General features: G+C 66.2%; 58 protein-coding genes (2 of these 58 cut by a window edge). 39 read left to right on the top strand and 19 right to left on the bottom strand.

Annotated features, from left to right (window positions below; genetic code table 11):
• Window positions 1-901: the 3' portion of an amidase gene (locus BMZ97_RS14370; protein ID WP_092170477.1), read on the top strand. The gene continues 344 nt to the left of window position 1, outside the view; only the last 901 of its 1,245 coding nucleotides appear in the window; the start codon falls outside the window, past its left edge; its stop codon occupies window positions 899-901.
• A 476-nt stretch (window positions 902-1,377) separates the two neighbouring features.
• Here BMZ97_RS14370 and BMZ97_RS14365 read toward each other — a convergent pair whose 3' ends face one another.
• A complete protein-coding gene (locus BMZ97_RS14365) occupies window positions 1,378-1,692 on the bottom strand; it encodes a hypothetical protein (protein ID WP_092170474.1) in 315 nt (104 codons plus the stop codon).
• Between the two features lie 194 nt (window positions 1,693-1,886).
• Between BMZ97_RS14365 and BMZ97_RS14360 the strand changes: the two genes are divergently transcribed.
• The 3 genes from BMZ97_RS14360 (at window position 1,887) to BMZ97_RS14350 (ending at window position 4,449) form a co-directional block, all read left to right on the top strand.
• Window positions 1,887-2,867, top strand: a complete 981-nt coding sequence (locus BMZ97_RS14360; protein ID WP_092170471.1) for a Tim44 domain-containing protein — start codon at window positions 1,887-1,889, stop codon at window positions 2,865-2,867.
• 144 nt (window positions 2,868-3,011) lie between these two features.
• Window positions 3,012-3,818 (top strand): 4-hydroxy-tetrahydrodipicolinate reductase, encoded by an 807-nt coding sequence (gene dapB, locus BMZ97_RS14355; RefSeq protein WP_092171446.1) that lies wholly within the window; start codon window positions 3,012-3,014, stop codon window positions 3,816-3,818.
• 10 nt (window positions 3,819-3,828) lie between these two features.
• Window positions 3,829-4,449 (top strand): alpha-ketoglutarate-dependent dioxygenase AlkB family protein, encoded by a 621-nt coding sequence (locus tag BMZ97_RS14350; RefSeq protein ID WP_092170468.1) that lies wholly within the window; start codon window positions 3,829-3,831, stop codon window positions 4,447-4,449.
• 98 nt (window positions 4,450-4,547) lie between these two features.
• On the opposite strand, the gene BMZ97_RS14345 is transcribed toward BMZ97_RS14350, so the two are convergent.
• The 3 genes from BMZ97_RS14345 to BMZ97_RS14335 form a co-directional block, all read right to left on the bottom strand.
• A complete protein-coding gene (locus BMZ97_RS14345) occupies window positions 4,548-5,168 on the bottom strand; it encodes a trimeric intracellular cation channel family protein (RefSeq protein WP_092170466.1) in 621 nt (206 codons plus the stop codon).
• 3 nt (window positions 5,169-5,171) lie between these two features.
• Window positions 5,172-5,786, bottom strand: a complete 615-nt coding sequence (grpE, locus tag BMZ97_RS14340; protein WP_092170463.1) for a nucleotide exchange factor GrpE — start codon at window positions 5,784-5,786, stop codon at window positions 5,172-5,174.
• A 108-nt stretch (window positions 5,787-5,894) separates the two neighbouring features.
• Entirely contained in the window at window positions 5,895-8,627 is a 2,733-nt protein-coding gene (locus BMZ97_RS14335; RefSeq protein WP_244546441.1) for a [protein-PII] uridylyltransferase, read from the bottom strand.
• 371 nt (window positions 8,628-8,998) lie between these two features.
• Here BMZ97_RS14335 and BMZ97_RS14330 point away from each other — a divergent pair, with 371 nt between their 5' ends.
• The 5 genes from BMZ97_RS14330 to BMZ97_RS14310 all read left to right on the top strand — a co-directional run bounded on the left by BMZ97_RS14330 (window position 8,999) and on the right by BMZ97_RS14310 (window position 13,522).
• The gene (locus tag BMZ97_RS14330) at window positions 8,999-9,970 is read left to right on the top strand and encodes an aliphatic sulfonate ABC transporter substrate-binding protein (protein WP_092170460.1); all 972 of its coding nucleotides are present in this window, start codon (window positions 8,999-9,001) and stop codon (window positions 9,968-9,970) included.
• Window positions 9,971-9,985: 15 nt separating this feature from the next.
• Window positions 9,986-10,828 (top strand): ABC transporter permease, encoded by an 843-nt coding sequence (locus BMZ97_RS14325; RefSeq protein WP_092170457.1) that lies wholly within the window; start codon window positions 9,986-9,988, stop codon window positions 10,826-10,828.
• A 12-nt stretch (window positions 10,829-10,840) separates the two neighbouring features.
• A complete protein-coding gene (locus tag BMZ97_RS14320) occupies window positions 10,841-11,623 on the top strand; it encodes an ABC transporter ATP-binding protein (protein WP_092170454.1) in 783 nt (260 codons plus the stop codon).
• A gap of 210 nt (window positions 11,624-11,833) precedes the next feature.
• Entirely contained in the window at window positions 11,834-12,343 is a 510-nt protein-coding gene (locus BMZ97_RS14315) for an OsmC family protein (RefSeq protein ID WP_092170452.1), read from the top strand.
• A 177-nt stretch (window positions 12,344-12,520) separates the two neighbouring features.
• A complete protein-coding gene (locus BMZ97_RS14310) occupies window positions 12,521-13,522 on the top strand; it encodes an alpha/beta fold hydrolase (RefSeq protein WP_092170449.1) in 1,002 nt (333 codons plus the stop codon).
• 42 nt (window positions 13,523-13,564) lie between these two features.
• Here BMZ97_RS14310 and rmuC read toward each other — a convergent pair whose 3' ends face one another.
• Complete coding sequence (rmuC, locus tag BMZ97_RS14305) at window positions 13,565-14,752, bottom strand: DNA recombination protein RmuC (RefSeq protein ID WP_092170446.1); 1,188 nt, start codon at window positions 14,750-14,752, stop codon at window positions 13,565-13,567.
• Window positions 14,753-14,866: 114 nt separating this feature from the next.
• On the opposite strand from rmuC, the gene BMZ97_RS14300 reads away from it, so the two are divergent.
• The 3 genes from BMZ97_RS14300 to truA all read left to right on the top strand — a co-directional run bounded on the left by BMZ97_RS14300 (window position 14,867) and on the right by truA (window position 17,225).
• Entirely contained in the window at window positions 14,867-15,388 is a 522-nt protein-coding gene (locus BMZ97_RS14300) for a peptide deformylase (protein ID WP_210188256.1), read from the top strand.
• Between the two features lie 34 nt (window positions 15,389-15,422).
• Window positions 15,423-16,352: a methionyl-tRNA formyltransferase gene (fmt, locus tag BMZ97_RS14295; protein WP_092170441.1), complete on the top strand. Its 930-nt coding sequence runs from the start codon at window positions 15,423-15,425 to the stop codon at window positions 16,350-16,352.
• A gap of 135 nt (window positions 16,353-16,487) precedes the next feature.
• A complete protein-coding gene (truA, locus tag BMZ97_RS14290) occupies window positions 16,488-17,225 on the top strand; it encodes a tRNA pseudouridine(38-40) synthase TruA (protein ID WP_092170439.1) in 738 nt (245 codons plus the stop codon).
• A gap of 42 nt (window positions 17,226-17,267) precedes the next feature.
• Here truA and BMZ97_RS14285 read toward each other — a convergent pair whose 3' ends face one another.
• The 3 genes from BMZ97_RS14285 to BMZ97_RS14275 all read right to left on the bottom strand — a co-directional run bounded on the left by BMZ97_RS14285 (window position 17,268) and on the right by BMZ97_RS14275 (window position 19,554).
• The gene (locus tag BMZ97_RS14285) at window positions 17,268-17,855 is read right to left on the bottom strand and encodes a hypothetical protein (protein ID WP_092170436.1); all 588 of its coding nucleotides are present in this window, start codon (window positions 17,853-17,855) and stop codon (window positions 17,268-17,270) included.
• 68 nt (window positions 17,856-17,923) lie between these two features.
• Complete coding sequence (gene dapE, locus BMZ97_RS14280) at window positions 17,924-19,129, bottom strand: succinyl-diaminopimelate desuccinylase (RefSeq protein ID WP_092170433.1); 1,206 nt, start codon at window positions 19,127-19,129, stop codon at window positions 17,924-17,926.
• A complete protein-coding gene (locus tag BMZ97_RS14275) occupies window positions 19,069-19,554 on the bottom strand; it encodes a DUF805 domain-containing protein (protein WP_092170431.1) in 486 nt (161 codons plus the stop codon). The genes dapE and BMZ97_RS14275 overlap by 61 nt, the downstream gene beginning before the upstream one ends.
• Window positions 19,555-19,866: 312 nt before the next feature.
• On the opposite strand from BMZ97_RS14275, the gene BMZ97_RS14270 reads away from it, so the two are divergent.
• From BMZ97_RS14270 to BMZ97_RS14230, 9 genes are all read left to right on the top strand, one after another.
• A complete protein-coding gene (locus tag BMZ97_RS14270; RefSeq protein WP_092170428.1) occupies window positions 19,867-20,481 on the top strand; it encodes a ribonuclease D in 615 nt (204 codons plus the stop codon).
• A gap of 124 nt (window positions 20,482-20,605) precedes the next feature.
• Window positions 20,606-21,388 (top strand): LPS export ABC transporter periplasmic protein LptC, encoded by a 783-nt coding sequence (lptC, locus tag BMZ97_RS14265; protein ID WP_175525560.1) that lies wholly within the window; start codon window positions 20,606-20,608, stop codon window positions 21,386-21,388.
• Window position 21,389: 1 nt separating this feature from the next.
• Entirely contained in the window at window positions 21,390-22,187 is a 798-nt protein-coding gene (locus BMZ97_RS14260; protein ID WP_175525559.1) for an LptA/OstA family protein, read from the top strand.
• Between the two features lie 116 nt (window positions 22,188-22,303).
• Entirely contained in the window at window positions 22,304-23,125 is an 822-nt protein-coding gene (lptB, locus tag BMZ97_RS14255) for an LPS export ABC transporter ATP-binding protein (RefSeq protein ID WP_092171441.1), read from the top strand.
• Between the two features lie 174 nt (window positions 23,126-23,299).
• A complete protein-coding gene (rpoN, locus tag BMZ97_RS14250) occupies window positions 23,300-24,829 on the top strand; it encodes an RNA polymerase factor sigma-54 (protein WP_092170420.1) in 1,530 nt (509 codons plus the stop codon).
• Between the two features lie 272 nt (window positions 24,830-25,101).
• Window positions 25,102-25,689, top strand: a complete 588-nt coding sequence (raiA, locus tag BMZ97_RS14245; protein ID WP_092170417.1) for a ribosome hibernation-promoting factor, HPF/YfiA family — start codon at window positions 25,102-25,104, stop codon at window positions 25,687-25,689.
• Between the two features lie 85 nt (window positions 25,690-25,774).
• Window positions 25,775-26,236, top strand: a complete 462-nt coding sequence (gene ptsN / locus BMZ97_RS14240; RefSeq protein ID WP_092171438.1) for a PTS IIA-like nitrogen regulatory protein PtsN — start codon at window positions 25,775-25,777, stop codon at window positions 26,234-26,236.
• A 141-nt stretch (window positions 26,237-26,377) separates the two neighbouring features.
• Entirely contained in the window at window positions 26,378-27,994 is a 1,617-nt protein-coding gene (locus BMZ97_RS14235) for a fumarate hydratase (protein ID WP_092170415.1), read from the top strand.
• Window positions 27,991-28,332, top strand: a complete 342-nt coding sequence (locus tag BMZ97_RS14230) for a hypothetical protein (protein ID WP_139221223.1) — start codon at window positions 27,991-27,993, stop codon at window positions 28,330-28,332. The genes BMZ97_RS14235 and BMZ97_RS14230 overlap by 4 nt, the downstream gene beginning before the upstream one ends.
• Before the next feature lie 123 nt (window positions 28,333-28,455).
• Here the strand turns inward: BMZ97_RS14230 and BMZ97_RS14225 are convergent, their stop codons facing one another.
• Window positions 28,456-29,412, bottom strand: a complete 957-nt coding sequence (locus tag BMZ97_RS14225; protein WP_092170410.1) for an alpha/beta hydrolase family protein — start codon at window positions 29,410-29,412, stop codon at window positions 28,456-28,458.
• Entirely contained in the window at window positions 29,409-30,197 is a 789-nt protein-coding gene (locus BMZ97_RS14220; protein ID WP_210188255.1) for an AraC family transcriptional regulator, read from the bottom strand. Before BMZ97_RS14220 ends, BMZ97_RS14225 begins: the two co-directional genes overlap by 4 nt.
• Window positions 30,198-30,510: 313 nt before the next feature.
• Here BMZ97_RS14220 and BMZ97_RS14215 point away from each other — a divergent pair, with 313 nt between their 5' ends.
• A complete protein-coding gene (locus BMZ97_RS14215) occupies window positions 30,511-31,167 on the top strand; it encodes an MBL fold metallo-hydrolase (RefSeq protein WP_092170405.1) in 657 nt (218 codons plus the stop codon).
• A gap of 196 nt (window positions 31,168-31,363) precedes the next feature.
• On the opposite strand, the gene BMZ97_RS14210 is transcribed toward BMZ97_RS14215, so the two are convergent.
• From BMZ97_RS14210 to efp, 3 genes are all read right to left on the bottom strand, one after another.
• On the bottom strand, window positions 31,364-31,831 hold the full coding sequence (locus BMZ97_RS14210; protein ID WP_092170402.1) for a GNAT family N-acetyltransferase: 468 nt from the start codon (window positions 31,829-31,831) through the stop codon (window positions 31,364-31,366).
• Window positions 31,832-31,850: 19 nt separating this feature from the next.
• Window positions 31,851-32,369, bottom strand: a complete 519-nt coding sequence (locus BMZ97_RS14205; RefSeq protein WP_092170400.1) for a DUF1993 domain-containing protein — start codon at window positions 32,367-32,369, stop codon at window positions 31,851-31,853.
• Window positions 32,370-32,478: 109 nt separating this feature from the next.
• The gene (gene efp, locus BMZ97_RS14200) at window positions 32,479-33,048 is read right to left on the bottom strand and encodes an elongation factor P (protein ID WP_092170397.1); all 570 of its coding nucleotides are present in this window, start codon (window positions 33,046-33,048) and stop codon (window positions 32,479-32,481) included.
• A gap of 116 nt (window positions 33,049-33,164) precedes the next feature.
• Here efp and epmA point away from each other — a divergent pair, with 116 nt between their 5' ends.
• The 9 genes from epmA to BMZ97_RS14155 are packed head-to-tail and all read left to right on the top strand — an operon-like array spanning window position 33,165 to window position 39,474.
• Window positions 33,165-34,229 (top strand): EF-P lysine aminoacylase EpmA, encoded by a 1,065-nt coding sequence (epmA, locus tag BMZ97_RS14195; protein ID WP_092170394.1) that lies wholly within the window; start codon window positions 33,165-33,167, stop codon window positions 34,227-34,229.
• A complete protein-coding gene (locus BMZ97_RS14190) occupies window positions 34,226-35,278 on the top strand; it encodes a lysine-2,3-aminomutase-like protein (protein ID WP_092170392.1) in 1,053 nt (350 codons plus the stop codon). Before epmA ends, BMZ97_RS14190 begins: the two co-directional genes overlap by 4 nt.
• Window positions 35,279-35,318: 40 nt before the next feature.
• A complete protein-coding gene (locus BMZ97_RS14185; RefSeq protein ID WP_175525558.1) occupies window positions 35,319-35,963 on the top strand; it encodes a DsbA family oxidoreductase in 645 nt (214 codons plus the stop codon).
• A gap of 8 nt (window positions 35,964-35,971) precedes the next feature.
• Window positions 35,972-36,556, top strand: coding sequence for a histidine phosphatase family protein (locus tag BMZ97_RS14180; protein WP_092170386.1), 585 nt, complete (start codon window positions 35,972-35,974; stop codon window positions 36,554-36,556).
• Complete coding sequence (gene pyrF / locus BMZ97_RS14175; protein WP_092170384.1) at window positions 36,553-37,260, top strand: orotidine-5'-phosphate decarboxylase; 708 nt, start codon at window positions 36,553-36,555, stop codon at window positions 37,258-37,260. The genes BMZ97_RS14180 and pyrF overlap by 4 nt, the downstream gene beginning before the upstream one ends.
• 42 nt (window positions 37,261-37,302) lie before the next feature.
• Window positions 37,303-37,590: a DUF1330 domain-containing protein gene (locus BMZ97_RS14170; protein ID WP_092170381.1), complete on the top strand. Its 288-nt coding sequence runs from the start codon at window positions 37,303-37,305 to the stop codon at window positions 37,588-37,590.
• Between the two features lie 3 nt (window positions 37,591-37,593).
• Entirely contained in the window at window positions 37,594-37,902 is a 309-nt protein-coding gene (locus BMZ97_RS14165) for a DUF1330 domain-containing protein (RefSeq protein WP_092170379.1), read from the top strand.
• 40 nt (window positions 37,903-37,942) lie between these two features.
• Entirely contained in the window at window positions 37,943-39,058 is a 1,116-nt protein-coding gene (locus BMZ97_RS14160; protein ID WP_092170376.1) for an anhydro-N-acetylmuramic acid kinase, read from the top strand.
• A 23-nt stretch (window positions 39,059-39,081) separates the two neighbouring features.
• Window positions 39,082-39,474 carry a VOC family protein gene (locus BMZ97_RS14155; protein WP_092170374.1) on the top strand — a complete coding sequence of 131 codons (393 nt, stop codon included), beginning with the start codon at window positions 39,082-39,084 and terminating at the stop codon, window positions 39,472-39,474.
• A 41-nt stretch (window positions 39,475-39,515) separates the two neighbouring features.
• Here the strand turns inward: BMZ97_RS14155 and BMZ97_RS14150 are convergent, their stop codons facing one another.
• Together BMZ97_RS14150 and BMZ97_RS14145 are read right to left on the bottom strand one after the other, a co-directional pair.
• Complete coding sequence (locus BMZ97_RS14150) at window positions 39,516-40,283, bottom strand: short-chain dehydrogenase/reductase (RefSeq protein WP_092170371.1); 768 nt, start codon at window positions 40,281-40,283, stop codon at window positions 39,516-39,518.
• Window positions 40,284-40,330: 47 nt separating this feature from the next.
• Window positions 40,331-41,125: an enoyl-CoA hydratase gene (locus BMZ97_RS14145; protein ID WP_210188254.1), complete on the bottom strand. Its 795-nt coding sequence runs from the start codon at window positions 41,123-41,125 to the stop codon at window positions 40,331-40,333.
• A 144-nt stretch (window positions 41,126-41,269) separates the two neighbouring features.
• Between BMZ97_RS14145 and BMZ97_RS14140 the strand changes: the two genes are divergently transcribed.
• Complete coding sequence (locus BMZ97_RS14140) at window positions 41,270-42,178, top strand: aldose 1-epimerase family protein (RefSeq protein ID WP_092170369.1); 909 nt, start codon at window positions 41,270-41,272, stop codon at window positions 42,176-42,178.
• 127 nt (window positions 42,179-42,305) lie between these two features.
• Here the strand turns inward: BMZ97_RS14140 and BMZ97_RS14135 are convergent, their stop codons facing one another.
• Together BMZ97_RS14135 and BMZ97_RS14130 are read right to left on the bottom strand one after the other, a co-directional pair.
• The gene (locus BMZ97_RS14135; RefSeq protein ID WP_092170366.1) at window positions 42,306-45,266 is read right to left on the bottom strand and encodes a caspase family protein; all 2,961 of its coding nucleotides are present in this window, start codon (window positions 45,264-45,266) and stop codon (window positions 42,306-42,308) included.
• 168 nt (window positions 45,267-45,434) lie between these two features.
• Window positions 45,435-46,766, bottom strand: a complete 1,332-nt coding sequence (locus BMZ97_RS14130; protein WP_092170363.1) for an MFS transporter — start codon at window positions 46,764-46,766, stop codon at window positions 45,435-45,437.
• A 183-nt stretch (window positions 46,767-46,949) separates the two neighbouring features.
• On the opposite strand from BMZ97_RS14130, the gene cyoA reads away from it, so the two are divergent.
• The 7 genes from cyoA to BMZ97_RS14095 all read left to right on the top strand — a co-directional run bounded on the left by cyoA (window position 46,950) and on the right by BMZ97_RS14095 (window position 53,863).
• Window positions 46,950-48,143 (top strand): ubiquinol oxidase subunit II, encoded by a 1,194-nt coding sequence (gene cyoA / locus BMZ97_RS14125; RefSeq protein ID WP_092170361.1) that lies wholly within the window; start codon window positions 46,950-46,952, stop codon window positions 48,141-48,143.
• A 14-nt stretch (window positions 48,144-48,157) separates the two neighbouring features.
• Window positions 48,158-50,164 carry a cytochrome o ubiquinol oxidase subunit I gene (gene cyoB, locus BMZ97_RS14120; RefSeq protein WP_092170358.1) on the top strand — a complete coding sequence of 669 codons (2,007 nt, stop codon included), beginning with the start codon at window positions 48,158-48,160 and terminating at the stop codon, window positions 50,162-50,164.
• Between the two features lie 3 nt (window positions 50,165-50,167).
• Window positions 50,168-50,815, top strand: coding sequence for a cytochrome o ubiquinol oxidase subunit III (gene cyoC / locus BMZ97_RS14115; protein WP_092170356.1), 648 nt, complete (start codon window positions 50,168-50,170; stop codon window positions 50,813-50,815).
• Window positions 50,812-51,186 carry a cytochrome o ubiquinol oxidase subunit IV gene (gene cyoD, locus BMZ97_RS14110; protein WP_092170353.1) on the top strand — a complete coding sequence of 125 codons (375 nt, stop codon included), beginning with the start codon at window positions 50,812-50,814 and terminating at the stop codon, window positions 51,184-51,186. The genes cyoC and cyoD overlap by 4 nt, the downstream gene beginning before the upstream one ends.
• 101 nt (window positions 51,187-51,287) lie before the next feature.
• The gene (locus BMZ97_RS14105) at window positions 51,288-52,064 is read left to right on the top strand and encodes an SURF1 family protein (protein WP_175525584.1); all 777 of its coding nucleotides are present in this window, start codon (window positions 51,288-51,290) and stop codon (window positions 52,062-52,064) included.
• Between the two features lie 40 nt (window positions 52,065-52,104).
• Complete coding sequence (locus BMZ97_RS14100) at window positions 52,105-53,340, top strand: ATP-binding protein (protein WP_244546407.1); 1,236 nt, start codon at window positions 52,105-52,107, stop codon at window positions 53,338-53,340.
• Window positions 53,330-53,863: a response regulator transcription factor gene (locus tag BMZ97_RS14095; RefSeq protein WP_092170350.1), complete on the top strand. Its 534-nt coding sequence runs from the start codon at window positions 53,330-53,332 to the stop codon at window positions 53,861-53,863. The genes BMZ97_RS14100 and BMZ97_RS14095 overlap by 11 nt, the downstream gene beginning before the upstream one ends.
• A 155-nt stretch (window positions 53,864-54,018) precedes the next feature.
• Here BMZ97_RS14095 and iolB read toward each other — a convergent pair whose 3' ends face one another.
• Window positions 54,019-54,819: a 5-deoxy-glucuronate isomerase gene (gene iolB / locus BMZ97_RS14090; RefSeq protein WP_092170347.1), complete on the bottom strand. Its 801-nt coding sequence runs from the start codon at window positions 54,817-54,819 to the stop codon at window positions 54,019-54,021.
• 13 nt (window positions 54,820-54,832) lie between these two features.
• Window positions 54,833-54,906 carry the 3' portion of a myo-inosose-2 dehydratase gene (gene iolE, locus BMZ97_RS14085; protein ID WP_092170344.1) on the bottom strand. The gene runs 826 nt beyond the window's last position, so only the last 74 of its 900 coding nucleotides appear in the window; the start codon falls outside the window, past its right edge; the stop codon is at window positions 54,833-54,835.

The raw sequence follows: 54,906 nt of genomic DNA, 5'->3' as shown, positions 1-54,906 counted from the left end.
GCCGACCCGCAATCCCCATGACCTCCGCGCGAGCCCCGGCGGGTCCTCGGCGGGCTCGGCCGCGGGCGTGGCGGCCGGCATGATCCCGCTCGCCATCGGCACGCAGACCGGCGGCTCGGTGATCCGGCCGAGCGCCTATTGCGGCGTGGCCGGCATCAAGCCGTCCTATGCGCTGCTGCCGACAGTCGGCGTCAAGCCATTCTCCTGGTCGCTCGATACGCTGGGCCTGATGGCGGCGCGTGCCGATGATCTCGGCCTGGCGCTCGCGACGATTACGGGCCGACCCGAGCTTGATGCCACAGCGGCGGAGCTGAAGGGCCTGCGCATCGGCGTGACCCGGCAGGATTTCGCCGGCGCGCCCGAGCCGGCGGCTGAGGCGGCGTTGCTGCGCTTCTGCGAGATCGCGACCGGGGCGGGGGCGCAAATCGTCGAGCTCGAAAGCCCGCAGGCCCTGTCGGAGGCTTTTCATGCCCACGTGCCGCTGCAGGGCTACGAGGCGACGCAGGCTTTGGCTTGGGAATATGCCGAGCATCGCGAGCAGATCGCGCCGAAGCTGCGTGCCTATCTCGACGGCGCCCGCAGCGTCACGCCGGCGCAATATGACGAGGCGCGTCGGGTCTCGCGACGTGGCCGCGACGCGGCCCGCGCCTTCTTCGGCCAGGTCGACGTCGTGGTGAGCTATGCCGCCCCCGGCGAGGCGCCCGACACGCTGGCCTCGACCGGCGATGCCCGCTTCAACCGGCTCTGGACCCTGCTCGGCGTGCCATGCCTGACGATCCCGGTGATGCGCGGCCCGCGCGGTCTGCCGGTCGGGATTCAGGTCATAAGTGGATTTGGCGCCGATGATCGTGTCATCGCAGCGGCAAAGGCGCTGGAAACGCGTGTTGAACCAATCCGCTAAGCGAAACTGTCCCCAAAACAATTCAATGCTTTAATCAAATTTTAGCCATACTCTTGGCTGCGCCCTCGTCTCGTCACGTTGCCGCCCCCTTGCAGCCTTCGCCAGTTCTGCTAGCCTTGCGACAGGTCAATGACACAGGAGGATGTGATGAGCCTCACGCTACGTCTCGACCGTTTGGTCATGGGTGCGGCCTTCATTTTCATGATGGCAATCGTGCTGGGAGCGTTCTGACAAACGTCAGTCTCGAGTCGAATGGACCACAAGAGCCTTTGACGAGCGCCGCCGGGAAACCCCCTGGCGGCGCTTTCGTTTAGGGGCTTTGATTATGCATCGGCTTGTCCCGAAAACCGGTTCCCACGTTTCGAGCCGATACTCTAGAGCGTGTCCGCGTTTCCCCGAATCGCGGACACGCTCTAGCTCCTTGTTTTATCGCATTTTCTTCACGCGAACCGGTGTCCACTTCGCTCGAAAATGCTCTAGCTTTCCGGGCAGGGGTTCTCGGTGACCTCCCAGGACATCATGTTGATGACCCGGCCACAGGCGGCCAGTCGCCGTCCCTGCGTCGTCCTGATGCAGGCGGTGGCGCCTTCGGCGATCTTGCGGCCATCGGTCCAGCAGTAGCAGAGCGGTTCGGGCGACTGCGCCAGACGCGGCGGATCGAAAGGGATGGCGCGGTCTTCGGCCCGGGCTGGCGCGCCGAACAGGAGCAACAGGGCCAAGGCCGCAAGCCAAGGCTGCAGCAACCAAGGCGGCAGCAGTGCCGGAACCAGTCCCGATGAGATCCTGCGCATGGCTCGATCCCTCCGCTGCCGGCTGAGCCGGTCAAGCAGAGCGAAACTAGCACGACTCCAGATGGCCCTCAAATCCTTTGCCGGAGAGAACTACGACTTTAGTCGTAGATACTTGGCGAGATCGGTCTTGTAACCGCAATGATGGCCGACCATATTGGCTGCAAGAGAGCCCAAGGCGGGCTCCGGGAGGAACCATGTCTTTGATTTCGCTCGCCCGGCGTGGCCGGGCCATCGCTTTTCTCGCTGGTGCGCTGCTGATCGTCCCCGTGGTCGCTGAGGCGCGGCCAGGCGGTGGCAAGAGCTTCGGCAGCCGCGGCTCGCGCACCGAATCGGCGCCGTCGCGCACGGATACGGCCCCCAATGGGGCGCAGCCCTTCCAGCGCAGCGCGACGCCGTCGCCTGCCGCTCCGATGGCGGGTGCCGCCGGCGGAGCCGCGGCCGCCCAGGCGGCCCGGCCTTCGATGGCGCGCAACCTGATGATGGGCCTCGGCGCCGGCCTGCTCGGCGCGGGCCTGTTCGGCATGCTGTCGGGCTCCGGCTTCTTCGGCGGCCTGGCCTCGCTTGCCGGTGTTTTCGGCTTCCTGATGCAGATCGCTCTGATCGGCGGCCTGATCTGGCTGGCGCTCCGCTTCTTCCGCCGCCGCTCCGAGCCGCAACTGGCCGGTGCCGGCGCGCCGCTTTCGCGCGAGACCTATCAGCCGCAGGCCCAGAATCAGGCTGCCCGCATGGGCATGATGGGCGGCGGCTCCGCCGCGCCGCAGACCCAGCCGATCCAGCTGACGGGCGAGGATTTCAACGCCTTCGAGCGCCTGCTGACAGAGGTCAACGCGGCCTATTCGAATGAGGACGAGGCCGGCCTGCGCCAGCGCGTCACACCGGAGATGTTCGGTTATTTCGACGAGGATCTCTCGGGCAACGCCAGCAAGGGCCTTGTCGACCGTGTCTCCGACGTCAAGCTGCTGAAGGGCGACCTCGCGGAAGCCTGGCGCGAGGGCGATGCCGATTACGCTACGGTCGCGATGCGCTTCAGCCTGATCAACGCGCTGTATGAGCGCGCCAGCGGCAAGGTCGTCGATGGCAACGCCACCGTTCCCCAGGAGGTCACTGAACACTGGACCTTCCTGCGTACGCGGAGCGGCGCCTGGAAGCTCTCGGGGATCCAGGCCGCAGCCTGATCCAGCGATACCGAATGATGGGACGGCCGGGGCAACCCGGCCGTTTTTCGTTGGAGCCGGGTTTTGGGTGTCGCGCCTGTCCGATTCGTCCTATAGGCGGGCGGATAGGCCAACCTGCTTTCCGGAGTTCTTCTCATGAGCGACATGCGTCTTGTCGTCGTCGGCGCCGCCGGGCGCATGGGCCGGATGCTGATCAAAGCGATCCATGAGACCCCGGGCTGCGTCCTGTCGGCTGCCGTCGAGCGGCCGGGTTCCGGTGTGGTCGGGCAGGATGCCGGCTTGCTCGCCGGCTTGCCCGCCTGCGGTGTCGATGTCACCGACGAGGCCCTGCCGGCCTTCGTCGAGGCCGAGGGCGTGCTCGATTTCACGACGCCTGACTCCACGGTCTCCTTCGCTGCCCTCGCCGCGCAGGCACGCATTGCCCATATCGTCGGCACCACCGGTCTGGAGCCGCAGCATCTGGCGCAGCTGGAGGCCGCCGCCCGCCATGCCGCGATCATCCGCTCCGGCAATATGAGCCTCGGCGTCAATCTGCTGGCCGGCCTCGTGCGCAAGGTCGCGGCCACGCTCGGCACGGATTGGGACATCGAGATCGTCGAGATGCACCACCGCATGAAGGTCGATGCGCCCTCGGGCACGGCCGTGATGCTGGGCGAGGCGGCGGCAGAGGGCCGGGCGGTCGATCTGGCTGAGGCCCGCGTCGCCGTGCGCGACGGTCACACCGGCGCGCGCCAGCCCGGCACGATCGGTTTCGCGGCGCTGCGCGGCGGCACTGTGGTCGGCGACCACAAGGTGATCTTCGCCGGGACCGGCGAGCGGCTGGAGCTCTCCCACATCGCGGAGGATCGCAGTCTCTTCGCACAAGGGGCGGTCAAGGCCGCGCTCTGGGGCAGGGGCCGCAAGCCCGGGCTCTATTCAATGGCCGATGTGCTCGGGCTCGACAGTCTCTGAGCATCTCGGCATGACGCGGCTCGCGATCGCGCCCGGCGTGGTCCATTGGCCGGGCTATCTCCCGGCTGAGGCGCAGGCCGCGCTGGTCGCCGATCTGCGCGAGGTGGCGCGGCAGGCGCCCTTCTTCTCCCCGCGCATGCCCAGGACCGGAAAGCCCTTCTCGGTGCGGATGACCAATTGCGGCTCGCTCGGCTGGGTTTCCGACGAGCGCGGCTACCGCTACCAGCCGCTCCATCCCGAGACGGGCCTGGCCTGGCCACCGATGCCGGCGCTGCTGACGCAGGCTTGGCGGGAGCTTTCGGATTATCCGCATCCGCCCGAGGCCTGCCTGGTCAATTTCTATGAGGCGAGCGCCAGGATGGGTTTGCACCAGGACCGCGACGAGCAGGATTTCGAGGCGCCGGTGCTGTCATTGTCGCTGGGCGACACCGCCATGTTCCGCATCGGCGGCACGCAGCGGGGCGGCAAGACGGTGTCGCTGAAGCTTGCCTCGGGCGATGCCTTGCTGTTCGGGGGGGAGGCCAGGCTCGCCTATCACGGCATCGACCGCATCCTGGCGGGCTCGTCGAGCCTGCTGCCGCAAGGCGGGCGGATCAATCTGACATTGCGGCGCGTGACCAAGCCAGCATGACGCCCTCCGTCATTGCGAGCGAAGCGAAGCAATCCAGGAGGGCTTGTCTCTCCCTGGATTGCTTCGTCTTTCGCTCCTCGCAATGACGATTGACGTCGTCAGGACGATCCGGAGCCAGGCAGGTTCGGGAAGGACCAGCCGAACAGGATCGATCCAGCCCGCAGGCCGAAGGTGGTCACGATGCCGACAAGCATGACGATGACCGGTTCGATCACCAGGCTCGACAGAAGCGCGGTCATCGCTGCCCCTGCGGCTGCGGCCGTGACGTAGAAATCGCGGCTCCACAGCACCATGGGCCGGTCGCCGGCCAGGATGTCGCGCAAGATGCCGCCGAAGGAGGCGGTCATCGCGCCGAGCGCGATCGCTGACAGGGGCGAGATGCCGACATCGAGCGCCTTCAGCGTGCCGGCAACGGCAAAGAGCGCGAGCCCGGCCGAGTCGGCCCAGATCAGCAGGCGCTTGCCGGCCCAGCCATCCAGCATGCCGGGCCTGAAATAAGCGGTGGCCCAGGCTGCAAGCGCGACGCCCGAGCAGACCAGGACATCGGAAGGATCACGCACCCAGAAGACGATGCGCCCGAGCAGAAGATCGCGCAGCGTGCCGCCGCCGACGCCGGTCACCGTCGCGAGCAGGATGAAGCCGAACGGGTCCATGCCCTTGCGGGTCGCGACCAGCGCGCCAGTCAATGCAAAGACGGCGACGCCGGCGGCTTCGAGCACGTCTCAGTGGCCGGATGGGGTGCTGCCGGAGGTGTCCGGGGTCGAGGGTTCCTGCGGCTTGGGCGCGCCGGCCGAGACGCCGACCAGGGCCGGCCGCAGCACGCGCTCGCCGATCTTGTAGCCCGACTGCACGACCTTTGAGACCATGCCCTTGGGCGTTTCGACATCGGGCGCCTCGAACATGGCCTGATGCAGGTTGGGGTCGAACTTCTCTCCCTGCGGATCGATCTTGCGCACGCCGTGGCGCTCCAGCGTCTTCAGCAGGTCGCGCTCGGTCAGCTCGACGCCCTCGATCAGCGCCGCCAGTGCTGCTTCGGCTTTGGTGCGCGCGGCTTCGGGCACGCTCTCCAGCGCGCGGCGCAGATTGTCGGCCGAGGCCAGCATATCGCGGGCGAAGCTCGTCACCGCATAGGCCTTGGCGTCGGAGATCTCGCGCTCGGTGCGCCGGCGCAAATTCTCCATGTCGGCCAGCGTGCGCAGCAGCTTGTCCTTGAAGTCGTCGCGCTCGGATTCCAGCCGGGCGAGATTGGCCTCGGCATTGGAGGCGGCTTCATTGGCCAGTTCCTCGCTGGTCGCGGTGTCGATCTCGGGCTCTTCTTTCGCAGGCTTCTGCGTCATGGCGTCATCCAATTCCAAATAGATCGCAATTCCAGGCGGATCGGGGGCCGGCGCACGCGAAGGGCGCAACGGCGTTCCGGGCCGATATCGGACTTGTCGCCTGCGAAATCAAGCGCGTGCGGGCGCTTTGGCCTTGGCCGCGGCCGGCTTGTCGTGATCGAAGGCGAAGACGTCGAGCAGCGCTCTGCGGATGGCGAGCTGGCGCGCGGTCGAGACGATCTTCGCCGCCGTCAGGTCGGTGACGTAGAACACGTCGACCGCCTTCTCGCCGAAAGTGGCGATATGGGCCGAAGCGATATTGAGGTTGAGCTTCCCGATCGCGGTGGTCAAATCGTAGAGCAGGCCGGGCCGGTCGAGCCCCGAGACCTCGAGCACGGTGTGGCGGGCCGAGAGCACATTGTCGATGATGACCTCGGGCGCGAGCTGGAAGGTCTGGCCGCGCGGCGGCGGAGCGCGGCGCTGCGCCACCAGATCCGCGATCTTGATCTCGCCCTTCAAGGCGCGCTCGATCGCGGCCGCGATCCGCTCGGCCCGGCGCAGTTCGTCGTCGTCCCGGTCGAAGGCGCGCGAGACCGAGATCGTGTCGAGCACGAGCCCGTCGGTGGTGGTGAAGATCTGCGCGTCGGCGATGTTGCCGCCGGCGGCTGCACAGGCTCCGGTGACGATCGCCAGCAGGCGCGGATGGTCAGGCGCCAGGATGGTGAGTTCGGTGATGCCGCGGAACTGGTCGGTCTCGACGGCGGTCGCTGTGGTGCGGCCCTCGCTCTCGGCCTGCCGCAGGAAGCGGGCGTGCTTCTCCTGGCGGGCGAGGTCGGTCTTGATCCAGTAGGGCGGATAATGGCGGGCGAGATAGGCGTTGCGCTCGGTCTCAGGCCAATCGGCGAGCTGTTCCTTCAGCGCATCCTGCTTCTTCTCGACGCGGGCCTTGCGCTCGATCACGGAATAGCCGCCGGCGAGCACGATCTCGGTCTCATAATAGAGCGTGCGCAGGAGTTGGCCCTTCCAGCCGTTCCAGACGCCGGGGCCGACCGCTTTGATGTCGGCGACAGTGAGGATGAGCAGGAGCTTCAACCGCTCCAGCGTCTGCACGGTGGCGGCAAAGGTCTCGATCGTCTTGGGGTCGCCGAGATCGCGGCTCTGGGCGACGGTCGACATGTCGAGATGGTGCTCGACCAGCCAGGCGACCGTTTCGGTCTGCGCCTCGCTCAAGCCCAGCCGGGGGCAGAGCTTGCGGGCGATCTTGGCGCCGGCGATCGAGTGGTCCTCGAGCCGGCCCTTGGCGATGTCGTGCAGGAACAGTGCGACATAGAGCGCCCGGCGGTTGGCGACCGTCGGCATGATCTCGTTGGCGAGCGGATGCTCGATTTCGAGCACGCCGGCATCGATCTCCGCCAATACGCCGATCGAGCGGATCAGGTGCTCGTCGACCGTATAGTGATGATACATGTTGAACTGCATCATCGCGACGACGCGGCCGAAATCCGGGATGAAGCGTCCCAGCAGCCCCGATTCGTTCATCCGCCGCAGCACCGGTTCCGGCGAGCGCCGCCCGGTCAGGATCTCCAGGAAGATGCGGTTGGCTTCGGGATCGTGGCGCAACTGCGCCGTTACCAGCCGCAGCGACTGCGTCACCAGCCGGCTGGTGTCGGGGTGGATGGCGATGTCGTCGCGGCTGGCGATCTCGTAGAGCCGCAGCAGATTGACCGGATCGCGCCGGAAGGCGTTGTCGTCGATCACGTTGAGGCGCTGGCTCTTCAGCGTGAAATCGGGGTGGCCGAGCGCGCGCACGCGTTTGCGCTTGGCAAAGGAGCCGAGCAGGCGCGAGAGCGAGGCGCGCGGCTTCTGCTGGCGCGCCTCCAGCGCCGCACAGACGATGGCGGTCAGATCGCCGACGTCCTTGGCGACGAGGAAATAGGCCTTCATGAAGCGTTCGACCGGCGCCTGGCCGCTGCGTCCGGCATAGCCGATCGCGGCGGCGACCTGGCGCTGGAGGTCGAAGGACAGGCGCTCCTCGGCCCGGCCGGTGATGAAATGCATCCAGCAGCGCACGCGCCAGAGGAACTCCTCCGAACGCTGGAACATCACGAGTTCCTTGCGGTCGAACAGGCCCGCAGAGACCAGCTCGCTGACATCATCGACGCGATAGGCGTATTTCGCGATCCAGAACAGGGTGTTTAGGTCGCGCAGGCCGCCCTTGCCGTCCTTGACGTTGGGCTCGACCAGATAGCGCGAGGTGCCGGCGCGGCGCACACGCGTCTCGCGCTCGGCGAGCTTGGCCTCGGTGAAGGCGGGCGCCGTGCCCTCCACCACCTCGGCCCCGAAGCGGCGCACCATCTCGTCGAAGAGCGATCTGTCGCCGATGAGGAAACGCGCTTCGAGCAGCGCGGTCCGGATCGTCATGTCGGCGCGCGCCTCGCGCATGCAGTCATCGATCGAGCGCACGGAGTGGCCGACCTTCAGCTTCAGGTCCCAGAGCGGGTAGAGCATCGCCTCGACCACGCTCTCGCCCCAGGCGGTCTGCTTGTGCGGGAACAGGAACAGCAGATCGACATCGGAGCCCGGCGCTAGCGTGCCGCGGCCATAGCCGCCGACCGCGACGACGGCGATGCGCTCGGATTGCGACGGGTTGACTGCCTGATAGAAATGCTCGCTCGCCGCGATATGCAGGCAGGCGATGATCCCATCCATCGTCGCGGAAATGCGCTCGGCGCAGGCTAATCCGTTGCGCGGGCCGGCGAGCAGATCCTTGGCCGAGGCGTGGCCTTCCTCGAGCACGCCGCGCAGATGCGCCATCAGCGCCTGGCGCATCTCGGCGGTGGAGGGTTTGCCCAATCGGACGATGAGGTTCGCGACGGCCCGGGCGGGGTTCTCCAGCACCTCGGCGAGCGCGAGGCGCGGCTGATCGGCGACGGACGACACGGCGGCTCACCCTCGATTCCGGGCCATGCGGCCTCGGCCCACTCCGCTCGTTAACATGCCGGCGGGATTCGCAAAGCAGATAAATTGTACATCGCAAATATGTTCAATTCGCAATTCAACATCACCAGATGTCGTGTTTGACAAACAGAACGAACGGACCTAAAAGACGGATACGCGCCGATTTGAGCCAGCAGCTTGCGGGCGCGAAATAAGTGCAGCTAAAGCGTCGGGGCCAAGGGCAGGCTTGCGAGTCTGTCCCGATCCCTGCGCGTCATCGCAACAAGGGATCGATCATGAGCATCATCACGCGCCGCCTCGCCATCGCCGGTTTCGCCGCCGCCTCGCTCGCTCTGGGTGCCACATCCGCCTTTGCGCAGGCCCCCAAGGAAATCCGCATCGACTACGCGACCTACAACCCCGTCAGCCTCGTGCTGAAGGAGCGTGGCATCCTCGAAAAGGCGCTCGCCCCCGAGGGCATCGCCGTGCGCTGGGTCCAGTCGGCCGGCTCCAACAAGGCGCTCGAATTCCTCAATGCCGGCTCGCTCGATTTCGGCTCGACCGCGGGTGCCGCCGCCCTGATCGGCAAGATCAACGGCAACCCGATCAAGTCGATCTATGTCTATTCGCGGCCGGAATGGACGGCCCTGGTCACCGGCGCCAAGAGCGAGATCACCAAGGTCGCCGATCTCAAGGGCAAGCGTGTCGCCGTGACGCGTGGCACCGACCCGCATATCTTCCTGGTCAGGGCGCTGGCCGAGGCCAAATTGACCGAGAAGGACGTCAAGCTCGTCCTGTTGCAGCATGCCGATGGCCGCCTTGCTCTGGAGCGCGGCGATGTCGACGCCTGGGCCGGGCTCGACCCGCTGATGGCGGCGGCCGAGGTCGAGAGCGGCGCAAAACTCTTCCACCGCAAGGCGCAGGACAACACCTGGGGCATCCTCAATGTCCGCGAGGCCTTCGCCAGCGAAAACCCGGCCCTCGTGCGCAAGGTCATCGCCGCCTATGAGGAGGCCAGGGCCTATGCGCTTGCCAATCCCGCCGAGCTGAAGAAGGCGCTGGTCGACTACACCAAGCTCTCGGATGCCGTGATCGAGCGCCAGCTCACCCGCACCGAGCTGACGCATTCCAGCATCGGCCAGGCTCAGGCCGATACGATCATCGCCGCAGGCCTTGCCCTAAAGGAAGCCGGCGTGCTGCCCGCGACCACGGATGTGAAGGCGGTCGTCGACGATCTGCTCGACCGGCGCTTCGCCGCGACGAACTGAGGCGATCGAGGCGCGATGAGCACGCTGGAGATCGCGGCTGCGACGCAGGCGAAAACTCCGGGCTCGCCCGGCGCCAGTTCTCGTCGCCCCAGTTCTCGTCGCCTCGGTCTCGCCGGCTGGCTGCTGCCGATCGCGCTCGCCGCGCTCTGGGAGCTTCTGGTCCGGGCCGGCATCGCCAATGGCCGTCTGATGCCGCCGCCCAGCGTGGTCGGGCGGACGCTCTGGGGCCTGGCGGCCTCGGGCGAGCTCCAGACCCATGTCACGGCGACGCTCTGGCGCGTCGCCGCCGGCTTCGGACTGGGCGCGGGCGTCGGCACGGTTCTGGGTGCGTTGACGGGCGCGCTGCCCGTCGCGCGCGGCTTGCTCGATCCGACGCTTCAGGCGCTGCGGGCGATTCCCTCGATCGCCTGGGTGCCGCTCTTCATCCTGTGGTTCGGCATTTTCGAGGCTTCGAAGGTCGCGCTGATTGCGGTCGGCGTGTTCTTCCCGGTCTATCTTGGAGTGGCGGCCGCGATCCAGGGTATCGATCGCAAGATTGTCGAGGTCGGTCGCGTCTTCCGGCTCGGCCGGCTCGCTATGGTCCGGCGCGTCCTGCTGCCGGCGATCCTGCCGGCCTGGTTCACCTCGCTGCGCTCAGGGCTAGGCCTCGGCTTCATGTTCGTGGTCGCAGCCGAGATCATGGGTGCGAGCGAGGGCCTTGGCTACCTGCTCGTGGACGGCCAGCAACTCGGCCGCCCCGACACCATCATCGCGGCCATCATCAGCTTCGCCGTGCTCGGCAAGCTGGCCGACGGGCTGCTGCTCGCCATCACGCGGCCCTTCCTCGCCTGGCAGGATCTCGGCCGCGACACGCTCTGAAAGGCATCCCCGATGCTGAGCTTCGATACCCTCTCGAAAACCTATGCCGACGGCACGCGTGCCTTGTCGGCGATTACCGCCAGCGTGGCGGCGGGCGAGATTCTCGCCCTCGTCGGCGGCTCTGGCTGCGGCAAGACCACATTGCTGCGTTTGATCGCGGGCCTCGACCAGCCGAGCTCCGGGCGCATCCTGCTCGATGGCGAGGCGATCCTGGAGCCGCGCGCCGATGTCGGCGTGATCTTCCAGGAGCCGCGATTGTTCCCCTGGCTCAGCGTCACCGACAATGTCGCTTTCGGGCTCTCGCATCTCTCCGCCTTCGAGTGTGAGGGGCTGGTGACCAATGCGCTCGTCCGCGTCGGGCTCGCCGGCTATGAGAAGCGCTGGCCGCGCGAGCTCTCCGGCGGCCAGCAGCAGCGCATCGCCATCGCCCGGGCGCTGATCACACGGCCGAAATTGCTGCTGATGGACGAACCCTTCTCGGCGCTCGACGCCACGACGCGCGCGAGCCTGCACGGCCATCTGCTGGCGCTCTGGGAGGAAAGTCGGCCGACCGTGGTGATGGTCACGCATGACGTCGAGGAGGCGGTGACCCTGGCCGACCGCATCATCGTGATGCAGCCCAAGCCCGGCCGCATCTTCGACGAACTCGACAACCCGCTTGCCCGCCCGCGCGACCGGCTCTCACCCGCCTTCGAGGCGAGCAAGCGCGAGGTTTTGCGCACGCTCGACCGTTCGCTGCGGGACGAAGAGCCGCAGCAGCACAAGACCGCCGAGACGGCGGGGATGTGGTGGTAGGGCGCTGCCCGGCCTTGCGCCGGCGGCCTCAGATCACGTCGCATTCGGACGGAACCGTCCGAATGCGAGAAACGTGATCGATTCTAAGAGTTTAGAGCATTGCTCAAGCGAAAACCCGGTACCCACTTTTTCGCGCAATGCTCTGGCCTGATCGGGTGGGCAGCATTATCTGCAACGGGCATCGTCGCTTGTCCCAAGAAGGTTGAAACCATGGACGTCACAGCCCTGCGCGCCCTCCAGGCCCCGCTCAAGGACCAGTATCGCGAGACGCCCGATGCGGCCGTCATCACGCTGAAGGCGCGCGGCGAGCTCGACGACCAGCACATCGCCTGCAAGGTCGAGACCGGCCGCGCCATCGCGCTTGCCGGCCTGCACCCGGCGACGGGTGGCTCGGGCGCCGAGCTCTGCTCCGGCGACATGCTGCTCGAGGCGCTCGTCGCCTGCGCCGGCGTGACGCTGAAGGCGGTTGCGACCGCGCTCGAGATCGAATTGAAGAGGGGCACCGTCCGGGCCGAGGGCGATCTCGATTTCCGCGGCACGCTCGGCGTCGCCAAGGACGCGCCCGTCGGCTTCAAGGCGATCCGCCTCTCCTTCGACGTCGAGACCGACGCCCCGCAGGAGAAGCTCGACACGCTGCTGAAGCTGACCGAGCGCTATTGCGTGGTGTTCCAGACCTTGAACGTGAAGCCGGAGCTCTCGGCGGCGCTGACGCGCGGCTGAGGCTACAGCGGTTGCCGCAGTGTTCGCTCAGCGGATCGTGATCTGGGCCGGGCGAGATGGCGGAAGCCGGGCTGGCCGTCGCAGACTATCAAGGCGATTCTAAACGTTTGAGAGCATTGCTCTTGCGAAAAACCGGTACCCACTTTTTCGCGCAATGCTCCGAGGGAAGGACGGCCCATGCGTATCGCCACCGCAGCCGCCATTCTGCTTGCCCTGGCGGCGCCGGCCAGCGCCCAGCAAGCGGGCGTTGCCACCTATGGGCCCCGGCTGGAAGGCTTCGACTATGCCTATCCGGTCAAGATCCACGGCTTCACCTCGCAGCGTCAGCCGCTCGAGATGGCCTATCTCGACATTCCGGCGAGCGGCCAGGCGAATGGTCAGACCGTCATGCTCCTGCATGGCAAGAATTTCTGCGCCGGAACCTGGGACGCGACCATCAAGGTCCTGACGCAGGCCGGTTACCGCGTCGTGGCGCCCGACCAGATCGGCTTCTGCAAATCGTCGAAGCCGGCGGGCTACCAGTTCAGCTTTCAGCAATTGGCCGCCAATACGGCAGGGCTGCTGAAGGAGCTCGGCATTCAGCGCGCCATCATCGTGGGGCATTCAATGGGCGGCATGCTCGCGGCCCGCTATGCGCTGGTGTATCCCGGGACCGTCGAGCGCCTCGTGCTGGTCGATCCTCTCGGGCTTGAGGACTGGCAGGCGAAGGGCGTTCCCTATGCCACGCTCGACGCAGCCTTTCAGGGCGAGCTGAAGACGAGCTTCGAGGGCATCAAGGCCTATCAGCAGCGCTTCTACTACAACGGCAACTGGAAGCCCGAATACGACCAATGGGTCGCGATGCTCGCGGGGATGTATGCCGGCGACGGCAAGCAGGCGGTCGCCTGGAACCAGGCGCAGACCTCCGACATGGTCTTCACCCAGCCGGTCGTCCATGAATTCCCGAATATCCAGGTGCCGACGGCCCTGATGATCGGCGGCAAGGACCGCACCGCCCCGGGTGCCAACCGCGCCACGCCCGAACTGCAGAAGACGCTCGGCCTCTATCAACAACTTGGACGGGAGGCCGCCAAGGCCATTCCCAATGCGCGGCTCATCGAATTCCCCGAACTTGGCCACTCCCCGCAGGTCGAGGCGCCCGAGGAGTTCCACAAGGCGCTGCTCCAGCTGCTCAAATAAGGGGGTGCTCAAGTAAGGGTCAGAGCGCCGACGAGGCCAGCCTCACTCCGCCGCGGCCTTCAGCGCCAGCCCCTTGGCGAAGGGCAGCGCCGGCTCGGCTGCCTTGGCGTCGTCGAATTCCAGAGCGCCGATCCTCTCGCCGCGGCTGGCGATCTTGCCCGCCGAGGTGCGGATGCCGGAGACATCCTCCTGGGCCTGGCGGAAATGCTGGTCGAGTTTCTCGGCCCGGTCGCCGAGGCGGCGCACATCGGTGAGCAGCTTGCCGACCTCGGTCTGGATCACCTGCGCCTCCTCGCGCATGCGGGCGTCGCGCACCAGCGACTGCATCAGCTGGATCGCGAGCGCCAGCAGCGAGGGCGAGACGATCATGATCCGGGCGCGATGCGCCTTCTGGATCACGTCGTCGAAATGCTCGTGCAGATCGGCATAGATCGACTCGGATGGCACGAAGAGCAGGGCCAGGTCCTGCGTCTCGCCCGGCAGGAAGTAACGCTCGGCGATGTCCTTCACATGCACGCCGACATCATTGCGGACGCGCACGCCTGCGGCCTTCTTCGCCTCGTCGCCGCGTGCCTCGCGCAGCAGGGTGAAGCTCTCCAGCGGGAATTTCGCGTCGATCACCAGGCCGCGCCCGTCGCCGGGCAGCGTCACCATGCAGTCGGGCCGCTTGCCGTTGGAGAGCTGGGGCTGGAAGGCGAAGAAGGCGGCGGGCAGCCCGTCGCGGATGATCGCCTCCATGCGACCCTGGCCATAGGCGCCGCGCGCCTGCTTGTTCGAGAGTACGTCCTTCAGCGTCACCACCTCGGAGGTGAGGTCAGTCAGGTTCTTCTGGGCGGAGTCGATGACGGCGAGCCGCTCCTGCAATTTGCCGAGGCTCTCGGAGGTCTGGCGGACATTCTGCTCCAGCCCGGCGCCGACCTGCTGGCGCAGACCATCCATCCGCTCGGCGACGAGGCGGGCGAGATCGCCCTGCCGCGTCGAGAGGATCTCGGCCATCGACTGCAGGCGGCCTGACAGCTCCGCCTGGTTGCGGTTCATTTCGGCGACCTTGTCGTCCATCTCGCGGGCGCGCTCAGCCGCCATGGCGGCCTCGAACGCGCGCCGTGAGGCGCCGCGCCAGGACGAGATGACGACCAGCAGGAGCAGCAGGAGACTCAAGCCCGCGAAGCCGAGCGCGGCCTCGGCCCAGGTCACGGGACGGTCGAGCAGGATGAAGGCGATCTCTTTCATCGGAAAAGCCTAGCAGATTCGGGCAGGGAATTCGAACGAAAGCGGAACAGTTTGACCGCTTGCACACAAGTGCTTATGTCGCGGCAACCTCGAAAAATTCCGCGCAGAGCCCCCATGGCCATTCGTCCACTCGTCATCCTGCCCGATTCCGTCCTGCGTCAGGTTTCTGCGCCGGTCGATACGATCACTCCCGAGATCAAGACGCTCGCCGCCGACATGCTGGAGACGATGTATGACGCGCCCGGCATCGGGCTCGCCGCGATCCAGATCGGTGTGCCCAAGCGCATCGTGACGATCGATCTCTCGAAGAGCGACGACGAGGAGAAGGTCCCGATGGTCTTCGTCAATCCGGAGGTGATCTGGACGTCCGAGGAGACGAATGTCCATGAGGAGGGCTGCCTCTCGATCCCCGAATATTACGAGGAGGTCGAAAGGCCTGCTTCGATCAAGCTGCGCTATATGGATCTGGACGGAAAGACTCAGGAGATTGCGGCCGAGGGCCTGCTCGCCACCTGCCTGCAGCATGAGGTCGACCATCTCAACGGCGTGCTGTTCATCGACTATCTGTCGCGGCTGAAGCGCGAGCGCGTGACCAAGCGCTTCGCCAAGGTTGCCAAGCGCGAAAGCGCGGCGTGAGTACGAAGACTATGGTTGGGGTAAAGTTCAGCGTATGAGTTTACGCGTCATCTTCATGGGCACGCCCGATTTCGCCGTGCCGACCCTGACCGAGATCATCGGGCAAGGCCACGAGGTCGTGGCCTGCTACACCCGCGCCCCGGCACAGGCTGGGCGAGGGCTCGATCTCAAGCCCTCGCCGGTGCAGCGCGCCGCCGAGCGCTTCGGCATCCCTATCTTCACGCCCAAGACCCTGAAGTCGCAGGAGGCGGTCGAGGCCATCGCCTCGCATCAGGCGGATGTCGCGGTCGTCGTCGCCTATGGCATGATCCTGCCCCAGGCGATCCTCGATCTGCCGGAGCTCGGCTGCCTGAACCTGCACGCCTCGCTGCTGCCGCGCTGGCGCGGCGCGGCCCCGATTCAGCGCGCCGTCATGGCCGGCGATGCCGAGAGCGGCGTCTGCGTCATGAAGATGGAAGCAGGCCTCGACACCGGCCCTGTCGGCATGGTCGAGAGCCTGGCGATCGGTCCGGACATGACGGCGGACGAATTGCACGACCTGCTGGCGCCGCTTGGAGCGGATCTGATGGTGCGCGCGCTTGCGGCGCTCGGGCGCGGCGGCTTGCGCTTCACGCCGCAGCCGGAGGAGGGCGTGACTTACGCTGCCAAAATCGGCAATGCCGAGGCGAAGTTGAATTGGGCGCGCCCGGCCAAACAGGTGCATGACCTCGTGCGCGGTCTCTCGCCCTTTCCCGGCGCCTTCGCCGAGGTCGATCTCGGCAAGGGTCCGGAGCGGCTGAAGATCTTGCGCACGGCACTGGCAGGCGGGGCGGCCGAGCCCGGCACCTTGCTCGACGGCGAGGGCACGGTCGCTTGCGCGGAAGGCGCGGTGAGGCTGCTGCAGGTCCAGCGCGCCGGCGGGCGGCCTGTCACCGGGGCGGAATTCCTGCGCGGCGCCAGGTTAGAGCCCGGCGGTAAGCTCTGACATGGCAGCATTTCCCTCCACGTCATCCCGGATCGGCGCGGCGGAGCCTGTCCTTGGGCCGGCCGAAGGCCGGACCCGAGGGCCGCTTGTCCGGGATGACGGCGCGCATGATGGTTTGCGGGGCGCTCGATTCTGATGCCGCGCTACAAGCTCGTCATCGAATATGACGGCACGCCGTTCTCGGGTTGGCAGCGCCAGCTCAACGGGCCGTCGGTGCAGCAGAGCGTCGAGGAATCGATCGAAGGCTTCTGCGGTCATGCCGTGCGCCTGCATTGCGCCGGCCGCACCGATGCCGGGGTGCACGCGACGCATCAGGTCGCCCATGTCGATCTCGACAAGGACTGGCGCAGCGACGTCGTGCGCGACGCGACCAATGCGCGGCTGAAGCACCTGCCTGTCGCCGTCGTCAGCGCCGAGATCGTGCCCGACGATTTCGACGCCCGCATCTCGGCGAAGCGACGCTATTACATCTACCGCATCCTCGACCGCCGCGCCCAGCCGACGCTCGATCGCGACAGGCTCTGGCATGTTCCGATCAGGCTCGACCACGAGGCGATGGACCGCTCGGCCAAGGCCCTGCTGGGCCATCACGACTTCACCACCTTCCGCGCCGCCGAATGCCAGGCCAACAGCCCGATGCGCACGCTGGACCGCTTCGACGTCCGGCGCGAGGGGGCCGAGATCGTGGCCTATGTCCATGCCCGCTCCTTCCTGCATCATCAGGTCCGCTCCATGGTCGGCTGCCTGAAGATGGTCGGAGCCGGGCGCTGGCCCGAGAACAAGCTCGGCAAGGTCCTGGCTGCGCGCGACCGCTCGCAATGCGCGGCGCTGGCGCCGCCCTCGGGGCTGTATCTGGCGGGCGTGGATTACTAGGCTTGTGCCGCATTGGCGTTTTCGCGCCGCGGCGCGCTGACGCTAGAAGCCCCACAATCCCAGCTGCTTCGCCACAGCGAACTGGCCCAGAAAGCTCGCGCAGACGATCATCAGGGGAAGCCCGCCTTCCGCGCCGAGCGTTGCTTTGGCCGCAGCATAACGCAGGCGGGCGACGATCACCGCGAAGCCGAACCATTGCATCGTGGCGATGGTCGGCGTCGACCAGCCGATGGCGTAGACCATGGCTGGCACGGCGAGCAGCCCCGCCGCGAGGATCTCCGTCCAGTTCCAGGCGATGATGAAGCCGAAGAGAGCGGGTGATCGTACCAGGCGCGGGGCGAGCGCGATCAGCAGGCCGGGGACGCAGAGGAAGGCGGCGGCTTGCGACGCCAGCACCGCGACGACCAGCGGGGGCGAATGGAACAGCCCTTCGGCGTTGGGCAGGCCCGACATGGCACGTTCCGCCGCCAGGACCGCGATCACGGCTGGCAGCGTCAGCACGGCTGCGCCATAGGACCGCAGGAAGCCTTCGCTCGACAAATCGAGTTCGGGAAGCGCCTTGGCGCCTTGCGACATCAGACGCCACGAGCCGCGCAGAGAGCGCGCCACATCATCGGCAGCAAGCGCCATGGCCGACACTCCAATAAACAACCTTAGACTTTCGTCTAAGGCTCATATTGGCACGCCGGCCGGGACGGTCAAGGTTTATGTTGCAGTGCAAAATAGCTGTCGAGCAGCCTGTGCGTGATCCGCTCCAGCGCCGTCAGGTCGGCGATGGCGACGCGCTCATCGATCTGGTGCATGGTCTGGCCGACGACGCCGTACTCCACCACCGGGCAATAGCTCTTGATGAAGCGGGCGTCGGAGGTGCCGCCGGTGGTCGACAGCACCGGGCGCTTGCCGGTCTCGGCCTCGACCGCATCCGCGACCATGGCGACGAAGGGACCCGGCTCGGTCAGGAAGGCGACAGCGTTGGTCGGCTGGAAGGCCAGCTCATACCGCACCAGGTTGCCGGCCGCCTCGCGCAAACGCTGCTCGATCTTGGCGGCGAGCGTCTCCGGGGTCCAGCTGTCGTTGAAGCGGATGTTGAACACGGCCTTGGCCTGGGCCGGCACGACATTGCTCGAGGGATTGCCGACATCGAGCGTCGTGACCTCGAGATTGCTCGGGTCGAAATGCGTCGTGCCGCCATCGAGCGGTGTCGCGTCGAGCGCCGCCAGCAGCCGCACCATGCCGCGAATCGGATTGTCGGCGAGGTGGGGGTAGCCGACATGGCCCTGCTTGCCGTTGACCGTGAGCTTGCCGGTCAGCGAGCCACGCCGGCCGATCTTGATCATGTCACTCATGCTGGCGGGATTGGTCGGCTCGCCGAGCAGGCAGTGGTCGAAGCGCTCGCCCCGGCTCTGCGCCCAGGCCAGCAGCTTGACCGTGCCGTTGATGGCGGGGCCTTCCTCATCGCCGGTGATCAGGAAGGCGATCGAGCCGGGTGCCTGCGGGTTGTCGCGGCGGAAGCGCAAGGCGGCAGAAATCATGGCGGCGAGGCCGCCCTTCATGTCGCAGGCGCCGCGCCCATAGAGCACGCCGTCGACGATCTCCCCGCCGAAGGGATCGTGCGTCCAGGCCTCAGTGTCGCCGACCGGCACGACATCGCTATGGCCGGCGATGACGAGGACGGGTCCTTCCGTGCCGATGCGGGCATAGAGGTTCTCGATATCGGGCATGCCGTCCGCGCTGAAGACGGGACGGTGCACGCTGTAGCCCGCCGAAGCCAGCACGGCCGCGAGCAGCGACAAGGCGCCGCCCTCCGCCGGCGTCACCGACGGGCAGCGCACCAGCGCCTGCGTCAGGGCGACGGGATCGGTTGGGTCGAAGGTGAGGAGGGGTGTGTCGAGCTGCTGGTCCATGCTCTCGCTTTAGCATCGGGCGCGGCCTCCGCAACCCGCTCGTCGTCTTGGGCGGAAGGCAGCATCCCCAGATCGACGAGAGCAACCAGCCAGGCAAGCAGCGCTATCGTGTCGAGCGAAGGCCCCCAGACATAGGATGTCAGGAACGGCCTGAGCTGGCCGGGCAGCACCATCGCGCAGACCAGCAGGATGCCAAACAGCGCCGTGCCGCCGCGATCGGTCGAGCGCTTGGCAGCCAGCGCGGCCCAGGGAAACAGGGCAAAGGCATTGGCGAAGGCGATGATCGGGTCGGCATGTCGCCCGGCGAGGTGCGGCGCGCCATGTTGGATCGCGAGAAGCATCAGCGCCACCAGGGCGCTGCCAAGCCAGAAGCGGCTAAGGCCGATACGTCCGTCGAAATCGGTCAGCAGGCGGAAAAGGGACATGGTGAGGCTCCGATCCTGCTTTTCTGACATGCATCGGCGGGCGGAGGAAGTTTATGGTGAATAGAAGGTTAACGCGGAAAAGGCTTGAATGGCGGCCGCCGCGCCGCTAGCTGCGGAGCGGCTGCCGCAGCAAATGCGTCAGTCAGGTTTCACCGGGCGCTTGCGCCACGAGAGCCGGATGATTTCAGATGGAATCACAAAGTGATCCCATCTGAAATCTGAATCCGTCTCTCATCAAAGAGTTAGAGCAGGATTGATGCGAAAAACCGGTTCCCACTTTTTCGCATCCTGCTCGAGAGCGAGGTTTGCGCCATGACCATCCGTTTCCATCGTGGTGACCTGCCCGACGGCTTCGTCGCCGGCCCGAGCGTCGCGATCGATACCGAGACGCTCGGCCTGAACCCGCATCGCGACCGGCTCTGCGTGGTGCAGCTCTCGCGCGGTGACGGCACCGCCGATGTCGTGCAGATTCTGAAGGGCGGCGAAAAACCGGCGAACCTGATCCGCCTGCTCACCGATCCCACGGTGCTGAAGCTGTTCCATTTCGCCCGCTTCGACGTCGCTGTGCTGCGCCAGGCCTTCGGCGTCGTCACCGGCCCGATCTATTGCACCAAGATCGCCTCCAAGCTGACGCGCACCTATACCGACCGCCACGGCCTGAAGGATCTGGTCCGGGAGTTGTTGGGAATCGAATTGTCGAAGCAGCAGCAATCCTCGGATTGGGGCGCCGACACGCTGAGCGAGGCACAGCTCACCTACGCGGCGTCCGACGTGCTGCACCTGCATGCGCTGCAGGCGCGGCTGGATGCGATGCTGGCGCGCGAGGGGCGCACCGAGCTGGCGCAGGCTTGTTTCGGCTTCTTGCCCCATCGCGCCGAGCTCGATCTCGCCGGCTGGGCGGAAAACGATATCTTCGCGCATACTTGACAAATTCTAAGTCATCCAGCGTCTGTCTGGAGCAAAGCAGGCGGCGCGAGGGGCGCGATGCTGCCAGGCTGGTGACACGAAAAAGCCGTTAGCGACTGCCATTGCGCGGGGCATGACTGTGGCTATGACATCGAATGACTGGACTGGGCCGTCCTCGGGGAACGCTGCCCACCGGCTGGCTGCCTTCAAGGCGGCGCGCCGGCATACGCTATTGGTGCGCCTGCTGCGTCGTGCCATCCCGGTCACTGCGGTCGTCGCGGTGCTCGGTCTGGTCGTGGCCCCGTTCTTGAATCCGTTGCGCGGCCTGGCGAATGTGTCGCTCGGCGCGGTCGGCATCTCGAACGGCAAGGTCAAGATGGAGACGCCCAAGCTCTCCGGCTACCGCAAGGATAACCGGCCCTACGAAGTCAACGCCGAGGCCGCCTTGCAGGATATCCGCAACCCGACGCAGGTCGAACTGATGACGCTGACGGCCCGGATCCAGATGGAGCGCGAGGGCTGGGTCACGGTGAGTTCGCGGACGGGTCTATTCGATACGCAGAAGGAAAAGCTCCAGCTCGTCGACGATGTCCATGTCCGCACCGAAACCGGCTATGACATCCACATGCGCACCGCCGATATCGACTTCAAAGGCGGCACGGTGGTCTCGAAGGAGCCGGTCAAGGTCAATCTCGGCACGACCACCATTGATGCCGATACGCTCGATGTGAAGGATAATGGTGCGCTGATCGCTTTCCAGGGACACGTCCGTGCGGTTATCGTGAATGCTCCGGCCGGCACGCTCGCCGGCCCCGAACGTCAAGGCAGCACGCCGGCGCCGGAACTGCTGGCGCCACGCCAGGTTGTTCCGGCACCTGGCGCGGCGGCGTCGCCCGCTGGCCTTCCCGACACCGAAACGAGACAGTGACATGCGCCAAGCGTCAAAGCTTCCCGGAACGATCGGCAAGACTGCCTTGGTCGACAAGACTGCCTTGGTCGACAAGACAGCTCTGGCCGGCAAAACGGCCCTGTTCGTCCTGACTGCCGCGCTTGCCTTCGCCGCGCTGGCCCCCGGGGCCGCCCAGGCGCAGGGCAAGAAGGCCCGTGGCGGCGGCGATTCGGCGCTCGGCGGGCTCGGCGGCGACAGCAAGGAGCCGATCAAGATCGACGCCGACAAGCTCGATGTGCTCGACAAGGAGAATCGAGCCGTCTTCACCGGCAATGTCGTGGCGGTGCAGGGCGAAACGACGGTGCGTTGCACGGTAATGACCGTGTTCTACGAGGGGCGCAACGGCCAGCAGGGTGGAGCCGGAGCCGCGAAGGCGACGGCTTCGACCCCGGCACCCGCGGCGGCACCCGCCGCTGCGTCGTCGGCCGGCGGCAATGCGAATGACAGCAGCATCAAGCGCATCGAATGCAAGGGGCCGGTCACGGTAGTCTCCAAGACCCAGGCCGCGACCTCGGACAATGCGGTCTTCGACCGCGCCCACAATGTCGTGATCATGACCGGCAATGTCGCGCTGAACGACGGTCCCAACATCACGCGCGGCGAGAAACTGACCTACAATACGGTCACCGGCATCGCCAATGTCGAGACCAACACCGGCGGCCGCGTGCAGGGCTTCTTCGTGCCGAACTCGAGCGAGGGCGGCAAGAACGAGGCCGGCAAGACCACGCCTGCCAAGCCGGCTGCCGGCGGTGCGCGCCCCGCCACGCCGACGAACTAAGAACCGCTTCGTAACGATCCGCTCACGGGGCGCCGGCCCCTCTCCGTTCCCAGACCAGGCCAGCGCTCGCAGTGACCATTTCCGACACGCCGCAAACCGATCTCTCTCAGGCCGTCATGGCGCGCGGCGAGCCGGGCCTGTTTGGCCGCATTCGCGGCTTGTTCGGCGCACGCGAGCGGGCTGACACCGCGCCGGTCGCCGCGGCAATCGGCGGACCAGGCGTGCTCGCCGTCAGCGGGCTGCGCAAGAGCTATGGCGGGCGCACGGTCGTCTCGGAGGCGAGCCTGTTCGTGCGCCAGGGCGAGGCCGTTGGCCTGCTCGGCCCCAACGGCGCTGGCAAGACCACGATCTTCTACATGATCACCGGGCTTGTGCCCGCCGATCTCGGCGTCATCTCGCTCGAAGGCAACGACATCACCGATTTGCCGATGTACCAGCGCGCCCGGCTCGGTATCGGCTACCTTCCGCAGGAAGCCTCGATTTTCCGGGGCCTGAGCGTCGAGGACAATATCCGCGCCGTGCTCGAAGTGGTCGAGCCCAACCGAAAGGCGCGTGAGCGGCAGCTCGACCAGCTGCTCGAGGAATTCAACATCGCCCGGCTGCGCAAGGCGCCTTCGATTGCGCTGTCAGGTGGCGAGCGGCGTCGCTGCGAGATCGCGCGCGCGCTTGCCGGCAAGCCCTCCTTCATCCTGCTCGACGAGCCTTTCGCCGGCATCGACCCGATCGCGGTCGGCGACATCCAGGCGCTGGTGCGGCAATTGACCGATCGCGGCATCGGCGTGCTGATCACCGACCACAATGTCCGCGAGACGCTCGGCCTCGTCGACCGCGCCTATATCATCCACTCCGGCCGCGTGCTGACGGAAGGCTCGCCGGCCGAGATCATCGCCAATCCCGATGTCCGCCGGGTTTATCTGGGCGAGGATTTCCGGCTCTGAGCCGCTGAGACCGGGTGATTCAGCCGCAATCGCGGCTTCATGCTGCAGCGCATTAACTTCCCTGCTCAATGCTGGGGCAAGGGCTTTGACGCGCCGCGCTCGCGCCGCTAGGCTCTAGCCACAGGCAAGAAGCGTGCCGAAATGGCGCGCTGGCATGAAAGGGTTACGAGCGCAATGGCGATGATGCCGCGCATGGAGCTGCGCCAGGGCCAGTCCCTGGTGATGACGCCGCAACTGCTGCAGGCGATCAAGCTTCTGCAATTGTCGCATCTGGAGCTGCAGAGCTTCGTCGAGGGCGAGCTCGAGCGGAATCCGTTGCTGGAGCGCGACGATGTGACCGAGGGGCCTCTGCGCGCCAATGGCGGCGACGGGCCGCTCGCCGTCGATGCCGAGACCTTTGCCCGCTCGGAGAGCCTGAATAGCCAGGAAGGCATGGAAAACCGGCTCGGTACCGGGCTCGACAATGTCTTCCAGGGTGAGCAGCCCAGCGTGGCGCGGCTCGACACGCGGGGAGCCGATTCCCTGCCGATCATCGGCGGCGCCTATGGCGGCTCCGGTGGGTCTTTCGAGGAGGGGCCCGACGGTTTCGAGAGCGGGCTGACGGTGGAGGCGTCCCTCCATGACCATCTCAGCGCCCAGCTCGATCTGGCGATCACCGACCCGGCGGACCGGATCATCGGCCGGCATCTGATCGATGCGGTGGATGATTCGGGCTATCTTTGCGAACCAGTCGCGGAGATGGCCGAGCGGCTCGGCATCACGGTGGCGCGCATCGAAGGCGTCCTGAGCATCGTCCAGGGCTTCGATCCGTCAGGCGTCGCGGCGCGCGACGTCTGCGAATGCCTCTCGATCCAGCTGCGTGACCGCAACCGTTTCGATCCGGCAATGCAGGCGCTGGTGGCCAATCTCCATCTCGTCGCCAAGCGTGATTTCGCAGCGCTGAAGCGCATCTGCGGCGTCGATGACGAGGACATCGCCGATATGGTCGCCGAGATCCGGCGACTCGATCCCAAGCCGGGGCGCGGTTTCGGCGGCGCGACAGCCGAGACGGTGGTGCCCGACGTCTTCATCCGCTCGGCGCCCGACGGCTCCTGGCTGGTCGACCTCAATCCCGACACCCTGCCGCGCGTGCTGATCAACCAGACCTATCACGCCCGTGTCTCCAGGGCGGCGCGCAGCGATGAGGACAAGGCCTTCATCGCCGAATGCCTGCAGACCGCGAACTGGCTGACGCGCTCGCTGGAGCAGCGCGCCCGCACCATCCTGAAGGTCGCCAGCGAGATCGTGCGCCAGCAGGACGGCTTCTTCGCCCATGGCGTCGAGCATCTGCGGCCGCTGAACCTCAAGACGGTGGCGGACGCCATCGGCATGCATGAATCGACCGTCTCGCGTGTGACCTCGAACAAATATCTGATCTGCTCGCGCGGCGTTTTCGAGATGAAGTACTTCTTCTCGGCCGCCATCGCCGCGACCGGCTATGGCGAGGCGCATTCGGCCGAGGCCGTGCGCTTCCGCATCAAACAGATGATCGATGACGAAACGCCGGCTGACGTGCTCTCGGACGATGCCATTGTCGCCAAGCTCAAGGCGGGTGGCATCGACATCGCGCGGCGTACCGTCGCAAAATACCGCGAATCGCTGCGCATTCCTTCATCGATGGAGCGCCGCCGCGAGAAGGTCGCGATGGCGATGGGCGGCCGCTGAGCCGCCATCCGAGGCTTTTTGCCTTGGCACGTTCGTGAACTCCCGGTGCGGCATCACGCAAGTTGAATTGCGTCCCAGGATGAGACCGCCGTGTCAGGCTGGATCATTCTTCCATTCGGGGGCGGCGATTCCGTGCACATTTTCTGTCTCGCCCGTCCGTATGGACATGCCGGTCATGAAAGCCGGCTGACGCATTGACATCCCCGTGACCCCGTTCTTACCTCCTAGAGATGGCCGGCTACTGGCCATGGCTAAATAAGGGGAAGCACTCCATGAGCTTGCGAATCTCCGGCAAGAATCTCGATGTCGGCGAGGCCCTTCGCGGCCAGGCCGAGGCCCGCGTCGCGGCCGCACTCAGCAAATATTATGAGGGCGGCTATCAAGGTCACGTCACCGTCGCCAAGGACGGCACGGCGTTCAAGACCGACGGCGTGCTGCATCTGTCATCCGGGATCACGCTCGAGGCCTCGGGTACGGCGCATGACGCCTATGCCAGCCTCGACAAGATGGCCGAACGCATCGAGAAACGGCTGCGTCGTTACAAGCGTCGATTGAAGGACCGCTCGGCTTCGACCAATGGCCGCGACGCCGGCATCGAAATCCCCAGCTATGTGATCGCGGCGCCGGACGACGATCTCGAGGAGATCGAGCTCGATATGGCCGGAGATCACCCGGTTATCGTGGCCGAAACCACCAAATCCTTCCATGTCATGACGGTTGGCGACGCTGTCGCTGAACTCGATTTGACCGGCGCGCCCGTCGTCATCTTCCGCCATGCTGGCAATGGCCGAATGAACGTCGTATACCGCCGGCGCGACGGCAATATCGGGTGGATCGACCCCCCGGCGTCGCTGTCGTAAGGCCAGCGGGAGGCTCCCCGGCTTTCAAATCTGACTCGCGCTGCACGGCTCTCCGGCCCGGCACGGGACATGCATGGACTGGCGCATGACGCTGATCGATCTCCTGACACCGGCAGCGGTGATTTCGCCGCTGCGGGCCAATGGCAAGAAGCAGGCGCTGCAGGAACTCGCCCAACACGCGGCGATGATCACCGGCTTGCCTGAGCGCGAGCTCTTCGAGGCGCTGCTTCAACGCGAGCGCCTCGGTTCTACCGGCATCGGCGATGGCATCGCGATTCCGCATGGCCGCATGCCCGGCATCGACAGGCTGGTCGGGCTGTTCGCCCGCGCCGAAAAGCCGGTCGATTTCGATGCGCTCGACGGCCAGCCCGTCGACATCATCTTCGTGCTGATCGCGCCCGAGGGCGCCGGCGCCGACCATCTCAAGGCGCTCGCCCGCGTTGCCCGCGTGTTGCGCAACCATGCCGTGCTGGAGCAGATCCGCAAGGCCCGCGACCCGGCCGCGATCTACGCGATCCTGGCGGAGTCGGCGGCGAAGGCGGCCTGACTGGAACCATTTGAAGCCAGAGTCCCTAACAGCCTCTAGGCTTGGACTGCGTGCGCCAAGCCGCTATGACGCCATGCACAATGGCGTTGCGCTGAGCTGGTTCTGAGCGTGGCGCCCCAACCCGCCTCGGAGCCGCCGTCCATGGCCTATACGCATGTCGATCTCTTCCCGCTGGGCGACGACGCCACGCCTTATCGCAAGCTGGGCAGCGAAGGGGTCTCGGTCGAGAAACTTGGCGATCGCGAGGTTCTGACGGTTTCGCGCGAGGCGATCCGCCAACTCAGCGAGCAGGCCTTCATCGACATCAATCATCTGCTGCGGCCGGGCCATCTCGCTCAGCTGGCGAAAATCCTCGACGATCCCGAGGCGACCTCGAACGACAAGTTCGTCGCCTATGACCTGCTGAAGAACGCCAACATCTCGGCCGGCGGCATACTGCCGATGTGCCAGGATACCGGCACGGCAATCATCATGGGCAAGAAGGGCCGCAAGGTCTGGACCGATGGCGATGACGAGGCGGCGCTCGGCGAAGGCGTCGCCGATGCCTATTTCAAGCGCAATCTGCGCTATTCCCAGGTCGCCCCGCTCTCGATGTTCGAGGAAAAGAACACCGCGACCAACCTGCCGGCGCAGATCGACATCTATGCCGAGGGCGAGGACGCGTACAAATTCCTCTTCGTCGCCAAGGGTGGCGGCTCCGCCAACAAGACCTTCCTGTTCCAGGCGACGCCTTCGCTCCTGACCAAGGACCGCATGATGGCGTTCTTGAAGGAGAAGATCCTGACGCTGGGCACCGCGGCTTGCCCGCCCTACCACCTCGCCATCGTCATCGGCGGCACTTCGGCCGAGCAGAACCTCAAAACCGTCAAGCTCGCCTCGACGAAATATCTGGACGCGCTGCCGACCAAAGGCTCGCCCTCCGGTCACGCCTTCCGCGATCTGGAGATGGAGGAAGAGGTCCACAAGCTGACGCAGTCGCTCGGCGTCGGCGCGCAGTTCGGCGGCAAGTATTTCTGCCATGACGTCCGCGTCGTCCGCCTGCCGCGCCATGGCGCCTCGCTGCCGATCGGGCTCGGCGTCTCCTGCTCGGCCGATCGGCAGGCCAAGGGCAAGATCACCAGGGACGGCATCTATCTCGAGGCGCTGGAGACCAACCCGGCCAAGTACCTGCCCGAGGTCGAGGATGCCTCGCTCGGCGGCGATGTTGTGAAGGTCGATCTCAACCGGCCGATGAGCGAGATTCTCAAGACGCTGTCGCAATACCCGGTCAAGACCCGGCTCTCGCTGACCGGAACGATCATCGTGGCGCGCGATTCGGCCCATGCCAAGATCCGCGAGCGGCTGGAGACCGGGCAGGGCATGCCCGATTATTTCAAGAACCACCCAGTCTATTACGCCGGCCCGGCCAAGACGCCTGAGGGTATGGCCTCGGGCTCGTTTGGCCCGACCACGGCCGGCCGGATGGATTCCTTCGTCGACCAGTTCCAGTCCTTCGGCGGTTCGATGGTGATGCTCGCCAAGGGCAACCGTTCCGCTGCGGTTCGGGAAGCCTGCAAGACGCATGGCGGCTTCTATCTCGGCTCGATCGGCGGCCCCGCCGCGCGGCTCGCGCAGGACTGCATCAAGAAGGTCGAGGTCCTGGAATATCCCGAACTCGGCATGGAGGCGGTCTGGCGCATCGAGGTCGAGGATTTCCCGGCCTTCATCGTCATCGACGACAAGGGCAACGACTTCTTCAAGGAGTTGAACCTCGGATGAGGGGTTTGGCGGCCGCATGCCTCGGGTTTGCCGTGCTCGCCACGGCAGGAGAGGCGATGGCGCAGGGGCGGGCGGGTGCGCCCGCGACCTGCTCGCGCGACCTGTTCCAGAACGAAGGCGCGCTGCGCCGCCAGCTGACACGATTGCAGGCGGTCGCGACAGCCGATCAGGCGACGCAATGCCGGACCTGGCGCGAGCATGTCGGCTTCCTGCAGAGCGCGCGCTCGGTCTTCGCGACCTGCCAGAACGGCGCCCAGCGCGAACAGAATGTCGGCTTGATGGATACCGAGCTTGCCGAATACCGCGTGCTGCTCGCCAATCGTTGCGGCAAGCGCTGATTCTATCGGACTTCTGGCGGCTGGAGCGTTTTCGAGCGAAGTGGAAACCGGTTCGCGTGAAGAAAACGCGGCAAAACTAAAAAGCTGGAGCTGTTGAACGATCCAATCGGATCGGAAACGGGTCTAGCCGAGCTGCGCCTTGAAGAAGGCGAGCACGCCGGCGTTGAAATCGGCATGGAAAGCGGCCCGGTCGAACCCGGGTTGATCGCTGCAGAGATCGGCAGCCGATTGAGCGAGCTCCGCCGGGCAGGGCGGCAGAAAGGAAAAATGCTGGGAGCCCGGCACGACGCGGAAATCGGGTTTCGTCGGCAGCCGGTTGGCTATGCCTACGACGCTGGCCGGGGTCACGCCGTCGCCGCCGCGCTCGGAGCCCCAGAGCTGAACCGGCGCCCGCACATTCTTGAAGCTCTCCTCCGTAAAGAAGACGCTGAGTGGGTCGGCGATGACGGCCGCCTTGATGCGCGGATCATGACTGAGCTCAGCAAGCTTTCCCGCGTGAACCTGCTCGCAGAGTGGGTCGCTCTTGCCCGCGCAGAGCCTCAGGCGCTTGCCGAAATACGGGTTGGCGCCGATGGCGACGAGCCCGGTATAGCCGCCCCGGGAGAAGCCGAAGAATCCGATCCGCTCGGCATCGATTCTGACCGCATCGGGCCATGAGCCGAGCATATAGTCGACCGCGCGCTTGATGTCGGCCGGCCGCTCGACGAAGACGGAGAACTCGTCGGTTCGGCTCTTGTCCCGGCTGGTGTCGCCGGGGTGATTGATGGCGACGACGATGAAGCCGGCGTCGGCCAGCGCTTCGGCCGTATCGCGATGTCCCAGGAAGCTGCCGGTCCTACCATGCGAGATCACGACGAGCGGACGCTTCTCACCCGCGAGCGGGCAGTTCATGCTGACGGACATGGTGAAAGGTCCGAGCCGCACCTCGCTTTTCGGCTGGACGCACGGATACCAGATCGCCCCCTGGAGTGGTTGGAGCTGTCCTTCGGCAGGGATGTCGACGGCTTTGAACCCGGCTGCCTGTGCCAGTGAGGCCGCTAGGCAAAGGGCGATGCAGGGGAACAGGCGGCGGAGATTCATGGCGGGCTCGCTCTGCGGATGGGGATGAACAGGTCGGTGCGCAGGGCGGCGGGTGCAATCCCGCGCGACGAGGTGTCGAGATAATGCTCCAGCGTGGGCCGGTCGTCGGGCTCGTAGCCGCTGCCCGGCATCCATCTTGTGTAGATGGCCTGCGCGGCGGCGTTGATGCGGGTGTAGGGACCCACCAGCCGATGCACGGCATAGCGGCCGCCGGGAATCTCAAGCGTTTCGACTTCGGAACCTTCTGGCCAAGGATCGGGCGAAGCGATGGCAGCGTAGTATCTGAAACGGTCGGCGTATCGGGGATTGCCGAAGGAGGCGCCCCATTTCTCCGAGATGGCTCGCGTGCCGGCATGCAGACGCAGCTGCCGATGCGTGTGAGGAATGGTCGCGAACGACCCGACATGTCGCAGCGCTTGCAACCGTTGCGTCGGTTGCTCGACGATCGTCACGGTCGGCCTGGCTGCGTCGTCGCCATTGTTGTCGGCCGCCCCGTCGACAGTGAGGATCGCGCGCCTCATCTGCTGCCGGAATGCACGCGGCGACTGCCCGGTGAACCGGTGAAAGGCGCGGGTGAAGGCCTGCGGACTGTCATAGCCGACAGTCAGTGCCACTTGCGTGACACTGTCATCGGAGCTGGTCAGGAGGCGCGTCGCGAGAGCCAGCCGGACGCGACGAAGCGTGGCGGTTACCGTCTCACCCACCACGCCGGCGTAGACGCGGTGAAAATGAAAAGGCGAGAAATGCGCGAGGCGCGCTAGGTCGTCGAGATGCAGGTCGGCCATCGGATTGCCGATTATGGCCGCAACCGCACGGGCCACCCGAGCGCGATAATCCCGTTCTGTGCAATCTCGTACCATGGCGGATAGCCTGCCCTATCGGATAGCCGGAAACTTAGCTGCTTTTGCTAAAATGCTGTGGCTGCGACCGGCCCGGTGCCTCAGCGTGCATCCCAATTCCTCTCGTAATCGCCTTGCCCTCGAATCGCACCGTGGCGAATGGGTTTGGGCAAGGCGGCATTTGGAGTATGGCCGTCGCGCTGCGGCTCTGCGATATGTCACCGCTGGGTTTTTGATTTGAGCAGCCACGAGGTGATGGATGACCAGCGATACGACCGCCCCGCTCAGCATCGCCGTCGTGCCGGTGACACCTTTCCAGCAGAATTGCTCGATCGTCTGGTGCACCAAGACGATGCAGGCTGCGATCGTCGATCCCGGTGGCGATGTGCCGCAAATCCAGCGCGCCTTGGGCGAGCTTTCGGTGACGCCCGTCGCGATCTGGCTGACGCATGGCCATATCGACCATGCCGGCGGCGCGGCCGATCTCGCCGACGTCTTGTCGGTGCCGGTCATCGGTCCCCATGAGGCGGACAAGTTCCTGCTCGATGATCTGCCGGCTTCGGGCCTGCGCTTCGACATGCGCGGCATCAGGCCGGTGACGCCGACGCGCTGGCTCACCGAGGGCGATGAGGTTGCGGTCGGGGAGGTCGCCTTCTCCGTCGCGCATGTACCGGGTCATACGCCGGGCCATGTCACCTTCTTCCAGAAGGATCTGCGCTTCCTGCTGGCGGGCGACACGCTCTTCGCCGGCTCGGTCGGCCGCACCGATTTTCCCTATGGCAGCCACGAGACGCTGATCGCCGGCATCAAGGCCAAGCTCCTGCCGCTCGGCGACGACGTCCAGTTCCTGCCCGGCCATGGCCCGGCGAGCACGCTCGGCGAGGAGCGCCTCAACAACGAGTTCCTGCGGGGCTGATACGAAAAGACCCGCAGCGGATATCCGCTACGGGCCCTGGAAGAACCAACGGCCATGTCCTGAACGGCTGCGCGTACATCCGGCGTCAAACGTTCGGCTCATGGCCGTCTTCACCGGCGCTGGAGGACAGTGGAACGCCCTCGACATCGCCGTGATCCCTATATGGGAGAGCAATGCGGCGGTTTCAAGGGCTGCGTCAGCTTCGATTCGAATGCCATTCATAGAGGATGTCCGGTTCGCCCTCCTCATTGCCTGTCCCGTCGCCCATCTCGACGATGTGGAAGCCATGAGCTTCGTAGAAGGCGCGGGCGCGGGCATTGCGCTGGAAGGTAAACAGCGTGAGCCGCGTCGGGCTCAGCTCCTTGGCCTTGGCGAGCAGCAGCGAACCGATGCCACGGCGATACCAGCCCGGCAGCAGGTAGAGCTGGTCGAGGTCCTCGCCCTGCAAAGCGAGGACGCCGACGATGCGCCCGCCTGATCTGGCGATCCAGGTTTCGCGGGTCGTCAAAAGCGTGTCGGCAATCCAGCGGCGCGTCTCTGCATCGCTATGGACGCGCCGCAGGAAGGGCAGGGCATCAGAGCGGGAGGCAAGATAGAGTTCTGCGATCTCGGCGGCGTCGCCCGCCGTTGCGCGCTCGATCCGCGTTGCATCGCGCGGCTTCATCTTTGCCTCCCGCTAAAAATCAGGCGTCGAGAACGCCGTGCAGGAAGTCGCTCTTGCCGATCTGGATGCCGTTCTCGCGCAGGATCGCATAGGCCGTCGTCGCGTGGAAATAGAAGTTCGGCACGGCAAAGCGCGTGAGATAGGTCTCGCCCTTCATCGTCACCGTTGCCGATGGGCCGCGCGGGAAGGTCACATCCTTGGCGAGGCCCGCATCCAGCGCGGCATCATCGGCGTTTGCGACGAAGGCCAGCACCTTGGCGATGCGCGCCTTGAGCTCGGGGACGGTGGTCTCTTCGTCGGGGAACTTCGGATTCTCGGCTCCGCTGACCCGCGCCACGGCGTTCTTGGCGAAATCGCAGGCGAGCTGGATCTGGCGCGTGAAGGGCAGCATGTCGGGCGACAGCCGCGACGACAGCAGGACTGCAGGGTCGATCTTGCGCTCAGTGGCCTGCGCGACCGTCTTGTCGAGGATGGCGTCGAGCGCTTTGAGTGTCTGGGTGAAACCGGCAAGCGCGGCGGAGCGGGCGGTCAATGGCATGAGATCATCCTCGGATACGAAAACGGGCCCGGATGGGCCCGTCGCATCGCGAATATAATCCCTGTGGCGCCTTTTACAGGGGTTGGCCGCAAAACAAACCTCGCCGAGATCAATCCTTGGCGCGCTCGACATAGGAGCCGTCAGCCGTCATCACCACGATACGGACGCCGGGGCCGATATGCGGCGGCACGGCTGTGCGCACGCCGTTGACCAGGATCGCGGGCTTGTAGGAGGAGGAGGCCGTCTGGCCCTTGGTCACGGGCTCGGTCTCGGCGACCTCGACGACGACGCGCTGCGGCAACTCGATCGAGACCGCCTTCTCCTCGAACACCGAGAGCGAGACCTTCATGCCTTCCTGGAGATAAGGCGCCATGTCGCCAACCACGTCGCCATCGACATTGATCTGGTCGAAGGTCTCGGGGTTCATGAAGACGTATTGCTCGCCGTCCTGGTAGAGATAAGTGTAGTCGCGATCCTCGACATAGGCGCGCTCGACCTGCTCGGTCGTCTTGTAGCGCTGCGTCATCTTGGTGCCGTCATGGATCCGGCGCATGTCGATCTGCGTCGTCGGCGTGCCCTTGCCTGGGAAGAAGCTCTCGGCCGAGAGAACCGAGCAGAGATGCCCGTCGAGCTCGAGCACGTTACCCTTGCGGACGGATGAAGCGATGACCTTGACCACGTGAGATGTCCTTGCTGGTGCGCGGCGCCTTCGCGCGCTATTCGAAATTCGTTGCCGCGCAACTACCGCATTCGTCGCCGAAACGGAAGCTGTCAGACTCTTTGACCCGAGACCCTATGAACGACGGACCTTCGCCCTTCTGGCGGCCGGACATCCATGCGGACCGCCGGCACGCTTTGCTGGCGCGCGGGCGCATCAAGGCGGCGCTCCGGCGCTGGTTCGAGACGCGCGACTTCATCGAGGTCGAGGCGGCGATCCTGCAGCGCTCGCCGGGCAACGAGACGCATCTGCACGGCTTTGCGACGGTCTTGATCGACGATGCCGGCGCGAGCCACCCCTACTACCTGCACACCTCGCCCGAATTCGCCGCCAAAAAGCTGCTGGCGGCAGGTGAGCGGCGCATCTTCGATTTCGCCCGCGTCTTCCGCAACCGCGAGCGTACGGCGCTGCACCACCCTGAATTCACGATGTTGGAATGGTATCGGGCCGGCGAGGACTATGAGACCTTGATGGCCGACAGCGCGGCGCTGCTGGCCGAGGCGGCGCGGGCGGCAGGCGCGACATTGCTGCAATGGCGCGGCGTGGAGGCTGATCCCTTTGTCGAGCCCGAGCGCTTGACCCTGCAAGCGGCCTTCGCGCGCCATGCCGGCATCGACCTGCTGGCGACGATCGGGGCGGATGGCGCGAGTGACCGCAGCGCCTTGGCCAAGGCAGCCATCGCGGCCGGCATCAGGCTGGTTGAAGACGATAGCTGGTCCGACATCTTCAGCCGGATCCTGTCTGAACGGATCGAGCCGCATCTCGGTCAAGGCCGCGCCACGATCCTGTGCGAATATCCGATTTCCGAGGCCGCCCTGGCGCGGCCCAAGCCCGGCGACGGCAGGGTGGCCGAGCGCTTCGAGCTTTATGCCTGCGGCGTCGAACTCGCCAACGCCTTCGGTGAACTCACCGATCCGGCCGAGCAGCGCCGGCGCTTCGAGGCCGATATGGACGAGAAGGCGCGCATCTATGGCGAGCGCTACCCAATCGACGAGGATTTCCTGGCCGCACTCGCGCAGATGCCGCAGGCTTCGGGCATCGCGCTCGGCTTCGACCGGCTGGTGATGCTCTGCGCCGGCGCGCGGCGGATCGAGGATGTGCTCTGGACGCCGGTGGCGGAACCGGGCAGGACGCTGGCATGAACGCCCATACGCCCATGCGGAGCATCGATGCGCTGATCGCGCAGGGGCTCATTGCGCCTGAAAAGCGTGACGCGCTCGATGCCGTCGCCCGGCGCTACGCCGTCTCCGTGACACCGGCCATGGCGGCCTTGATCGATCCCGCCGACCCTGCCGACCCGATCGCGCGGCAATTCGTGCCTGATGCGGCCGAACTCGTCACCTCGCCGCAGGAGCTGGCCGACCCGATTGGCGACGAAGCGCATTCGCCGGTCGAGGGCGTGGTGCATCGCTATCCCGATCGCGCCTTGCTCAAGCTCGTCCATGCCTGCCCGGTCTATTGCCGCTTCTGCTTCCGTCGCGAGATGGTCGGGCCGGGCGGCGACGCGCTGACCGGGGAGAAGCTCGACGCGGCGCTGGCCTATCTCGCCTCCCGGCCCGAGATCTGGGAGGTCATCATGACGGGCGGCGACCCGCTGATCCTCTCCGCCAGGCGCGTCCGCGAGATCGCGGCGCGGCTCGCCGGCATCGCGCATATCAAGGTCGCGCGCTGGCACACCCGCGTGCCCATGGTCCAGCCCGAGCGCGTCACGGCAGACTATGCCCGCGCGCTTCGTGTCCCCGGCAAGGCGAGCTACATCGCGGTCCATGCCAACCATCCGCGCGAATTCACGGATGCCGCCTGCGCCGCACTTGCCCGCCTCGCCGATGCCGGCCATGTGCTGATCAGCCAGAGCGTTCTGCTCAAGGGCGTCAACGCCGATGTCGAGACGCTTTCGGCCCTGATGCGCGCCTTCGTCGAGAACCGGGTGAAGCCGTATTACTTGCACCATCCCGATCTCGCGCCCGGCACCTCACAGTTCCGGCTCTCGCTGGAAGAGGGGCAGGCGCTGGTCAAAAGCCTGAGAGGCCATCTTTCAGGCTTGTGCCAGCCGACCTATATCCTCGATATCCCCGGCGGGGCGGGCAAGATCCCGGTTGGCCCCGCCTTTCTCTCGGGCTGCGAGACACCCGGCGCGGAGGCCTTCGCCGAGGATCGCCATGGTGGGTTTCACCGCTACCCCCCGGCCTGACGCATAGAACCGCCAGCGTGCGGCCATGGAAGGACATGCCATGCAAGAGAAGATGCCCATCGCGATCGTCTCGGACGTCGTTTGCCCCTGGTGCTTCGTCGGCAAGGCGCGGCTGGAAAAGGCGCTTGAAGCGCATGGCCTGACCGACCGTGTCGCCATCACCTGGCTGCCCTATGAGCTGAACCCGGACATGCCGGCGGAAGGGATGGATCGTACGGCCTATCTCGACGCCAAGTTCGGTCCCGGCAAGCGCAAGGAGATCGAGGTCAGGCTCTCGGAGGCGGCGCTCGAAAGCGGCATCACCTTCAACTGGGGCAAGGTCACCAGGAGCGTGAACACGCGCATGGCGCATATGTTGATCGCCGCCGCCTCGACCGTGCAGCGTGGCAGCGACATGACGGCGGCGCTGTTCAAGGCCTATTTCCAGGAAGGCCGCGACATCGGCAATCTGGAGACGCTGGTCGAGATCGCTGTCGAGCAGGGTTTTGACGAGCAGGCTGCCCGCGATGAGCTCGCCAATGACGAATTGCGCGAGACCATCATCGGGCTGGAGGCTCACGCCCAGAAGGTCGGCGTCACCGGCGTGCCTTTCTTCATCATCGACGGCAAGCTCGCGGTCTCCGGTGCGCAGACTGGCGATGTCTGGGCGCAGGTGTTCCAGCAGGTGATGCGCGACGCGGCTTGAGCGCGAGCATGGCGACCGCGCGCTATCTGAGCCATCCGCAGGTCCGGATCGACCCTGCGGTTCCCGTGCCGGAGTGGGGGTTGTCGCCGCTTGGCCTGGCGCGAACGCAAGCGTTTGCAGGCGCGCCGTTTCTCAGCGCCACGCGCCGGATCGTATCGTCGGGCGAACGCAAGGCGATCGAGACTGCCCAATGCCTTGCGTCAACGCTCGGCATTGCCGTCGAAATCCGTCACGCCATGCATGAGAACGACCGCTCGGCGACCGGCTATCTGCCGCCGCCGGAGTTCGAGGCGATGGCCGATGCGTTCTTTGCTTCGCCAATGCTCAGCATTCGCGGCTGGGAGCGGGCGGTCGATGCGCAAAGCCGAATCGTGCGCGAGGTCGAGGCCGTGCTGGCCGAACCGGGCGAGGGTGATATCCTGTTCGTCGGGCATGGCGGCGTCGGCACCTTGTTGCTCTGCCATCTCGGGGCGGAGCCGATAGCGCGCAAACGCGATCAACCTGGCGGGGGCGGCAATCTTTTCGCATTCGACGTCGCGACACGAATCGTGCACCACGCCTGGCGCGCGATGGAGGAGGTGGCTGGCAAATGACGCAGAAGATCAACGATATTCGCGACCGCATGATCGTCGCGCTCGATGTGCCGACGATCTGGGACGCTTATCGCATCGTCTCGCAGCTCGGCGACGAGGCGAGCTTCTACAAGATCGGCTACGCACTTGCCTTCGCCGGCGGCCTGCAGCTCACCCAGCAATTGGTGGCCGAGGGCAAGAAGGTCTTTCTCGACCTGAAGCTGCACGACATCGGCAATACGGTGACGGAAGGCGTGCAGTCGCTGAGCAATCTCGGCGTCGATTTCCTCACCGTGCACGCCTATCCTCAGACCATGCGCGGCGCTGTCGAGGGGCGGGCGGAGGCCGCGATGAAGCTTCTCGCGGTCACGGCCCTGACCTCCTATGACGATGGCGATCTGCGCGATGCCGGCTATGGGCTCGCCGTGCGCGATCTCGTGCGCCTGCGCGCCGAGCAAGCCCGCACCACTGGCATCGACGGCATCGTCTGTTCCGCCGCCGAGACCGAGATCGTGCGTGACGTCGTCGGCGCCGACATGCTGATCGTGACGCCAGGGATCCGCCCTGCCGGCAGCGCCGCGGGCGACCAGAAACGGACGCTGACGCCGGGCGAGGCGATCCGCGCCGGCGTCGACCACCTCGTCATCGGGCGTCCCATCATCCGCGCGGCAGACCCGCGTGGAGCGGCCGCTGCGATCATGGACGAGATCGCCGCGGCCTCATAAGCTCGCGCGCTCCAACCGAACCACGCAGAGACGGATACGGAAATGCCCAAGGGATATGTCGTGGCGCGCGCCAAGGTTACCGACGCGACCAAATGGGCGGCTTATGCCGCCAAGGCTTCCGAAGCGATCAAACAATATGGCGGCACGCCGCTTGTGCGCGGCGGCCAGATGACGGTGGCTGAAGGCGAGGGCCGGGCCCGCAATATCGTGCTCGAATTCGCCGATTTCGCCTCGGCCAAGGCCTATGCCAACTCGCCGGAATATGCCGAGGCGCGCAAGCTGCGCGAAGGCGCCGGCGAACTCGACATCGTCGTGGTCGAGGGGGTCTGAGCCATGGCGAAGGGCTATTGGATCGCGCGTCTCGATGTCGAGAACACCGCCGCCTATGACAGCTACCGCGCGCTGAACGCGATCGCCTTCGCCAAATACGGCGCGAAGTTCCTAGTGCGCGGCGGCGACTACAAGCTCGCCCGCGGCGAGGGGTGCAAACACAATGTCATCCTCGAATTCAAGGACGAGGCGACGGCGCGCGCCTGCTACGATTCGCCGGAATACCAGGAGGCGGTGAAGTACCTCGCCCAGGCCGGAAAAGCCGACCTCGTCATCATCGGCGGCTATGACGGCGCCCAGCCGGGGGATTGAGGCGTTTGATTCTGGGATGGCGCCGCGTTCGTGACCGAGGATGGCGAACATAGTGACGCTGCACGACAAGACCACCCTCACCGCCATCGGCGTCATCAGCGGCACCTCGATGGATGGTATCGACGTGTCGATCGTCACCAGCGACGGCCAGGACACGCCGCGCTTCGGCGCCGGGGCCTCCTATCCCTATCGCGACACTACGCGGCGTGAATTGCAGGCGCTGGTCGCCGAGGCCGAGCGCGCGCTGACCGAGCCGCTTGTCGAGCTCGAGGCAGCAGTGACCGCCGACCATCTCGCTGCGGTCGAGCGTTTCATCGCCGAGCAGAAGCTTGATCCCGCCAGGATCGATCTCGTCGGCCTGCACGGCCAGACCGTCTATCACCGGCCCGAACAGCGCTTCACCCGCCAGCTCATCGATGGGCCGGCCGTGGCACGGGCGCTCGGCATCGCCACCGTCGATCGCTTCCGCCATGCCGATGTCGCGGCCGGCGGCGAGGGGGCGCCCTTCGCGCCGCTCTATCACAGGGCATTGGCGCAGGCGCTGGAGCAGCCGGTCATGGTCCTCAATCTCGGCGGCGTCGGCAACGTCACCTATATCGACGGCGAGACCGTGATCGCCTTCGACACCGGCCCGGCGAGCGCGATCCTCGACGATTTCGTGCTGCGCCGGCAGGGCCGCAGCTATGATGCGGACGGTGCGCTCGCAGCGAGCGGGCAGGTGCGGCAGGATCTTGTCGCGGACTTCATGCAGAACCCCTATTTCGACCGCCCCGCGCCGAAATCGCTCGACCGCAACGATTTCCACCGCCGCGCCCAGGTGGTCGAGGCCTTGCCGGATGCCGATGGCGCAGCCACGCTCGCCGCCTTCACGGTCGAGAGCGTCGTCGCCTCGCTGCGCCATGTACCTGGCGTGCCCAAGCGCTGGCTCGTCACCGGCGGCGGGCGGCTGAACCGGCATTTCATGGCGCGGCTCGAAAGCCGCCTCGGCGTTCCCGTCGAGCCGGTCGAGGCGGCGGGCTGGGACGGCGATGCGCTGGAAGCCCAGACCTTCGCCTATCTTGCGATCCGCTCGGTCAAGGGGCTGCCGCTCAGCCTGCCCGGCACGACCGGCGTGCCGCAGCCGCTGACGGGTGGGCGCTTGAATCGCGTCGGCTGACCGCAAGATCAAGGAGCATCGCAGTGAGCCTGGGCGGGATAGGCAACCTCGATTACACCGTCATCTTGTGCAACAGGATGGCGGAAACGCGCGCGTTTTACCGAGACATCATGCAGTTTCCGATTGAGGTCGATCTCGAGAACTGGGTCAGCTTTCGCGTCGGCGCAGCGCTGCTTGCGTTACGGTCGCGCGGCGTGTGGAGCGTCTGCGACGACGGCAAGGCGCTGCCCGGATCGGCGGCGGTTCAGCTTGCCTTTCGCGTGGCGCCTCCCGCGGTCGATGCCTGCCATGCGGAACTGGTCGCCAAGGGCGTGCCGATCCTCAGGGAGCCGACCGATCTGCCCAATTGGCGGCACCGCACGCTGTTCTTTCGCGATCCCGAGGACAATGTCATCGAGATCTACGCCGAGTATTGATCCGTGAGACGGGTCTCACTGCCCCCTGACGGGAAACGCCGTCACGCCCGAAACGCTCCGCCGCCATCGACATCGAGCACCGTGCCGCTGACATAGCCGCAGGCCGGCGAGGCCAGGAAGGCGGCGGCGTTGGCGATCTCCTCGGGTTCGATCAGCCGGTCGAGCGGTAGGTTCGTCAGCATCTCCTCCCAGCGCGCTTCGTCGCCGAGCGAAGTCGCAGCACGCCGCTTGCTGAGCGAAATGATCCGGTCGGTGCGGGTCTGTGAGGGATTGATGCCGAAGACGCGCACGCCCCAATCAACCGATTTTCCGCCGACAGCGCTGGTGAAGGCCATCAAGGCGGCGTTGCCGGTGCCGCCGCAGACATAGTCATAGCGCGGGCTGCGCCCAGCCCCGCCGATGATGTTGACGATGATGCCGGCCTTCCGCTCCCTCATCCCCGCCAGATAGAGCTTGGTCAGATGGATATAGCCCATCACCTTCAGCGCCCAGGCCTGCTCCCAGCTTTCCATGGAAAGATCGAGCAGCCCGCCGCCGGGGATCGCGCCGGCATTGTTCACCAGGATGTCGATATCGGGGTAGCTGGCTGCAACGCGCTCGCGCTCGGCCGCGACCGAGAGATCGGCAGCGCAGCTCGCGACGCGGTTGGCCTCGCCCAGGGCCGCCGCCGTGGCCGCGAGGCGCTCAGTGTCGCGCGCGACGAGAACGACGGAACAACCCTCGGCCAGGAAGGTTTTCGCGCAGGCCGCGCCGATGCCTTTCGAGCCGCCCGTGATCAGGACGCGGCGGCCGGTCAGTTTCAGATCCATGCGATTGATCCTTGTTGCGATGCCGCGATGGCTGTCGTTCCGGGGCTCTATTCTCCGGTGAAAGCCGGCTCGCGCTTCTCCTTGAAGGCGCGCTGGCCCTCGCGATAATCGCTGCTGCTGAAGCAGGCCGCGATGGAGGCTTCGACAGCGGCAATGTCCCGCTCGCTCTCGGGACGGGCGAGCTCGCTCAGTGCATGTTTGAGCGCGCGCAAGGTCAGCGGCGCATTGCCGGCGATCCGCGCGAGGTAGTCGGAAGCCTCCTGCTCGAAGCTTTCCGCGCCCCAGAGCGCGGTGACGACGCCCAGGCGCAGCGCCTCCTCGCCTGCAATGATGCGGGCGCTGAGCAGGAGGTCGGATGCAGGGCCGAAGCCGAGCTTGGCCACCAGCATGCGCACGCCCTCATAGGCATAGCCGAGGCCGAGCCGCGCGGCGGGAATGCGGAAGCGCGAATCGGCCCGCGCCAGCCTGAGGTCGCAGCTCATCGCCAGCCCGAAGCCGCCGCCGAAGCAGACGCCGCGAATGAGCGCGATCGTCGGCTTGGTGGCCTGGACCAGCGCGGCGCAGCCTTGCAGATAGGCCTCGTCATAAGCCCGGGTCTCGGTGGCGCTGTCGCGCTTCTCGCCGAATTGCGAGATATCGGCGCCTGCGCAGAAGGCGCGCCCGCCTTCGCCTGTGACGACGATGGCGCGCACCTCGCGGTCGGTCTCCGCACGGGCGACGAGGCCGGGCAGGCTCGCCCACATCTCATAGCTCATTGCGTTCATTTTCTCGGGCTGGTCGAGGACCAGCCGGGCGATGCCGTTCTCCGTCTCGTAGCGAACCGTGCCCATCTTGCCTTGCAAAGCTCCGTGTCCTCGATCGCAAGGCGTATGCGCGGCCATGCGATGCCGGTGGCAGAGTAGCCGAGTTCTTTCGGAATGCTCTAGGAATGCTGCTCGCGCACACACCGGACGCGCGCCCGTCCGACGGGAAACGGAGAGACCCGCATGCAACCCTCGCAAGCCAGCCACAGCATCGGCGACGCGATGCTGTCGGCAACCATCAAACCGGACGGCGCCGAATTGATCAGCTTGCTGGGCGCGCAGGAAGGCGAGCTCCTCTGGCAGGCCGGGCCGCAATGGCCGCGCCACTCTCCGGTGCTGTTCCCGATCGTCGGGCGGCTGGCGGAGGGCCGGCTGCGGCATCAGGGTCGCGACTACGCCATGACCCAGCATGGCTTCGCTCGTGACAGCCTGTTCGACTGGGTGGAGCGGAGCGAGGCGCGGGCTGTGCTGCGCCTGACCGAGAATGCGCAGACGCAAGCTGTCTATCCATTCCGCTTCATCCTCGAACTGACCTACGCCATCGCTGACGGCGCGCTGAGCGTGACGACGCGCGTGGCCAATCCGGGCGATGTCGTGCTGCCCTGCAGCGTCGGCGCCCATCCCGCCTTCAACTGGCCCCTGATTTCCGGCGTTCCCAAGGAGCGCCATGTCCTGGAGTTCGAGGTCCTGGAGTTTGATGCGCCGGAGGAGGCAAGCGCGGTCCTGCTGACCGACGGATTGCTCGATGCGCGGGCGCCATTGCCGCTGCAGGGCCGTGTCCTGCCGCTATCGCCGGAGTTGTTCGCGAAGGACGCGCTGATCCTGCCTTCACTCGCCAGCCGCTCCGTCCGCTTCATCGCAAGGGACGAGGCCGGGCGCACGGCGCGGGCCATCAAGGTCTCGTGGGAAGGCTATCGCGATCTCGGCATCTGGTCGAAGCCCGATGGCGCGCCCTTCCTGTGCATCGAGCCCTGGTTCGGCATGGCGAGCCCGCTCGGCTGGGATGGCGAGTTCACGGAGAAGCCCGGCATCCTGCTGCTGGCGCCCGGCGAAAGCCGGGCGATGAGCTGGAGCGTCAAGCCCGAGGCGTGAGGCCGGGGCGTTCTCCGGCGTCACGCTATTATTGTTTTAACGCGTTTTCTCCGCGCAAACGCTTCGCGTTTGTCGCGAGCGAACCGGTGTCCACTTCGCTCGAAAACGCTCTAAGCCCTCGAACTGATCAGTGGCAGACCGGCTCGCCGGGATGTCCGCAGTCCGGCCGCTTCTGCTGCTGCGGCGCCGGGCGCGGACGGGCTGCCTGCTGAGCCGCCTGTCGGGCGCGTTGCTGGGCGGCCTGCTGTTGGGCTTGAGCCGCTTGCTGCTGCCGTTGCTGGGCGGCCTGTTGGGCGCGCTGCTGAGCTGCAGCCTGGGCCGCCTGTTGCTGGCGCTGCTGTTGCTGTGCAGCTTGTTGGGCGCGCTGCTGAGCCGCGGCCTGGGCCGCCTGCTGCTGGCGCTGCTGTAGCTGTGCAGCCTGCTGGGCGCGTTGTTGAGCCGCGGCCTGGGCCGCTTGCTGCTGGCGCTGCTGTTGAGAGGCTTGCTGGGCACGTTGTTGTGCGGCGGCCTGAGCCGCCTGCTGCTGTTGAGCAGCTTGTTGGGCGCGTTGCTGAGCGGCCTGTTGCTGGCGCTGAGCTGCAGCATCGTTCGTCCCGGCCTGAGGAGGCGAGGCGGGCGAGGGGCGAGCGATGGTGGCGGGGGCGGCCGGCTGCGTCGCTTGTCCAGCCGGGTGGGGCGCCTGCGGATTCGCCTGGGCGGGAGCGGCGGGGCCGGGTGCTGGCTGGGCGCCGCGAACCGGGGCGTTTGGCGTTTGCGCCACGCCAGGAGCCTGCGGCGGAGCGCTGCGGCCGGCAGTGGCAGGAGCACTCGGTGTGGGCAGCGGCCGCGCTCCCGGAGCGGCAGGCGGTACAGACTGCGGGTTAGCCAGTGCAGGAGCAGCGGCATTGGGCGCCGGCTGGGCGCCGCGGGCCGGGGCAGCTGGCGTCTGTGCTACGCCCGGGGTCTGCGGCTGCGCGTTATGGCCGGCGGTGGCAGGCGCATTCGGCGTGGGTAGCGGCTGCGCTCCCGGAGCTGCCGGCGGTACAGTCTGCGGGTTGGCCTGTGCCGGAGCAGCGGCGTTGGGCGCCGGCTGAGCGCCGCGTGCCGGGACAGCCGGCGTCTGCGCTACGCCTGGGGTTTGCGGCAGCGTGTTGCGGCCGGCGGCGGCAGGCGCGTTGGGAGTGGGCAGTGGTTGCGCACCCGGAGCGGCTGGCAGGGCCGGCGCTTGGCCGGGGCGCTGCGGCTGCGGATGGGCGCCGGGAAGCGGCTGCGCTTGCGGCTGCAGATTGGCGGCCGGGGCCGGAGCTGCCTGGGCAGGTGCAGCCTGAGTGGGCGCAGCTTGAGCAGGTATCTGGGGGCGAACGCCGGGCAGGGCATTGTTGAGGGGCGCAGCCGGGTTCGGCGCGACCGCCTGGGGTGCCGCGACCGGCGGCTGGCCCGGGGCGTTGGCGGGCCTTGGTGCGTCGGAAGGTCTTGCCCGCTGTCCCGCCGCGTGCAGCGCGGCCGCTGCCGGCAGTGCGACGGCAGCGGCGGCTATCGCGGCGCTCGCGACCGGATGCTCCTGGATGAAATTGGACGGGCCGGTGCCGGGTGCCGGTGTCGGAGCGGCCGGCTGCGGCGGCAGCAGATTGGCCGGGATGGGTGGAACTTGCTGTCCGGCCGGATTGGTGACGATCGCCGTCTGATTGGCCTGGTTGATCACCACCGTGTTGTGGATGTTGACATTGACGACATTGAGCGGCGGCGGGGCGACATCGGCCGGACGCTCGATCCAGACTGGAACCGGATGATAGACCGGGATCGGCAGAACGAAGGCGACGGCAGGGGGCGGGGGCGGCGGCAGGTCGACGAAATAGGCCGGCCGCGGCGGCAGGAAGAACACCGGCACCGGCGGCGGAGGCGGCAGATCGTAGATCGGGTCCGCGAAATAGACGACCGGGCGCTCGACATAGACGACCTCCTCCGGCGGAGGCGGCGCAACGTCATAGGCGAGCATGGCAAAGGAGGCCGGCGGCTCCAGAACGGCCGCGAAATGGCCGAGACGGCGGCGCGCATCATAGGCATGGGGGCCGCTCGGATAGCGCCGCAGATAGGACCAATAGGCATCGGGCGTGTCGGCGAAGGCGCTCTCGCGCCAGGTCGCGGCCTCGCGGCGCGCGGCGACGATGGCGCGCACGCGCTTGGCGAGCGGGTCGCTGGGATAGGCGGCGAGGAAATCGAGATAGCCGCGCATCGTATCGCGTGCCAAAGCCGCGAGATAAGCGTCGCTGGCGTCAAAATCGCGGATCGGCCTGGAGCGCAATTCGGAGAAGCGGACTGCCTGTGCTTGCGGGGCGGCCTGGGTGCGTTCGAAGAACAGGAACGGCGCCTGCACGCGCGAGGCATGCCAGGGCAGTTCGGCGCCATGCGTCAGGGCATCGACGCGCAGGCGGACGCGCTCGAACAGGTCGTCGAGCGGCAGGCCGCCTTCCTTGATCATCTCGGAAAGGGCGGTCGCATAGGCGCCGTAGGAGCCCTTGTTCTCGGGGCCGATCGTGCCTGGAGCGGCATTGAAGGCGAGCAATGTGCCGGGGTCCGGCTGCATCAGCGTCAGGCCGCCGGCGAGGGGCTGCCCGGATCTAGCGAAGCCATTGGCATAGGCGGCATCGAGCACGACGATGCGCGCCTTCAAGGGCAAGGTCGCCAAGGGCTTGGTGAGGTCGCTCAGCCGAACCGCCTCGAGCGGCACATCGGCGTCGCGCGCGATCCGCGCATCGACCGGGACGAGATAGTTCTCACCCTCGAATTGCAGGGCGTTGCCGGCGAAATAGACCAGCGCGACGGTGTCGGGCCCCGACGCGCTCGCCTTGTCCAAGAATTCGCGCAGCGAGGAGCGCAGCGTCGCGGTGTCGAGGTCGCGCGCGCCGACGACGTCGAAACCGGCGGCTTGCAGGGTCTGCGCGATCAGGCCGGCATCATTGGCGGGTGTCGCCAGCGGGCTCGCCTGATAGGCGCCGTTGCCGATGACCAGCGCGATCCGCTTTTCCAACTGCTGGGCCTGGCTGGGGGCAAGACCGATGGTGACGCAGAGCGCGACGACCGCCAGACGGAGGAGATGGAGTCCAGGCATTGCGCCCTCCCGGCAAAAACAAATCAGAGCGCTGCAGTGTCGAGGCAGCGCCATGAACCGGGATTGAATGAAGTGCGGCGGAATCCTGGCGAAGATGGGGAGAATTTCGAGGCAGGAATCGGTTTTTCGTAAGCGAAGACGAGCGGCTCCGCCGAGCTGCCGGCTTCGTCAGACTTGCGGAGCCTCGGGTTTGCGTCTCTCCCATCTCTGGTTGAGGCGCAGCGCGACCAAGGTGCAGGCCGCGCCCGAGAGCAGATAGGCGCCCGCGGAAATCAGACCGAACTGGGTCGAGAGCAAGAGGGCCGCAAGCGGGGCGAAGCCCGCGCCGAAGAGCCAGGCAAGATCCGAGGTCAGTGCCGAGCCGGTATAGCGAAAGCCCGGCGAGAAGCTCGAGGCCACGGCGCCGGAGGACTGGCCGAAGGAGAGACCGAGCAGCACGAAGCCGACGATCATGAAGACCGTCTCGCCGATCACGCCGCCATCGAGCAATTGCGGCGCGAACCCGCTGAAGACGGCGATCGCCACCGCGCAGCCGCCGAGCAGGGAACGCCGTCCGATACTGTCCGCGATCAGGCCGGAGGCGACGATCGCCGCGATGCCGAAGACGGCGCCGACGGCTTCGATGATCAGGAAGCGCGCCGGCCCCTCCTGCGTGAACAGGAAGACCCAGGACAGCGGGAAGACCGTGACCATGTGGAACATGGCAAAGCTCGCCAGCGGCGCGAAGGCGCCGATCAACACGCTGCCGCCCTGGCTGCGCAGCGTGTCGCGGATGCGTGCGGGGTGGAGATCGCGGTTCTCGAACAGCTTTTGGTAGTCCGGCGTGGCGACCATGCGCAGCCGGGCGAACAGGGCCACGACATTGATCGCGAAGGCGACGAAGAACGGGTAGCGCCAGCCCCAGCTGAAGAAATCCTCGGCCGAGAGATTGCCGACGAAGAAGGCGAAGAGCACGCTCGCCACGATGAGCCCGAGCGGTGCGCCGAGCTGCGGGATCATCGCATACCAGCCGCGATATTTGTCTGGGGCGTTGAGGGCGAGCAGCGAGGCCAGCCCGTCCCAGGTGCCGCCGAGCGCGATGCCCTGGCCGATGCGCGCCAGCGCCAGAAGCCAGATCGAGGCCGCGCCGATCTGCTCGTAACCCGGCAGGAAGGCGATGGCCACGGTCGAGGTGCCGAGCAGGAACAGCGCGATCGTCAGCTTGGCGCTTTTGCCATAGGCGCGGTCGACCGCCATGAAGATGACGGTGCCGAGTGGGCGCGCCACGAAAGCCAGGGCGAAGATCGCGAAGGAATACAGCGTGCCGGTCAGCGGATCCAAATAGGGGAAGACGAGCTTGGGGAACACGATCACCGATGCGATCGCGTAGACGAAGAAATCGAAGAACTCGGAGGTCCGGCCGATGACGACGCCGATCGCGATCTCGCCCGGATTGATCTCGCCGTGGCGCGCGTTGACGATCCTGGCGTCGCGTTCCGCTGTCGTTGGTGTCGTTGACATGTGCGCCCGAGCTCGCATCGTTTGGCGATCCGCCGGCCCGCAGCCTGACGGCAGTCCGCTTTTCACTCATGCCCTTCTGACTCATGACAGGCTAGGCGAGGATTGGGCAAATTGTCCAATGTTCCGCTTGACGCTCAGCCGCTAGCGCTCATCCTGACAGATTAACGCTGACAGGTTGGTGCCGTGAGCCGTTTCCGGATCATCGCCGTATTGCCGCTGCTCGCGCTATTGGGCGGCTGCAATTTCGTCGTGCTCGCTCCGGCGGGGGATGTGGCTGCGCAGCAGCGCGACCTCGTCGTCATCTCGACCATCCTGATGCTGCTGATCATCATACCGGTGATGGCGCTCACGGTCTTCTTCGCCTGGCGCTATCGGCACTCCAACAAGGAGGCGCGCTACGAGCCCGACTGGGATCACTCGACCGGGCTCGAACTGGTGATCTGGTCGGCGCCGCTGCTGATCATCATCTGCTTGGGCGCGCTGACCTGGATGGGCACCCATCTGCTCGATCCCTATCGCCAGCTCGGGCGCATCGCGGCCGGCCGTCCCGTCCCGCAGACGGCCAAGCCGCTCGAGGTCAACGTCGTCGCGCTCGACTGGAAATGGCTGTTCATCTACCCGGAATACGGGGTCGCGACCGTCAACGAGCTCGCAGCCCCGGTCGACCGGCCGATCAGCTTCCGCATCACCTCGTCTTCGGTGATGAACTCCTTCTACGTTCCCGCTCTCGCCGGCCAGATCTATGCGATGGCGGGCATGCAGACGCGGCTCCATGGGGTGATCAACCGGCCCGGCCGCTATCAGGGCTTCTCGGCCAATTATAGCGGCGCCGGCTTCTCCGGCATGCGCTTCGCCTTCCACGGGCTGTCGGAGGCCGATTTCGACGGCTGGATCGCGCAGGCGAAGGCGGCTGGCGGGCCGCTCGATCGCGCCAGTTATCTGCAGCTGGAGCGGCCGAGCGAGAACGATCCGGTGCGCCGTTATGCGAATGTCGACCCGAAGCTCTTCAACGCCATCCTCAACATGTGCGTCGAGCCCGGCAAGATGTGCATGAACGAGATGGCCGCGGTCGATGCCAAGGGCGGGCTCGGCTTGGCCGGCATCGCCAATACGCTGCCGCTCTCCTATGACAAATATGCCCGGCGGGGCGCGGTCTTCGGCGTGGAGCCGAGCTATGTGCTCAGCGTCTGCACCATCGAGGAGGCCGCGGCGATGCAGGCGCAAGCGCCGGCGCCGATGACGCCGGTTCCGCCCAAGGGGACTTCGACCTCGACCTCGACCTCGATCCGCGGCGCCGGCCTGCCCCTGCCCAATCTCTCGCTCCGTCGCCTGGATTCGCTGCTGCTGTCCGGCCCGGGCCGCCCATCCAATTCCTGAAGCGAGATAGTCCGTTGCCTGACGCTTCCGCTCTCCTCAAGATGATCTTCGGCCGGTTGACGCTGGAGTCGTTCCCGCTGCACGAGCCGATCCTGCTCGTGACCTTCGCCGCAGTCGTGCTCGGCGGCATCGTCGTTGTCGGCGCGCTGACCTATTTTCGTGTCTGGGGCTATCTCTGGCGCGAATGGTTCACCAGCGTGGACCACAAGAAGATCGGCATCATGTACATGGTGCTCGGCCTCGTCATGCTTCTGCGCGGCTTTGCCGACGCGATCATGATGCGCCTGCAGCAGGCCATGGCCTTCAACGGCTCGGAAGGCTACCTCACCGCGCATCACTACGATCAGGTCTTCACCGCCCATGGCGTGATCATGATCTTCTTCGTGGCGATGCCGATGGTCACCGGGCTGATGAACTTCGTCGTGCCGCTGCAGATCGGCGCGCGCGACGTCTCCTTTCCCTTCCTCAACAATTTCAGCTTCTGGATGACGACGGCGGGCGCCGTCCTCGTCATGATGTCGCTCTTCGTCGGCGAATTCGCGCGCACCGGCTGGCTCGCCTATCCACCGCTCTCGGGCATCGGCTACAGCCCCGATGTCGGGGTCGACTATTACATATGGGCGTTGCAGGTCGCCGGTATCGGCACGCTGCTGTCGGGCATCAACCTCGTCTGCACCATCGTGAAGATGCGGGCCCCGGGCATGACGATGATGAAGATGCCCGTCTTCACCTGGACGTCCCTATGCACCAACGTCCTGATCGTCGCGGCTTTCCCGGTGCTGACGGCGGTCCTCGCGCTGCTCTCGCTCGACCGTTATGCCGGCACCAACTTCTTCACGAACGACTTCGGCGGCAGCCCGATGATGTATGTGAACCTGATCTGGATCTGGGGCCATCCGGAGGTCTACATCCTGATCCTGCCGGCCTTCGGCATCTTCTCGGAGGTGACCTCGACCTTCTCGGGCAAGCGCCTCTTCGGCTACACCTCGATGGTCTACGCCACCGTCGTCATCACCATCCTGTCCTATCTGGTCTGGCTGCACCATTTCTTCACGATGGGCTCCGGAGCGAGCGTGAATTCCTTCTTCGGGATCACGACGATGATCATCTCGATCCCGACGGGCGCCAAGATCTTCAACTGGCTGTTCACGATGTATCGCGGCCGCATCCGCTTCGAACTGCCGATGATGTGGACGCTCGCCTTCATGCTGACCTTCACGGTCGGCGGCATGACGGGCGTGCTGCTGGCGGTGCCGCCGGCCGACTTCGTGCTGCACAACAGCCTGTTCCTGGTCGCCCATTTCCACAACGTCATCATCGGCGGCGTGCTCTTCGGGCTCTTCGCCGGCATCGTCTACTGGTGGCCCAAGGCCTTCGGCTTCAAGCTCGATCCGTTCTGGGGCAAGCTCTCCTTCTGGTTCTGGGTGGTGGGCTTCTGGTTCGCCTTCATGCCGCTCTACATTCTGGGCCTGATGGGGGTGACGCGCCGGATGCGCGTCTTCGACGATCCGTCCCTGCAGATCTGGTTCGTCATCGCGGGCTTCGGCGCCTTCCTGATCCTGCTCGGCATCGTCTCCTTCCTCGTGCAGATCGGCGTCAGCGTCCTCAGACGGGACAAGCTGCGCGAGACGACCGGCGACCCCTGGGACGGCAGGACGCTGGAATGGGCGACGTCTTCGCCGCCGCCGGCCTATAATTTCGCCTTCACGCCGGTCATCCATGACAACGATGCCTGGTCGGACATGAAGCGCCGTGGCTATCAGCGCCCGCTCGACGGCTACCGGCCGATCCACATGCCGAGCAACACGCCGACCGGGATCATTCTCGCCGGCCTGAGCATGGCCGTCGCCTTCGGCCTGATCTGGTACATGTGGTGGCTGGCCGCGCTCGGCTTCGTGGCGCTGCTCGTCGTGGCGATCGCCCACACCTTCAACTACCACCGCGATTTCCACATCCCTGTCGAGGAGGTGGTGCGCACGGAAGCTGAGCGTACCCGCCTCCTGGCCGGCGCGGGAGCCTGAGCCATGACGACAGCCGATATCGCCGCGCGGCACGACGCCGAGACTGCCAACGCCGAGACCGTGTTCTACTTGAAGGACGAGCACGATCATCCCGAAGGCTCGAGCACCGCGCTCGGCTTCTGGATCTATCTGATGAGTGACTGTCTCATCTTCGCAGTGCTGTTTGCGATCTATGGGGTGCTCGGCGCGAACTATGCCGCGGGGCCTTCGCCCAAGGATCTGTTCGAGCTGCCGCTGGTCGCGCTGAACACGACGATGCTGCTGCTCTCATCGATCACCTATGGCTTCGCCATGCTGACCATGGAGAAGGGCCGCGTCGCCGCGACCCAGATCTGGCTGGCGGTCACCGGCCTGTTCGGCCTCGCCTTCCTCAGCATCGAGCTCTACGAGTTCCACCATCTGATCGAGATCGGCGCGACACCGCAGCGCAGCGCCTTCCTCTCGGCCTTTTTCACCCTCGTTGGAACCCACGGCCTGCACGTGACCTTCGGCACGGTCTGGCTGGTGACGCTGATGGTGCAGGTCGCCAAGCACGGGTTGATTGCCGCCAACCGCCGCCGCCTGATGTGCCTGAGCATGTTCTGGCACTTCCTCGACGTCGTCTGGATCGGCGTCTTCACCTTCGTCTATCTCACGGGAATGCTGCGATGAGCTCCGAAGCGCATGGCGATCACGGCGGTCACGGCGATCACGCCCAGGCGCATGGTTCGTTTCGCGGCTATCTGACCGGCTTCCTGCTCTCGGTCGTGCTGACCGCGATCCCGTTCTGGCTGGTCATGAACAACGTCCTGGACAACAAGCAGGCGACGGCAATCGTCATCATGGCCTTCGCCGTGGTCCAGATCGTCGTGCATATGGTCTTCTTCCTGCACATGAACGGCCGCTCGGAAGGGGGCTGGACGATGCTGGCGCTGATCTTCACGATCATCCTCGTGGTCATCGCGCTCACCGGCTCGCTCTGGGTGATGTACCACCTCAACGCCAACATGATGCCCGGCCACGATATGAGCCAGATGCAGTGATGCGCCCGGCCAGGCGGCAGGCAGTGCCTGCCACGCCGGGCGAGCGTGCGCGTGACGATGACGAGCGGACGGCGAGCGGGCGGGGGCGCGGGCCGCGCGCGATGGGCCTGCTCGTTTGTCTCGGCATTGTCGCCCTCATCGGCGTTCTGGGCTTCCTGGCGCTCGGCATCTGGCAGGTGCAGCGCCTTGGCTGGAAGCAGGCGCTGATCGCCCGCGTCGAGAGCCGCATCCATGCGGAGCCGGTGCCTGCTCCCGGCCCGGCGGCCTGGGCGGCCTGGGCGGCGAGCGCGGCCGACGAATACCGGCGGGTGCGGCTGAGCGGGCTTTTCCAGCGCGATCGCGAAACCTTCGTGCAGGCGGTGACGGAGCGTGGCGGCGGCTACTGGCTCATGACGCCGCTGCGCACCGATGCGGGCTTCACGGTGCTGGTCAATCGCGGCTTCGTCACGCCGGAGCAACGCAATCAATTGACTGGGGCCGCCTCTGCGTCGGGCGGCCAGGTCACAATCGCGCAAGTCCCAGCCGCGCAAATCACGGTCACGGGGCTCCTGCGCCTGAGCGAACCGGGAGGCGGCTTCCTGCGCCATAACGATCCCGTCGCCGATCGCTGGTATTCACGCGATATCGCTGCGATCGCCGCAGCGCGCGGTCTCGGCGAGCGTGGTCTTGGCGAGGTCGCACCCTATTTCATCGACGCCGATGCGACGCAGGGTCCGGCGGGCTTTCCCGTCGGTGGGCTGACAGTGCTGCGCTTTGCGAATAATCATCTCGTCTATGCGCTGACCTGGTTCGCGCTGGCGCTCATGCTCGCCGCGGCGGCGACCTTCGTCATTCGCGGCGAGTGCCGGCTGCGGCGCGCAGTGGAGAACGAGCATTAGCGTTCAAAACACCACAAGCCGGAAAAACCTGCTGCTGCTCGTGCAGCTGCGCTGGTTCGCCGTCGGCGGGCAGGTGCCGACCATGCTGATCGTGCAGCTCTGGTTCGGCATCGCCTTGCCGGTGCCGCAGATGGTCGGCATCATCCTGTTCCTGGTCGGTCTCAACGTCGTCAGCCTGCTGCGCCATCGGCAGAACACCGAGATCAACCATGGCGAGCTCGTCGCCGAACTGCTGCTCGACGTCACCGCGCTGACGATCCAGCTCTATCTCAGCGGCGGTGCGAGCAATCCCTTCATCTCGCTCTACCTCCTGCAGATCGCGCTGGGCGCCGTGCTGCTCGAGGTCTGGGCGGCCAGGCTTCTGGTCGTCGTCGCCAGCGGCTGCTTCATCGGGTTGATCTTCTTCTACCGGCCGCTCGTGCTCCCGCCGGAATTGGCCGGAGAGCTCCTGACGCTGCACATTCAGGGCATGTTCGTCTGCTTCGTGCTGGCGGCGAGCCTGCTTGTCTTCTTCATCGCGCGGATCAACCGCAACCTGCGCATCCGGGATTTTCACCTCGCCGATCTGCGCCAGCGCGCGGCGGAGGAAGACCATATCGTCAGGATGGGCCTGCTGGCCTCGGGCGCAGCCCATGAACTCGGCACGCCACTGGCGACGCTCTCGGTCATCCTGAACGACTGGCAGCGCATGCCCGCCTTCAGGAGCGATCCCGATCTCCTCCAAGAGGCCAGCGAGATGCAGAGCCAGATCGACCGCTGCAAATCGATCGTCACCGGCATCCTGATGTCCTCCGGCGAGGCGCGCGGCGAGGGGCCGGTCAAGACCACGGTCAATGGTTTCGTCGATGGTCTGGTCGCGGAGTGGCGCTCGCATCGCTCGCCCATTGTGCTCGACTATGACAACCGCTTCAGCCCCGACGACAGCATCGTCTCCGACCCGGCGCTGAAGCAGGTCATCTTCAACGTCTTCGACAATGCGCTCGAGGCCTCGCCGCATTGGGTCGCAGTCACCATCGGTCGGCGTGGCGACGAACTGCTCATCGCGGTGGACGACGCCGGACCGGGCTTCGACCCGACGATCCTCGCCGAGCTCGGCCAGCCCTATCGCTCGACCAAGCAGCGCCCCGGCAGCGGGCTGGGGCTCTTTCTCGTCGTCAATGTGCTGCGCAAGCTCGGCGGCACGGTGACGGCGCGCAACCGCATCGGCCGCGGCGCCCATGTCACGCTGGCGCTGCCGCTGGCGAGCCTTTCTCCGGGAGCCGCCGATGCAGCCTGAGCGCACGCTCCTGATCGTCGAGGACGACCCCTCCTTCGCGCGTGCCTTGCGCCGTTCCTTCGAGCGGCGCGGCTACCTGGTCTTGTCCTGCGACGGCGTCGCCGGCCTGCAGGACCTGCTGGCGGCCACGTCCCCGGGCTATGCCGTCGTCGACCTCAAGCTCGCCGGCGGCACCGGCCTGGAATGCATCAAGCTGCTGCACGGGCACGATCCGCTGATGAAGATCGTGGTGCTGACCGGCTTCGCCAGCATCGCCACAGCGGTCGAGGCGATCAAGCTCGGCGCCTGCCACTATCTCGCGAAGCCGTCCAATGGCGACGATATCGAGGCGGCCTTCGAGAAATCGACCGGCAATGCGGAGGTGCCGCTTTCGCAGCGGCCGACCTCGCTGAAGAACCTCGAATGGGAGCGCATTCACGAAACCCTGGTCGAGACGGACTTCAACATCTCCGAAACCGCCCGGCGGCTTGGGATGCATCGCCGGACGCTGGCGCGGAAGCTCGAAAAGCGCCGGGTCAACTGAGGCGCTCGCGCAGAATTCGGCTCGCTTCCTTGTTGCCTTGCCGGGTGGAGCCGATTCGCTCAGAGCCCATTTGGAAACACCAGCCCTCATCCTGAGGAGCCGCGTAAGCGGCGTCTCGAAGGACAAGGGCTCAGAAGGTTTCCAGACAGCCTTGCTCAGCTCTCCAGCATCCATTCATGGGCGGGGTCGTTGGCGAATTTCCAGACCCGCTTCGGCCCCGCCATGACGTTGAGATAATACAGCTCGTAGCCATGCGGCGCGGCGACCGGATGGTAGCCCCTGGGCACGAGCACGACGTCGCCATCCTCGGCCGCGAGCGTTTCGTCGAGCGAGCGGTCGTCGGTGTAGACGCGCTGGAGGGCGAAACCCTGCGGTGGCGAGAGGCGGTGGTAATAGGTCTCTTCCAGGAGCGATTCCCGCGGCAGCGCGTCCCGGTCGTGCTTGTGCGGCGGATAGCTCGACCAAGAGCCGGAGGGCGTGATCACCTCGACCACGAGCAGGCTTTCGGCAGGCTCGGTCTCCGGCAGGATGTTGCGGACATGGCGGGTGTTCGTGCCCTGGCCGCGCGTCAGGCAGCCGACATCCCTGGGTGCGATGACGCGTGGCTTGAGCCCCGGCTTGCCCGGGGCCGAGCACACAGCCACTTCGCAGGCGCCTTCAGCCGTGAGGCTCCAGGACGTTCCGGCCGGCACATAAAGCGACCAGGGGTCGGGCTCGAAGGGGGACTTGCGGCCGCCGATCGTGCCGAACTCCGTGCCGCCCGCGCTGGCCGCGACTTTGCCCGCGAGCAGGACGATGCAGCTCTCGCGATCGCCCGTCTCCTTCGCCAGGCTCTGACCGTCAGCGAGCTTGTAGACCTCGAAGCCGACATGGACCCAGCCGGCCGATGCCGGCGTGACATTGTGGATGCGGCCCTGTGAATCGGGTGCGGCGGGTTTGACGAGCAGTTTCGACATGATGTGCTCCGGCTCAGGCGAGCCCGGCCTCCTTCAGGCTCAGCCTCAGATGGGCGACGCCCCTCTTGGCATAGGTCAGGGGATGGG

Origin of the sequence: Allobosea sp. OK403, from assembly GCF_900113835.1 — a bacterium.
Lineage (GTDB): Bacteria > Pseudomonadota > Alphaproteobacteria > Rhizobiales > Beijerinckiaceae > Allobosea.
This window is presented reverse-complemented; position numbering and strand designations above follow the sequence as displayed.

Bases quoted from the DNA above. Each gene is read 5' to 3' on its own strand.
- BMZ97_RS14365 (WP_092170474.1), bottom strand. From the start codon at position 1,692: ATGCGCAGGATCTCATCGGGACTGGTTCCGGCACTGCTGCCGCCTTGG.
- BMZ97_RS14360 (WP_092170471.1), top strand. From the start codon at position 1,887: ATGTCTTTGATTTCGCTCGCCCGGCGTGGCCGGGCCATCGCTTTTCTC.
- dapB (WP_092171446.1), top strand. From the start codon at position 3,012: ATGCGTCTTGTCGTCGTCGGCGCCGCCGGGCGCATGGGCCGGATGCTG.
- BMZ97_RS14350 (WP_092170468.1), top strand. From the start codon at position 3,829: ATGACGCGGCTCGCGATCGCGCCCGGCGTGGTCCATTGGCCGGGCTAT.
- grpE (WP_092170463.1), bottom strand. From the start codon at position 5,786: ATGACGCAGAAGCCTGCGAAAGAAGAGCCCGAGATCGACACCGCGACC.
- BMZ97_RS14330 (WP_092170460.1), top strand. From the start codon at position 8,999: ATGAGCATCATCACGCGCCGCCTCGCCATCGCCGGTTTCGCCGCCGCC.
- BMZ97_RS14325 (WP_092170457.1), top strand. From the start codon at position 9,986: ATGAGCACGCTGGAGATCGCGGCTGCGACGCAGGCGAAAACTCCGGGC.
- BMZ97_RS14320 (WP_092170454.1), top strand. From the start codon at position 10,841: ATGCTGAGCTTCGATACCCTCTCGAAAACCTATGCCGACGGCACGCGT.
- BMZ97_RS14315 (WP_092170452.1), top strand. From the start codon at position 11,834: ATGGACGTCACAGCCCTGCGCGCCCTCCAGGCCCCGCTCAAGGACCAG.
- BMZ97_RS14310 (WP_092170449.1), top strand. From the start codon at position 12,521: ATGCGTATCGCCACCGCAGCCGCCATTCTGCTTGCCCTGGCGGCGCCG.
- rmuC (WP_092170446.1), bottom strand. From the start codon at position 14,752: ATGAAAGAGATCGCCTTCATCCTGCTCGACCGTCCCGTGACCTGGGCC.
- BMZ97_RS14300 (WP_210188256.1), top strand. From the start codon at position 14,867: ATGGCCATTCGTCCACTCGTCATCCTGCCCGATTCCGTCCTGCGTCAG.
- fmt (WP_092170441.1), top strand. From the start codon at position 15,423: ATGAGTTTACGCGTCATCTTCATGGGCACGCCCGATTTCGCCGTGCCG.
- truA (WP_092170439.1), top strand. From the start codon at position 16,488: ATGCCGCGCTACAAGCTCGTCATCGAATATGACGGCACGCCGTTCTCG.
- BMZ97_RS14285 (WP_092170436.1), bottom strand. From the start codon at position 17,855: ATGGCGCTTGCTGCCGATGATGTGGCGCGCTCTCTGCGCGGCTCGTGG.
- dapE (WP_092170433.1), bottom strand. From the start codon at position 19,129: ATGGACCAGCAGCTCGACACACCCCTCCTCACCTTCGACCCAACCGAT.
- BMZ97_RS14275 (WP_092170431.1), bottom strand. From the start codon at position 19,554: ATGTCCCTTTTCCGCCTGCTGACCGATTTCGACGGACGTATCGGCCTT.
- BMZ97_RS14270 (WP_092170428.1), top strand. From the start codon at position 19,867: ATGACCATCCGTTTCCATCGTGGTGACCTGCCCGACGGCTTCGTCGCC.
- lptC (WP_175525560.1), top strand. From the start codon at position 20,606: ATGACATCGAATGACTGGACTGGGCCGTCCTCGGGGAACGCTGCCCAC.
- BMZ97_RS14260 (WP_175525559.1), top strand. From the start codon at position 21,390: ATGCGCCAAGCGTCAAAGCTTCCCGGAACGATCGGCAAGACTGCCTTG.
- lptB (WP_092171441.1), top strand. From the start codon at position 22,304: ATGGCGCGCGGCGAGCCGGGCCTGTTTGGCCGCATTCGCGGCTTGTTC.
- rpoN (WP_092170420.1), top strand. From the start codon at position 23,300: ATGGCGATGATGCCGCGCATGGAGCTGCGCCAGGGCCAGTCCCTGGTG.
- raiA (WP_092170417.1), top strand. From the start codon at position 25,102: ATGAGCTTGCGAATCTCCGGCAAGAATCTCGATGTCGGCGAGGCCCTT.
- ptsN (WP_092171438.1), top strand. From the start codon at position 25,775: ATGACGCTGATCGATCTCCTGACACCGGCAGCGGTGATTTCGCCGCTG.
- BMZ97_RS14235 (WP_092170415.1), top strand. From the start codon at position 26,378: ATGGCCTATACGCATGTCGATCTCTTCCCGCTGGGCGACGACGCCACG.
- BMZ97_RS14230 (WP_139221223.1), top strand. From the start codon at position 27,991: ATGAGGGGTTTGGCGGCCGCATGCCTCGGGTTTGCCGTGCTCGCCACG.
- BMZ97_RS14225 (WP_092170410.1), bottom strand. From the start codon at position 29,412: ATGAATCTCCGCCGCCTGTTCCCCTGCATCGCCCTTTGCCTAGCGGCC.
- BMZ97_RS14220 (WP_210188255.1), bottom strand. From the start codon at position 30,197: ATGGCCGACCTGCATCTCGACGACCTAGCGCGCCTCGCGCATTTCTCG.
- BMZ97_RS14215 (WP_092170405.1), top strand. From the start codon at position 30,511: ATGACCAGCGATACGACCGCCCCGCTCAGCATCGCCGTCGTGCCGGTG.
- BMZ97_RS14210 (WP_092170402.1), bottom strand. From the start codon at position 31,831: ATGAAGCCGCGCGATGCAACGCGGATCGAGCGCGCAACGGCGGGCGAC.
- BMZ97_RS14205 (WP_092170400.1), bottom strand. From the start codon at position 32,369: ATGCCATTGACCGCCCGCTCCGCCGCGCTTGCCGGTTTCACCCAGACA.
- epmA (WP_092170394.1), top strand. From the start codon at position 33,165: ATGAACGACGGACCTTCGCCCTTCTGGCGGCCGGACATCCATGCGGAC.
- BMZ97_RS14190 (WP_092170392.1), top strand. From the start codon at position 34,226: ATGAACGCCCATACGCCCATGCGGAGCATCGATGCGCTGATCGCGCAG.
- BMZ97_RS14185 (WP_175525558.1), top strand. From the start codon at position 35,319: ATGCAAGAGAAGATGCCCATCGCGATCGTCTCGGACGTCGTTTGCCCC.
- BMZ97_RS14180 (WP_092170386.1), top strand. From the start codon at position 35,972: ATGGCGACCGCGCGCTATCTGAGCCATCCGCAGGTCCGGATCGACCCT.
- pyrF (WP_092170384.1), top strand. From the start codon at position 36,553: ATGACGCAGAAGATCAACGATATTCGCGACCGCATGATCGTCGCGCTC.
- BMZ97_RS14170 (WP_092170381.1), top strand. From the start codon at position 37,303: ATGCCCAAGGGATATGTCGTGGCGCGCGCCAAGGTTACCGACGCGACC.
- BMZ97_RS14165 (WP_092170379.1), top strand. From the start codon at position 37,594: ATGGCGAAGGGCTATTGGATCGCGCGTCTCGATGTCGAGAACACCGCC.
- BMZ97_RS14160 (WP_092170376.1), top strand. From the start codon at position 37,943: ATGGCGAACATAGTGACGCTGCACGACAAGACCACCCTCACCGCCATC.
- BMZ97_RS14150 (WP_092170371.1), bottom strand. From the start codon at position 40,283: ATGGATCTGAAACTGACCGGCCGCCGCGTCCTGATCACGGGCGGCTCG.
- BMZ97_RS14140 (WP_092170369.1), top strand. From the start codon at position 41,270: ATGCAACCCTCGCAAGCCAGCCACAGCATCGGCGACGCGATGCTGTCG.
- BMZ97_RS14135 (WP_092170366.1), bottom strand. From the start codon at position 45,266: ATGCCTGGACTCCATCTCCTCCGTCTGGCGGTCGTCGCGCTCTGCGTC.
- BMZ97_RS14130 (WP_092170363.1), bottom strand. From the start codon at position 46,766: ATGTCAACGACACCAACGACAGCGGAACGCGACGCCAGGATCGTCAAC.
- cyoC (WP_092170356.1), top strand. From the start codon at position 50,168: ATGACGACAGCCGATATCGCCGCGCGGCACGACGCCGAGACTGCCAAC.
- cyoD (WP_092170353.1), top strand. From the start codon at position 50,812: ATGAGCTCCGAAGCGCATGGCGATCACGGCGGTCACGGCGATCACGCC.
- BMZ97_RS14105 (WP_175525584.1), top strand. From the start codon at position 51,288: ATGGGCCTGCTCGTTTGTCTCGGCATTGTCGCCCTCATCGGCGTTCTG.
- BMZ97_RS14095 (WP_092170350.1), top strand. From the start codon at position 53,330: ATGCAGCCTGAGCGCACGCTCCTGATCGTCGAGGACGACCCCTCCTTC.
- iolB (WP_092170347.1), bottom strand. From the start codon at position 54,819: ATGTCGAAACTGCTCGTCAAACCCGCCGCACCCGATTCACAGGGCCGC.